Annotated in this window: 45 protein-coding genes and 3 tRNA genes (2 of these 48 cut by a window edge); 20 read left to right on the top strand and 28 right to left on the bottom strand. The window is 67.6% G+C overall.

Annotated features, from left to right (window positions below; translation table 11 throughout):
* On the bottom strand, positions 1-456 hold the 5' portion of the coding sequence (locus H5407_RS04075) for a GNAT family N-acetyltransferase (protein ID WP_183103139.1). 36 nt of this gene lie to the left of the window's left edge; only the first 456 of its 492 coding nucleotides appear in the window; its start codon is at positions 454-456; its stop codon lies beyond the left edge, outside the window.
* Between the two features lie 34 nt (positions 457-490).
* Entirely contained in the window at positions 491-955 is a 465-nt protein-coding gene (locus H5407_RS04070; protein ID WP_183103138.1) for a hypothetical protein, read from the bottom strand.
* A 223-nt stretch (positions 956-1178) separates the two neighbouring features.
* On the opposite strand from H5407_RS04070, the gene H5407_RS04065 reads away from it, so the two are divergent.
* Positions 1179-2090 (top strand): alpha/beta fold hydrolase, encoded by a 912-nt coding sequence (locus tag H5407_RS04065; protein ID WP_183103137.1) that lies wholly within the window; start codon positions 1179-1181, stop codon positions 2088-2090.
* A gap of 367 nt (positions 2091-2457) precedes the next feature.
* Here H5407_RS04065 and H5407_RS04060 read toward each other — a convergent pair whose 3' ends face one another.
* Both H5407_RS04060 and H5407_RS04055 read right to left on the bottom strand, forming a co-directional pair.
* Positions 2458-4326, bottom strand: a complete 1869-nt coding sequence (locus H5407_RS04060; protein ID WP_183103136.1) for a pre-peptidase C-terminal domain-containing protein — start codon at positions 4324-4326, stop codon at positions 2458-2460.
* Between the two features lie 237 nt (positions 4327-4563).
* Positions 4564-4848, bottom strand: coding sequence for a DUF4212 domain-containing protein (locus H5407_RS04055; RefSeq protein ID WP_183103135.1), 285 nt, complete (start codon positions 4846-4848; stop codon positions 4564-4566).
* 210 nt (positions 4849-5058) lie between these two features.
* Here H5407_RS04055 and prfB point away from each other — a divergent pair.
* The 6 genes from prfB to H5407_RS04025 all read left to right on the top strand — a co-directional run bounded on the left by prfB (position 5059) and on the right by H5407_RS04025 (position 11540).
* Positions 5059-6163, top strand: a protein-coding gene (gene prfB / locus H5407_RS04050; RefSeq protein ID WP_183103134.1) for a peptide chain release factor 2 whose coding sequence is annotated in 2 segments (ribosomal slippage) — positions 5059-5139 and positions 5141-6163 — 1104 coding nt in all. Because the reading frame shifts where the segments join, the coding sequence is not laid out codon by codon here.
* 195 nt (positions 6164-6358) lie between these two features.
* The gene (pepN, locus tag H5407_RS04045; RefSeq protein WP_183103215.1) at positions 6359-9046 is read left to right on the top strand and encodes an aminopeptidase N; all 2688 of its coding nucleotides are present in this window, start codon (positions 6359-6361) and stop codon (positions 9044-9046) included.
* A gap of 37 nt (positions 9047-9083) precedes the next feature.
* Positions 9084-10097 carry a class 1 fructose-bisphosphatase gene (locus tag H5407_RS04040; protein WP_183103133.1) on the top strand — a complete coding sequence of 338 codons (1014 nt, stop codon included), beginning with the start codon at positions 9084-9086 and terminating at the stop codon, positions 10095-10097.
* 24 nt (positions 10098-10121) lie between these two features.
* Positions 10122-10197, top strand: a tRNA-Thr gene (locus H5407_RS04035).
* 96 nt (positions 10198-10293) lie between these two features.
* Complete coding sequence (locus tag H5407_RS04030; protein ID WP_183103132.1) at positions 10294-10659, top strand: VanZ family protein; 366 nt, start codon at positions 10294-10296, stop codon at positions 10657-10659.
* Between the two features lie 119 nt (positions 10660-10778).
* Complete coding sequence (locus H5407_RS04025) at positions 10779-11540, top strand: hypothetical protein (protein ID WP_183103131.1); 762 nt, start codon at positions 10779-10781, stop codon at positions 11538-11540.
* 36 nt (positions 11541-11576) lie between these two features.
* Here H5407_RS04025 and H5407_RS04020 read toward each other — a convergent pair whose 3' ends face one another.
* Positions 11577-12398: a helix-turn-helix transcriptional regulator gene (locus H5407_RS04020; RefSeq protein WP_183103130.1), complete on the bottom strand. Its 822-nt coding sequence runs from the start codon at positions 12396-12398 to the stop codon at positions 11577-11579.
* Positions 12399-12581: 183 nt separating this feature from the next.
* On the opposite strand from H5407_RS04020, the gene gbpA reads away from it, so the two are divergent.
* Positions 12582-14009, top strand: a complete 1428-nt coding sequence (gene gbpA, locus H5407_RS04015) for an N-acetylglucosamine-binding protein GbpA (protein ID WP_310737609.1) — start codon at positions 12582-12584, stop codon at positions 14007-14009.
* 276 nt (positions 14010-14285) lie between these two features.
* The gene (locus tag H5407_RS04010) at positions 14286-14699 is read left to right on the top strand and encodes a hypothetical protein (RefSeq protein WP_183103128.1); all 414 of its coding nucleotides are present in this window, start codon (positions 14286-14288) and stop codon (positions 14697-14699) included.
* 266 nt (positions 14700-14965) lie between these two features.
* Here the strand turns inward: H5407_RS04010 and H5407_RS04005 are convergent, their stop codons facing one another.
* The 7 genes from H5407_RS04005 to H5407_RS03975 form a co-directional block, all read right to left on the bottom strand.
* A complete protein-coding gene (locus H5407_RS04005) occupies positions 14966-15355 on the bottom strand; it encodes a hypothetical protein (protein WP_220800456.1) in 390 nt (129 codons plus the stop codon).
* 199 nt (positions 15356-15554) lie between these two features.
* Positions 15555-16076, bottom strand: a complete 522-nt coding sequence (locus tag H5407_RS04000; RefSeq protein ID WP_183103127.1) for a hypothetical protein — start codon at positions 16074-16076, stop codon at positions 15555-15557.
* Between the two features lie 137 nt (positions 16077-16213).
* The gene (gene fahA / locus H5407_RS03995; protein WP_183103213.1) at positions 16214-17533 is read right to left on the bottom strand and encodes a fumarylacetoacetase; all 1320 of its coding nucleotides are present in this window, start codon (positions 17531-17533) and stop codon (positions 16214-16216) included.
* Positions 17534-17612: 79 nt separating this feature from the next.
* Positions 17613-17822: a DUF2783 domain-containing protein gene (locus H5407_RS03990; RefSeq protein ID WP_183103126.1), complete on the bottom strand. Its 210-nt coding sequence runs from the start codon at positions 17820-17822 to the stop codon at positions 17613-17615.
* The gene (locus tag H5407_RS03985) at positions 17819-19501 is read right to left on the bottom strand and encodes an FAD-dependent oxidoreductase (protein ID WP_183103125.1); all 1683 of its coding nucleotides are present in this window, start codon (positions 19499-19501) and stop codon (positions 17819-17821) included. The genes H5407_RS03990 and H5407_RS03985 overlap by 4 nt, the downstream gene beginning before the upstream one ends.
* A 65-nt stretch (positions 19502-19566) precedes the next feature.
* Positions 19567-20109 carry a VOC family protein gene (locus tag H5407_RS03980; RefSeq protein WP_183103124.1) on the bottom strand — a complete coding sequence of 181 codons (543 nt, stop codon included), beginning with the start codon at positions 20107-20109 and terminating at the stop codon, positions 19567-19569.
* 46 nt (positions 20110-20155) lie between these two features.
* Positions 20156-21115 (bottom strand): MBL fold metallo-hydrolase, encoded by a 960-nt coding sequence (locus tag H5407_RS03975; protein ID WP_183103212.1) that lies wholly within the window; start codon positions 21113-21115, stop codon positions 20156-20158.
* Positions 21116-21209: 94 nt separating this feature from the next.
* On the opposite strand from H5407_RS03975, the gene H5407_RS03970 reads away from it, so the two are divergent.
* Positions 21210-22034: an IclR family transcriptional regulator gene (locus tag H5407_RS03970; protein ID WP_183103123.1), complete on the top strand. Its 825-nt coding sequence runs from the start codon at positions 21210-21212 to the stop codon at positions 22032-22034.
* Between the two features lie 199 nt (positions 22035-22233).
* Here the strand turns inward: H5407_RS03970 and H5407_RS03965 are convergent, their stop codons facing one another.
* From H5407_RS03965 to H5407_RS03950, 4 genes are all read right to left on the bottom strand, one after another.
* The gene (locus tag H5407_RS03965; protein WP_183103122.1) at positions 22234-22992 is read right to left on the bottom strand and encodes an N-acyl amino acid synthase FeeM domain-containing protein; all 759 of its coding nucleotides are present in this window, start codon (positions 22990-22992) and stop codon (positions 22234-22236) included.
* Between the two features lie 282 nt (positions 22993-23274).
* A complete protein-coding gene (locus H5407_RS03960) occupies positions 23275-24897 on the bottom strand; it encodes an amidase (RefSeq protein ID WP_183103121.1) in 1623 nt (540 codons plus the stop codon).
* Positions 24898-25108: 211 nt separating this feature from the next.
* A complete protein-coding gene (locus tag H5407_RS03955) occupies positions 25109-25855 on the bottom strand; it encodes a SapC family protein (protein ID WP_183103120.1) in 747 nt (248 codons plus the stop codon).
* Positions 25852-27153 carry a hemolysin family protein gene (locus H5407_RS03950; RefSeq protein ID WP_183103119.1) on the bottom strand — a complete coding sequence of 434 codons (1302 nt, stop codon included), beginning with the start codon at positions 27151-27153 and terminating at the stop codon, positions 25852-25854. Before H5407_RS03950 ends, H5407_RS03955 begins: the two co-directional genes overlap by 4 nt.
* Before the next feature lie 117 nt (positions 27154-27270).
* On the opposite strand from H5407_RS03950, the gene H5407_RS03945 reads away from it, so the two are divergent.
* Together H5407_RS03945 and H5407_RS03940 are read left to right on the top strand one after the other, a co-directional pair.
* Positions 27271-28098, top strand: coding sequence for a symmetrical bis(5'-nucleosyl)-tetraphosphatase (locus H5407_RS03945; protein ID WP_183103118.1), 828 nt, complete (start codon positions 27271-27273; stop codon positions 28096-28098).
* A 55-nt stretch (positions 28099-28153) separates the two neighbouring features.
* Positions 28154-28243: transfer RNA gene (locus H5407_RS03940), tRNA-Ser, on the top strand.
* 159 nt (positions 28244-28402) lie between these two features.
* Here H5407_RS03940 and H5407_RS03935 read toward each other — a convergent pair.
* The 4 genes from H5407_RS03935 to czcI form a co-directional block, all read right to left on the bottom strand.
* Positions 28403-31612 (bottom strand): CusA/CzcA family heavy metal efflux RND transporter, encoded by a 3210-nt coding sequence (locus H5407_RS03935; RefSeq protein WP_183103117.1) that lies wholly within the window; start codon positions 31610-31612, stop codon positions 28403-28405.
* Positions 31613-31622: 10 nt separating this feature from the next.
* On the bottom strand, positions 31623-32864 hold the full coding sequence (locus H5407_RS03930; RefSeq protein ID WP_183103116.1) for an efflux RND transporter periplasmic adaptor subunit: 1242 nt from the start codon (positions 32862-32864) through the stop codon (positions 31623-31625).
* 27 nt (positions 32865-32891) lie between these two features.
* Positions 32892-34100, bottom strand: a complete 1209-nt coding sequence (locus tag H5407_RS03925; protein WP_183103115.1) for a TolC family protein — start codon at positions 34098-34100, stop codon at positions 32892-32894.
* A 69-nt stretch (positions 34101-34169) separates the two neighbouring features.
* A complete protein-coding gene (gene czcI, locus H5407_RS03920; RefSeq protein ID WP_183103114.1) occupies positions 34170-34523 on the bottom strand; it encodes a cation efflux protein, CzcI family in 354 nt (117 codons plus the stop codon).
* A gap of 320 nt (positions 34524-34843) precedes the next feature.
* Here czcI and H5407_RS03915 point away from each other — a divergent pair, with 320 nt between their 5' ends.
* The gene (locus H5407_RS03915) at positions 34844-35359 is read left to right on the top strand and encodes a hypothetical protein (protein WP_183103113.1); all 516 of its coding nucleotides are present in this window, start codon (positions 34844-34846) and stop codon (positions 35357-35359) included.
* Here H5407_RS03915 and H5407_RS03910 read toward each other — a convergent pair.
* The 4 genes from H5407_RS03910 to H5407_RS03895 all read right to left on the bottom strand — a co-directional run bounded on the left by H5407_RS03910 (position 35343) and on the right by H5407_RS03895 (position 40725).
* The gene (locus H5407_RS03910) at positions 35343-36476 is read right to left on the bottom strand and encodes a DUF484 family protein (protein ID WP_183103112.1); all 1134 of its coding nucleotides are present in this window, start codon (positions 36474-36476) and stop codon (positions 35343-35345) included. The genes H5407_RS03915 and H5407_RS03910 overlap by 17 nt on opposite strands.
* A 92-nt stretch (positions 36477-36568) precedes the next feature.
* Positions 36569-38467 carry a hypothetical protein gene (locus H5407_RS03905; RefSeq protein WP_183103111.1) on the bottom strand — a complete coding sequence of 633 codons (1899 nt, stop codon included), beginning with the start codon at positions 38465-38467 and terminating at the stop codon, positions 36569-36571.
* A gap of 233 nt (positions 38468-38700) precedes the next feature.
* A complete protein-coding gene (locus H5407_RS03900) occupies positions 38701-39954 on the bottom strand; it encodes an HD-GYP domain-containing protein (protein WP_183103110.1) in 1254 nt (417 codons plus the stop codon).
* 129 nt (positions 39955-40083) lie between these two features.
* Entirely contained in the window at positions 40084-40725 is a 642-nt protein-coding gene (locus H5407_RS03895; RefSeq protein WP_183103109.1) for a cytochrome c, read from the bottom strand.
* An 88-nt stretch (positions 40726-40813) separates the two neighbouring features.
* On the opposite strand from H5407_RS03895, the gene H5407_RS03890 reads away from it, so the two are divergent.
* Positions 40814-41656, top strand: coding sequence for a MoxR family ATPase (locus H5407_RS03890; protein WP_183103108.1), 843 nt, complete (start codon positions 40814-40816; stop codon positions 41654-41656).
* Positions 41657-41751: 95 nt separating this feature from the next.
* Entirely contained in the window at positions 41752-43776 is a 2025-nt protein-coding gene (locus H5407_RS03885; protein WP_183103107.1) for a S9 family peptidase, read from the top strand.
* A 368-nt stretch (positions 43777-44144) separates the two neighbouring features.
* On the opposite strand, the gene H5407_RS03880 is transcribed toward H5407_RS03885, so the two are convergent.
* Positions 44145-45419, bottom strand: a complete 1275-nt coding sequence (locus tag H5407_RS03880) for an EAL domain-containing protein (RefSeq protein ID WP_255501052.1) — start codon at positions 45417-45419, stop codon at positions 44145-44147.
* A gap of 120 nt (positions 45420-45539) precedes the next feature.
* Here H5407_RS03880 and H5407_RS03875 point away from each other — a divergent pair, with 120 nt between their 5' ends.
* From H5407_RS03875 to H5407_RS03860, 4 genes are all read left to right on the top strand, one after another.
* Positions 45540-46727, top strand: a complete 1188-nt coding sequence (locus tag H5407_RS03875; RefSeq protein WP_183103210.1) for a VWA domain-containing protein — start codon at positions 45540-45542, stop codon at positions 46725-46727.
* A complete protein-coding gene (locus tag H5407_RS24630) occupies positions 46724-48592 on the top strand; it encodes a BamA/TamA family outer membrane protein (protein WP_183103106.1) in 1869 nt (622 codons plus the stop codon). Before H5407_RS03875 ends, H5407_RS24630 begins: the two co-directional genes overlap by 4 nt.
* The gene (locus tag H5407_RS03865) at positions 48592-52785 is read left to right on the top strand and encodes a translocation/assembly module TamB domain-containing protein (protein WP_183103105.1); all 4194 of its coding nucleotides are present in this window, start codon (positions 48592-48594) and stop codon (positions 52783-52785) included. Before H5407_RS24630 ends, H5407_RS03865 begins: the two co-directional genes overlap by 1 nt.
* An 89-nt stretch (positions 52786-52874) precedes the next feature.
* Positions 52875-52949 (top strand) — tRNA-Arg (locus H5407_RS03860).
* A gap of 105 nt (positions 52950-53054) precedes the next feature.
* Here the strand turns inward: H5407_RS03860 and H5407_RS03855 are convergent.
* The 3 genes from H5407_RS03855 to H5407_RS03845 form a co-directional block, all read right to left on the bottom strand.
* Positions 53055-54065 (bottom strand): serine protease, encoded by a 1011-nt coding sequence (locus tag H5407_RS03855; protein WP_183103104.1) that lies wholly within the window; start codon positions 54063-54065, stop codon positions 53055-53057.
* A 93-nt stretch (positions 54066-54158) separates the two neighbouring features.
* Complete coding sequence (locus H5407_RS03850; protein ID WP_183103103.1) at positions 54159-54371, bottom strand: cold-shock protein; 213 nt, start codon at positions 54369-54371, stop codon at positions 54159-54161.
* 341 nt (positions 54372-54712) lie between these two features.
* Positions 54713-55063 (bottom strand): RNA-binding protein, encoded by a 351-nt coding sequence (locus tag H5407_RS03845; protein WP_183103102.1) that lies wholly within the window; start codon positions 55061-55063, stop codon positions 54713-54715.
* A gap of 1387 nt (positions 55064-56450) precedes the next feature.
* Here H5407_RS03845 and H5407_RS03840 point away from each other — a divergent pair.
* A protein-coding gene (locus H5407_RS03840; RefSeq protein WP_183103101.1) for a S41 family peptidase crosses the window boundary here: on the top strand, positions 56451-57122 show its start. 765 nt of this gene lie beyond the right edge of the window; only the first 672 of its 1437 coding nucleotides appear in the window; the start codon lies at positions 56451-56453; the stop codon falls past the right edge of the window.

The raw sequence follows: 57122 nt of genomic DNA, 5'->3' as shown, positions 1-57122 counted from the left end.
GAGGCGGCAGATGCGCCAGTCCGGCATCACCGTGGCGCCCATGCCCTCGTAGAAGCCGATGGCGCGCTGGTTCCAGTCCAGCACGCTCCATTCGAATCGACCGCAGCCGCGGGCCACGGCCAGGCGAGCGAGATGCGTGAGGAGCTGCCGGCCCAAGCCCGTGCCGCGATGGGCGGGCTGCACGTAGAGGTCTTCCAGGTACAGCCCGGGCTGGGCCAGGAAGGTCGAGAAGTTGTGGAAGAAGAGCGCGAAGGCCACGATCTGGCCGGCGGCGCCCTCCGCCACCACGGCTTCGGCCCTGGGGGTCGGCCCGAAGAGATGCGGCCGCAGCCGCTCTTCATCGACCTGCAGCAGGTGCGTGAGCTGCTCGAAGTCCGCCAGCTCGCGGATGAGGCCGACGATGGCGCCGAGGTCGCGGGGTTCGGCGGGGCGGATGGAGAAGTCTTGCTTGTTCATGACCGGATTCTGGCTCGACTGTCCAGATCTAGGTCTAGGCCGTTTCGTCGCGTTCCTGCGAGGTCAGCGACTGAATGCCCGTCTTGACGACGGGCGTCCCGATCAGCGCCTGCGTGAATGCCGGCGCCTCGAACCGCACGGAGCCCTCCGGCCAGCTCAGGGCGATATGCCAGCGGAATGACTTGAACCCCGTGGGAAATTCCAGCGCTTCCCGGTGGATGCCATCAATCATGAAGGGGCACATGCCTGCCTTGGGCGTCGCGTAGTCAACATCGAGCTTGAGCCCGAAGACCTCATGGAAGGTGAGCTCAGCGCGACAGAGGGTGAACAGGCACTGGTCCGCGGACGACTCCCATTTCAGGATGTAGTCCAGATCCAGGACGAGATCGGCGCTGCCCTCGTCCTCGTTGAACGACGCGAAGCGAAAGCCGTGGACATGCACGTCGTGCCAGGACAGCGCGTCAAAGTCTTCTGTGTGCCACGGCCCGAGGTTTGTCACTGCACGATCCCTGATTTCGATCCAAGAAGGCAAGCGGCCACGTTGAAGCCGAGCGCTACGGAGGGTTTGCCCTTGCGAGCCGCACGGGACTATGCCACCGCCGTCGCGACCTGCGCTGGGCGCGCGCCTGACCATAGCCGCTATGTCCGGTGATCCCGACGGCGGCCAGGGCCTGTCACTGCGCGGACAGCAGCCCCGCCCGCAAGCCGCTAGAGTCGCCGCCATGAACACCCCCACCGCCTACACCGAACGCCGCCCCTTCCGTAGCGACATGCTGCTGCTGCGCGGTCTGCACCACCATGTGCTGCATTGGGGCGACGCCTCGATGGAGACGCCCGAGCGCCCGCTGCTGGTGATGCTGCATGGCTGGATGGACGTGGGCGCGTCCTTCCAGTTCGTGGTCGATGCCCTGCCCTCGGACCGCCATGTGGTGGCCATGGACTGGCGCGGCTTCGGCCTCAGCGACTGGACGGCCAGCGATGCCTACTGGTTCCCCGACTACCTGGGCGACCTCGATGCCCTGCTGGACGTCATCAGCCCCGGCCGCCCCGTGGACCTGCTGGGTCACAGCATGGGCGGCAATGTGGTGATGAGCTATGCCGGCGTTCGGCCGGAGCGCATCCGCCGACTCGTCAACCTCGAAGGCTTCGGCCTGCCCGAGACCCAAGCCGAGGAAGCGCCCAAGCGCCTGCGCCAGTGGCTGGACGAGCTGAAACAGCCGCAGCAGCTCAAGCCCTACGCCAGCCTGGACGAGGTCGCCCAGCGCCTGATGAAGACCAACCCGCGCCTCTCGCCCGCGAAGGCAGCCTGGCTGGCGCCGCATTGGTCCGAGCAGCGTGACGGCGCCTTCCACATCCTCGGCGACCCCGCCCACAAGCGGACCAACCCCGTGCTGTACCGCAAGGCCGAGGCCCTGGCCTGCTGGCAGTCCATCCAGGCCCCGACCCTGTGGGTGGAGGGCGCCCTCACCCAGCTGAGCCAGTGGTGGGGCAAGCGCTACCCGCGCGAGGACTTCGAGGCCCGCCTCGCCCTGGTGCCCCAGCTGCAGCGCGCCCGCCTGGACAACGCCGCCCACATGCTGCACCACGACCAGCCGGAAGCGCTGGCCGCGGTGCTGGAGGGCTTCCTGCGCTGAGCAAGAACGACGCCGGCTGCGCCAGCCAGCCAGCCGCCCCGCACGGCGCATGAGGATCCGGCTTTGCTCGCCACATCCCCCACCCGCAGCACACCCAACCGGCTGCGCCAGCCAGCCGCCCCGCACGGCGCATGAGGATCCGGCTTTGCTCACCACATCCCCCGCCCGCAGCACACCCAACCGGCTGCGCCAGCCAGCCGCCCCGCACGGCGCATGAGGATCCGGCTTTGCTCGCCACATCCCCCACCCGCAGCACACCCAACCGGCTGCGCCAGCCAGCCGCCCCGCACGGCGCATGAGGATCCGGCTTTGCCGGTCCTACATGCGCGCCCCCCTTGGGGGGGCCGGCGAAGCCGGTAGGGGGGGGTCAAGGACTGACCGTCGCCTTGACAGTCAAGGCACTGTAGGTCGCATAGGCCTGCACGCCCACGTAGTACGTCCCCGCCACCGGCGAATTCACCGTGCAGGTCTCGGTGCTCGTGGAGCCGTCGGACTTGCAGGCATAGCTGGTGCCAGTCGGCTTCTGGCCAGCGCCGACGAAGAGGTCGGCGTCACCATTGCTGCCGGCAAGGTTGACGACGAGCTTGGTGCTGCCCGCCGGGACCTGGATGGAGTAGTAGGTCCAGGTGCCCGTGGACGCCGACTGATTGCCCAGGGCCACGCCGCTGGTCAGCGGGATGGTCGAGGGCGTGGTGCCGGCGCTGAGCGTGCCCTTCATGGCGTAGTAGCCCAGTGAGCTGTACTTGGAGAAGCCATTCGCCGGCGTGCCTTCAGCGCCGCCCTGGATGATGAGCTTGTAGTCGCCCGCCGCCAGGTTCAGGTTGAGGAACTCGGCCGAGCGGTTCACCGAGAGGTTGCTGCGCGCCACCTGGGCGCCGGCGGCGGTGGTGATGGTGGCATCGACGTCCAGCATGCGCAGGTACTCGATGGGATCGACCCGCAGGTTCAGCGTGCCGGCGCTGGAGAGGCTGAAGGTGAAGACGTCGGTGTCGGTGTTGCGCTCGATCTGACCCCAGTTGTCCGCCGGGTTGATCTCGCCGCCGGCGCGCAGAGCCAGGGGCTTGCCGTTGACATTGTCATCGGCCATGTAGGGCACGGCCTCGTCGACCGTCATGATCTTGAGGTCGTCTTCCTTGTTGCTGGCGGTGTTGTACTCGCCCTTGCTCCAGGTGAAGAGCTGGTTGGTCCAGGAGCCGCCCATCCAGTAGTTACCCATGATGGGGCCCCACTGGAAGGCGGCGATGCCCTCGAAGTACTCGCCGCCGGTGCCGCCGCCATCGTGCAGCATGCCCATCTGGTGGCCGACCTCGTGCGCGCCGGTCATGCCGATGCCGTAGCCATAGTCGAAGCCGCTGGCCGGATTGCGGTACAGCGTACCGGCCGACGTGGTGCCGAAGGAATGTACCGGCGCAAAACTGCGGCCATCCTGGTTGACGAAGTTGATGATGCCGGTGCGCAGCACACTGGACGCCTTGGCAGCGTCATAGACGGCCTTGTTGGTGGTGACGTTGAGCTGCAGCATGGAGTACTGGTCCGCCACCGACTGCCAGGCGCGGTACATGTTCTCCTTGGTCACGCCATTGAGCGGCGTGCTGCCGCTCATCACTGCGGCGGTGTTCAGGTAGAAGACATAGGGGCTGCCGGGCTTGCTCTCCAGCTTGGTGACGTCCTGGTTGTTGTAGGGCCCGATGTGCGGCGTCTGCCGCAGGGCCATGGGGCTGTAGATCGGATGCGCCGCCGCGATCTGGGCCAGGGTGGCGGTGCTGCGGTTGCTGCGCTGGAAGTCCTCGTCCAGGTCCGGGTAGACGCGGCTCAGGGGCACGGGCTTGACACTGACCACGCCCCGAGCATCGGTGCTGTACTCCCAGGCCTTCTTCTGGCCGTGCAGGACCAGGAAGCCGCGCAGGGTCTTGCCATCGCCCTTGAGGAAGAACATGGAGTCCTCCGCATCGCGGTGCCGGCCGGCGATGGACACCTTGCCGCCCTGCTCGAAGAAGTCGCGCACCAGCACTGGCAGCGCTGTGCCGTCCTGGGTCTGCAGACTCAGGGCCTGGCGGCCCTGGTGCTGCTGCTTGAGGCTCTGGATCAGGCCGCTGGCGCTGCCCAGTTCGGTGCCCAGCACGGTGCCCTCTGCGGCCAGGACCGTGCCGGTGTGGCAGACGGCCAGGCCGCCCAAGACCAGCGCCAGCAGGGGCAGGCGGGGGCGGGAATACGGGGTATTGAATTTACGCTTCATGGACGATCTCTCTGTGTGGAGACGCGGTCAGTGCCGCGGGTGAAGCATCGCAACGGGGTACTGCCGGCCATTGCGGCGCCGGGGACGGGCCAGTGCCGGTGGGAAAGCATGCCGCCGGCATGCTGGCGCCATGCGGACTATGGTCAGCGGGCGCTCATCGCCCAAGTGTCAGCATTGACAGCCGGGGCAACCCTGATGGGCCGCCGGCGCGAAGACTGGCAGGCGCCGGCCGGGGGCTCAGTCCCCGGCGTCCTCGCGATGCTCGTCGTCGTGGCGAGCCATCAGCCAGGCATAGAGGACCACGATCAGCAGATAGCCCATCAGCGCCCCCTGCGAGGCCACCCAGAAGCTGAAGGGCCACCCAAAGAAGCTGAAGCTGAGGTCGCGGGCGAACCAGGTCAGGCCGAAGCTCAGCAGGGTCCATCCGGCCAGCAGGGCCAGGGTGAGCCGCCGCGTGGCCTGCCAGTAGCGGCGATGGCGGCGCTCGCGGGCGGGCGTGGAGGGCTGGTGGAGGGGGTCCATGGCGGGTGTCCGGTGCGCAGTGTGCCTCAGCCGCCGCGCGGGTGACAGCGGGATCGCCCCATTTCAGCGGCCCGGGTGGGCAGGAACGGTCCCGGGCCGGCTTAAAATGCGCGGTTGCTCACAAGACACGGCCCGGCCAAGCCGCGGCCAGCCCCAGGGCGGTCCCGCTGAACGCGGGCGCAGCACCGCGGGCATCAATCAGGATCCGTCATGGACATCGAACGCATCAACCAAATCGGCACAACCCTCGCCGACCTGACAGCGCGTACCGACGCGCTAAGGGGGTATCTTTGACTACGACCGCAAGTCACTGCGGCTGAATGAAGTCAATGCGGCGCTGGAGAACCCCAACGTCTGGAACGAGCCCAAGCGCGCCCAGGAACTGGGCAAGGAGAAGCGCTCGCTCGAGCAGGTGGTCGAGACCATCAACTACCTCAGCAGCAACCTCGCCGACAACGCCGAGCTCTATGAGATGTCCAAGGCCGACGAGGATTTCGCCGGGCTCGAGGCCATCGAAGCCGACGCGGCCAAGCTGACCGCGAAGGTCGAGGAGCTGGAATTCCGCCGGATGTTCAACAACCCGGCCGACCCCAGCAACTGCTTCATCGACATCCAGGCCGGCGCCGGTGGCACCGAGGCCTGCGACTGGGCCGGCATGCTGCTGCGCCAGTACCTCAAGTACTGCGAGCGCAAGGGTTTCAGCACCACGATGGAAGACGAAACGCCGGGTGACGTGGCCGGCATCAAGAGCGCGACCATCAAGGTGGAGGGCGAGTACGCCTTCGGCCTGCTGCGCACCGAGACCGGCGTGCACCGCCTGGTGCGCAAGAGCCCCTTCGATTCCTCGGGCGGCCGCCACACCTCGTTTGCCTCGCTGTTCGTCTACCCGGAAATCGATGACTCGATCGAGATCGACATCAACCCGGCCGATGTGCGCACCGACACCTTCCGCGCCTCCGGCGCTGGCGGCCAGCACATCAACAAGACCGACTCGGCCGTGCGCCTGACCCACATCCCCACGGGCATCGTGGTGCAGTGCCAGGACGGACGCTCGCAGCACAGCAACCGTGACGTCGCCTGGCGCCGCCTGCGCTCGCGCCTGTACGACCATGAAATGAAGAAGCGTCAGGCCGAGCAGCAGAAGCTCGAGGACACCAAGACGGACGTCGGCTGGGGCCACCAGATCCGCTCCTACGTGCTGGACCAGAGCCGCATCAAGGACCTGCGCACCAATGTGGAAGTCTCCAACACCCAGAAGGTGCTGGATGGCGACCTGGATGTCTTCATCAACGCCTCGCTCAAGCAAGGCGTGTGATCCCCCACCCCCTACCGGCTGCGCCGGCCCCACAGGGGGGCGGCCCCGGCTGCCCGGCGGAGCCGGATCAGCGGGACCCGATGGGGAATGCGGAAAGAGGCGTGCCGAGAGGCGCGCCTCGCCCGACTGAATGACAACAGCCCCGGGGTCATGAGCCCCGGCGCATCGACAAACACAACGAGGAAGCCCGCCATGATGCGTGAAGGCACTGCCGCACTGATCCGCCGCGAAGACTACGTGGCTCCGGCCTACTGGATCCGCACCGTCGATCTGACTTTCGACCTGGACCCGGCCAAGACCCTGGTCACCAGCAAGATGCAGATCGAACGCAATGCCGCCGTACCGCACGGCCCGCTGCGCCTGCATGGCGAGGAGCTGAACCTGCTGCGCGTGCTGATCAACGGCGAGAGCGTGTCCTTCCGCCAGGAAGGCCACGAGCTGGTCATCGAGAGCGCGCCGGACACCGACTTCCTGCTTGAGATCCGCAACACCTGCGCGCCGGAGAAGAACAGCTCGCTGTCGGGCCTCTACACCTCGGGCGGTGGCTTCTTCACGCAGTGCGAGGCCGAGGGCTTCCGCCGCATCACCTACTTCCTGGACCGTCCGGACGTGATGGCCGTCTACACGGTCACTCTGCGCGCCGACAAGGCCAAGTACCCCGTGCTGCTCTCCAACGGCAATCTGCTGGAGACCGCCGAGCTGGACAACAGCCGTCACCTGGCCAAGTGGCACGACCCCTTCCCCAAGCCCAGCTACCTGTTCGCTCTGGTCGCCGCCGACCTCGTCTCGCGCGAGCAGCGCATCCGCACCCGTGCCGGCAAGGACCACCTGCTGCAGGTCTATGTGCGTCGCGGCGACCTGGAAAAGACCGAGCACGCGATGAACAGCCTCATCGCCTCCATCGTCTGGGACGAGGCCCGCTTCGGCCTCCCCCTGGACCTGGAGCGCTTCATGGTGGTCGGCGTGTCCGACTTCAACATGGGCGCCATGGAGAACAAGGGCCTCAACATCTTCAACACCAGCGCCCTGCTGGCCTCGCCGGCCACCGCGACCGACGCGGACTTCGCCCGCATCGAGTCCATCGTCGCCCACGAGTACTTCCACAACTGGACCGGCAACCGCGTCACCTGCCGCGACTGGTTCCAGCTCTCGCTGAAGGAGGGCCTGACCGTCTTCCGCGACCAGGAATTCAGCATGGATATGGCCGCCGCGCCCAGCGCCCGTGCCGTCTGCCGCATCCAGGACGTGCGCCAGCTGCGCAGCGTGCAGTTCCCCGAGGACTCCGGCGCCATGGCCCACCCCGTGCGCCCCGACTCCTACGTCGAGATCAACAACTTCTACACCCCGACCGTCTACGAGAAGGGCTCGGAAGTGGTGCGCATGTACCAGACTCTGGTCGGCCGCCAGGGCTTCGAGGCCGGCATGAAGCTCTACTTCGAGCGCCATGACGGCCAGGCTGTGACCTGCGACGACTTCGCCGCCGCCATCGCCGATGCCAACCCCGGCTCCGCCCTGAGCACCCGTCTTGAGGCCTTCAAGCGCTGGTACTCGCAGTCCGGCACGCCTCGCCTGCAGGCCCGCGGCAGCTATGACGCCGCCGCCCAGACCTACACCCTGGCACTCAAGCAGCACAACCCCGCCACGCCGGGCCAGGAGCACAAGCTGCCCCAGGTCATCCCTGTGACCATGGGCCTGCTGAGCCGCGAGGGTCAGGTCTTGCCCCTGCAACTGCAGGGCGAAGCCGCCCCGGTGGGCACCGAGCGCGTGCTGGTGCTGGACGAGGCGGAGCAACACTTCGTGTTCACCGGCGTGGGCAGCGAGCCCGTGCCGTCGCTGCTGCGCGGCCTCTCGGCCCCGGTGATCCTGGATGACGGCCTCAGCGACGCCGAGCTGCTGGTGCTGCTGCAGCACGACGCTGATGCCTTCAACCGCTGGGAAGCCAGCCAGCGCCTGGCGCTGAACCGCATCCTGCAGGCCGTGCGCACCGGCGAGGCCCTGGTGCTGGACTCCGCCTACCTCGACGCCATGCGCGCCGTGCTGCGCGACCCGCAGCTGGACGCCGCCTTCAAGGAGCTGGCCCTCACGCTGCCGGGTGAAGGCTATGTGGCCGAGCAGCTGGAAGTGGTCGATCCTCAGGAGATCCATGACGCCGTCGAGGCCGCCCATATGCAGCTGGCCGCCGAGCTGGCGGACGACTGGGCCGCTGCCTACGAAGCCAACCAGGTCAAGGCCGGCTACGAGCCCAGCCCGGTTCAGTCCGGCCAGCGCGCCCTGGCCAACCTGGCCCTGGCCATGCTGGTACTCAACGCCACCCGCAACGGTGACAGCGTCTGGCCCGGCCGCGCCTACCAGCGCTTCAAGGACGCCACCAACATGACCGAGCGCCTGGGCGCCCTCGCCGCCCTGGTCAACGCCCATGCCGAGCTGGCCGAGCCCGCACTGCAGCGCTTCCACGCGCTCTTCAAGCACGAGGCCCTGGTCGTGGACAAGTGGTTCGCCCTGCAGGCCCGCGCGGCCGAGCATGGGGGTAAGACCTTTGCCCGCGTCAAGCAGCTGCTGCAGCACCCGGACTTCACCCTGAAGAACCCCAACCGCGCCCGTAGCCTGCTGGCCTCGCTGTGCATGTTCAACCCGGCCGCCTTCCATCGCGCCGATGCCGCCGGCTACGTGCTGTGGGCCGAGCAGGTGCAGTTGCTGGACGGCATCAACCCGCAGCTGGCCGGCCGCGTGGCTCGCGCCATGGACCGCTGGACGGTGCTGGCCGAGCCCTACCGCAGCGCCGCGCGCGAGGCCATCGCCCGCGTGGCCGCCAAGCCCGAGCTGTCCAATGACGTTCGCGAGATCGTCGAGCGCGCTCTGGCCTCCGGCGGCGCAGCCGCCTGACCGCCCTGCCCCGCATTCGCAACTTCAAGGTATTCCCATGACCCGTCGCATCAGCCTCACGCAGTACCTGATCGAGCAGCAGCGCCAGCATGGCCACATCCCGCAGGAGCTGCGCCTGCTCATCGAAGTCGTGGCCCGCGCCTGCAAGCGCATCGCCATCAGCGTCAACAAGGGCGCCCTGGGTGATGTGCTGGGCACGGCCGGCAGCGAGAACGTGCAAGGCGAGGTCCAGAAGAAGCTGGACATCATCGCCAACGAGGTACTGATCGAGGCCAACGAGTGGGGCGGCCACCTGGCGGCCATGGCCTCCGAGGAAATGGAGGGCATCTACCTGGTGCCCAACCGCTTCCCGCAGGGCGAGTACCTGCTGATGTTCGACCCGCTGGACGGCTCCTCCAACATCGACGTCAACGTCTCCATCGGCACCATCTTCTCGGTGCTGAAGAAGCCCGAGGGCAGCAAGGGCGTCAGCGAGGAGGACTTCCTGCAACCCGGCAGCGCCCAGGCCGCGGCCGGCTACTGCGTCTACGGCCCACAGACCACCCTCGTGCTGACCGTGGGCGACGGCGTCACCATGTTCACCCTGGACCGCGAACAGGGCAGCTTCGTGCTCACCCAGGAGAACGTGCGCATCCCCGAAGACACCAAGGAGTTCGCCATCAACATGTCGAACATGCGCCACTGGGACGCCCCTGTGAAGCGCTACATCGACGAATGCCTGGCCGGCGAGGAAGGCCCGCGCGGCAAGAACTTCAACATGCGCTGGATCGCCTCCATGGTGGCCGACGTGCACCGCATCCTCACCCGCGGCGGCGTCTTCATGTACCCCTGGGACAGGCGCGAGCCCAACAAGGCGGGCAAGCTGCGCCTGATGTACGAAGCCAACCCCATGGCCTTCCTCGTGGAGCAGGCCGGCGGCGCGGCCACCAACGCCCGAGAACGCATCATGGACCTGAAGCCCACCAAGCTGCATGAGCGCGTGTCCGTGGTGCTGGGCTCCCGGAACGAGGTGGAGCGCGTGACCCGCTACCACCTTGAGCAGGCACAGTAAATTCTGCTATAGTCGCAGTCTTTCGCCGGTGTAGCTCAGTTGGTAGAGCAGCGCATTCGTAATGCGAAGGTCGGGAGTTCGACTCTCTTCACCGGCACCAAAAATTGAAGAAAGCCAGGTCCGCAAGGGTCTGGCTTTTTTCTTGCCCGGCATTGACCGGCATTGACCGCTTGCCAACTGCCTGCGCCTGTCCGCCATGACGCCCACGCTTCGCCGCCTCATTGGCCTGGCCCCTGCCCTCTTCGCACTGACCCTCTTCGCGGTCAGCTACCTCGCCCTGTGCCCCGCGCCGCCCAGGGCCGCAGACCTGGGTTGGGACAAGCTCAACCACTTCAGCGCCTTCGGCATGCTGACGCTGCTGGGCAGTCTTGCCTGGCCCGGACGGCAGGGCCGGCTGGCCGGGGGGCTGCTGGCCTACGGCGGCCTGATCGAGATTTTGCAGACCCAGGTGCCGGGCCGCGCCGCCGAATGGGCTGACCTGCTGGCGGATGGCATCGGCATCCTCCTGGGGCTGGGACTGTTGCTGGTGCTGCGCCGCCTGAGCGGGCGCAAGAGCGCCTGAAAGGCGCCCAGCCGCCCCCGGCAGCACCAGGCCGCTCTGTTCAGGCACCTCGCGCTGCGCGACACTGCAGCTGTCGTCCTGCACTCTTCATCGCTCCACACCCTGCATCGGGAGGTCCCATGAAGCGACGCCAACTGCTCCTGTCCGCCCTGCTGACAACGGCCGCCACGGCGCGAGCCCAGGCGCCCGCGCAGCCCCAGGCACGCCGCATCTACACCGTGGGCGTGGAAGACTACGAGAACTTCCTCCCCTACTCGGAATGGAAGAACGGCGTCTACCGGGGCCTGGGCCGCGACATGCTCGATGCCTTCGCGGCCAGCCGCGGCCTGGAGTTCCGCTATGTGGTCCTGCCCCTGAAGCGACGCGACGCCATGTTCGTGCGTGGAGACCTGGACTTCATCTTCCCCGACAACCCGAACTGGGTGACGACGCTCAAGGGCAGGCTCCGCATCGCCTATGCACCGATGATGGAATTCACCGACGGCGTGCTGGTCCGCCCGCAGGACCTGGGCAAGGGTGTCGCGCGCATCAAGGTGCTGGGCATTCCCAACGGCTTCACGCCCTACCCCTACCAGCAGCTGATCAACTCCGGCCAGATGCGCATCGAGGAGTCAGTGCAGTACGACCGGCTCTACGAGAAACTGCAAAGAGCTCGCGTGGACGGGGCCTATCTCAACACGCGCATCGCCGAGTACTACTTCGCCCACGTGGGCAGCGAGGCCGGCGAGGCGCCGGTCTTCGACCCGGACCTGCCCCATGCCAGCGGGCACTGGTATTTGTCCTCGTACAAGCACCCGGCGGAGGTGGTGGCCATGCGCGACTTCATGCGAGACCGGGCTGCGCAGATCGATGAAATGAAGCAACGCTGGAAGTGGCGCTGAGCCCTTGACGTGTTGCCCGGGCGGCTCCCGCCCTGCTCAGCGCAGGCCATTCTCCTTGAGCAGCTGCAGGGACATAGCCTGGGCAACCGCCTGCGCACGGTTGCTCGCACAGAGCTTGCGCAGGATCTTCTGCACATGGTTCTTGACCGTCAGCGCGCTGATGCCCAGCAGCAGGCCGATCTCCTGGTTGCTCTTGCCCTGGCGCATCCAGGCCAGCACCTGACGCTCGCGCTCGGTCACGCCCTGCATGCCCTGACCGCCCTGGACCGGGCTGTGCTGCAACTGGAGCTCCTGCGCCTGGACCCCGCGCCAGGTGCAATGCAGCAGCGGTGTCATCAGGTTCAGTAGAGGCGCCGGCAACGGCTCACGCGAGGCAAGCACGAAGAAGGTCTCCAGCTCCTCCGCACACTGGGGCCGCGAGACGCCCAGGACACAGAGATGCTGCAGCCCGGCCGCCTGCAGCAGGCTCAGGGCCTGCCCCCCCTGCCCCGGCACCAGGCTCGAGGCCGTGATGCCGTCAAGCAGCCCCGCCAAAGAGAGGGCCTGCGCCTGAGCACCCGCGCGCAGCCAGCCCTGCTGCAGCCAGGCCAGGCTGGCGGGGTCCTGCAGCCACTGCAGCACGGTCTCCGGCAGGGGCAGGCTGTTGAAGAGCTCCGCCTGCAGTTGCCGCCTCAGGGGCGACCAGGCACTGCACAGCATCAGCTGGTGGGGGATCAGGCGCTGCAGGCTGGCCTGGGTCCAAATGAAGAACTGGTGGCGGCGCCGCACCGCCTGGGCCGTCTCGGCGCAATGCCAGAAAGCCTCCGCCTGGCGCTGGCTGGCCCATTCGATGCATGCCTGTGCGCTGTCCTGACTCATGTGGTCTCCCCCCGTGCGTCGTCCCCTGTGGCGAGCAGGGAAGAGCCTAGGGGCTGCGCATGTCACTTGTTTGAAAACCGCTGCGACCCTTAGGCGATACGGACCGAAACAAATACCGGATAAATACCAACAAAGAACCACTTGCGCGTCATTCGCACCGTTTTCACAATCAGGCCCACAACGATGGAGGTGATGATGAGGACAAGTCTCTGGGGTACTTTGCTCACCCTGTTCGCTCTGGCGGCCCTGCCGATGAGCGCGTACCCACATGGTTACGTCAGCAGCCCGGAGTCACGATCCCTGCTGTGCAAACAGGGTGGCAACAGCAATTGCGGCGCCATCCAGTACGAGCCCCAGAGCCTGGAGGCGCCCTCCGGATTTCCGGCCACCGGACCGGCCGACGGCAGGATCGCCAGCGCCGGCCTGACCCAGTTCGCCGAACTGGACGAGCAGACCGCCACCCGCTGGACCAAGCGCCCCATGAAGGCCGGCCTGCAGAACTTCACCTGGACCTTCACCGCCAACCACGCCACGCGCAACTGGCGCTACTACATCACCCGGGCCGACTGGAACCCCAATGTGAAGCTCAGCCGGACGAGCTTCGAATCCACGCCTTTCTGCCAGGTGGACGGCGGCGGCAAGCAGCCTCCGACCACGGTCACGCACAGCTGCAATGTGCCCGTTCGGGCCGGCTACCAGCTGGTGCTGGCCGTCTGGGAGATCGCGGACACCACCAACAGCTTCTACAACCTGCTGGACCTGCAGTTCGACGGCACGCCACCGGCCTACAGCTGGGCCCCCAAGGGCACCATCTACCCGAGTGTTGACCTGGCCGTGGGCGACAAGGCCTCCACCCGCATCTTTGACGCCGCCGGGGAGCGCCCGGAGTTCTCGACCAAGGTCACCATCGGCAGTGCGGCCGACGGTGCCAAGACCACCTGGCCCTACCTGCTTGCCACGCGCGTCAATGCCGAGCAAACGCTGCTCAAGGCCGGCCAGAAGGCCGCAGACGGCAGCATCAACCCGGCCTATGGGCAGAATGAGGTCTTCGCCCGCAGCGACAGCGCCTTCACCCGCGTCGAGATCCAGATCGACAAGGCGCCCCCGCCCGCCAACGACGTGCTGATCAGCGGCCTGGCCAGCGAATACACCATCGGCAGCGATGGCAATCTGACGCTCGGCTTCAGCGTCACCGCCGTCGGCCAGCTGGACGTCAACGCCACTCTGTTCGACGCCGCCGGCGTGGCTCGCGCCAGCGCCAACGCCTCGCTCAACAACAGTGGCCAGAGCCTCAGCCTGCCCCTCAGCAAGCCCGCGGCCGGCAGCTACCAGTTGGTCGTCAAGGGCACGCCCAAGAGCGGCGGTGCCGTGGTGCAGAAAACCTACGCGCTGACCCTCAAGTCCGCGGGCAGCGGCCACTACGACTACGTCTTCCCAACGGGCCTGGGCAGCTACAAGGCCGGCACCCGCGTGCTGCAGAACAAGAACGGCAAGGTCTACGAGTGCCGCCCCTCGCCCTACAGCGGCTGGTGCAATGTCTGGACCAGCAGCAACAATGCCTACGAGCCCGGCGTGGGCTCCGCCTGGGCGGATGCGTGGATCGCGCGCTGAGCCCAAGCGCATCCTGATACACAAGGGGGCCGCGGCCCCCTTTTCCTTTTCACTGGGCGTCGGGCGCCTCGGCGGCCTGCGAGCCTCACCAACCTCGAGCCACGCTGGCTACCCCCTAGGTTGCGCAGCCAGGCACGCCCCCCAAGTGGTCAGATTTGGGGATGCGGGCACGCGCGGACGAATCGATAGTGTGCTGGCGGGCAGTGCAAGCCACTGGCCGCATCGAGGTGGCAGGTCCTGCACCTGCCTTTCAAAGCCAACTCAGTGAGGTACATCATGGCACAGGAACTGGTTGCGACCTTTGACGGGCCGCTCGACAGCTTCAGTATCAATCTCAACCTGCAGAACGCCAGCAGCTCGGACATCCGCGAGATCGGCGTCAGCGCGAGAACCGCCAAGTTCCCCATCCTCTTTGACACCTTCGGGGCTTTCTCCGGGCCCGCCACGCTGGTGGGAACAGACGGGGTGGACACCGAAGTGGTGACGGCGCGCTTTGCCAACTTCTCACCCGACAAGACGGTGAAGTTCTCCGGCATGGACCCGGATTTCCAGGGCGATGTGTCCTCCGGTGTTCGCGTCGGCGACTTCATCGGCACGCGCCTGCTCGTGCTCTTCTCGGACGGCACCACGGGGTTCGGCGAATTCCAGCCGACCAATGACGGGAAGCTGCGGGCGGTAGCCACGAAGTAAGGCCGTGCCCTTGCGACCAAGCGCCGGAGGCTTTCTCGCAAGGCCTCTGGATGGCAGGAAATGATTGCTGGAACACAGCCTGTCTAAGGCCCGAACGACGCGGTTTTGGCCGGTCGAGCCTGCTGCATCAGCGCCCTCGGCTGGGCTCCAGTTGCAGCCGCCAGCGGCGGCGTCCTACTTTCAATGTCGGCACGCGCCTCATGACCTCGGTACGGCCGGGCGTTGGCAGGCGCCTCCCGTGGGTCCGGCCCAGGCGGCCAGAGGCCCTAAGGGCGGTGGCCCAGCCAGACCAGCAGCGGAATGAAGCACAGCCCCAGCAGTCCGAAAAGCAGGTAGTTGCCGCTGCGTGGATCAAAGCCGGGCTGCATCTTCGCCCAGGACTTGTGCATCAGCCATCGACCGATGGCCACGTCATGCCCGGCCATGAAGGCGGCCAGGCCTAGGCCCAGCGCCAGGTGCGCGCCAGCAGAGCGCAGGCCGATGCCGGGCACCCACCACCAGCACATGAGGAAGGCAAGCAGCGTGCCGATCAACGCACTCAGCTTGATCGCGCGCCCCTTGCCAATGCGGGGGACGAGCAGGGTGGTCCGGGCGATGCCGTGAAGCGTCTCGGCACTGGCCAGCAGCAGGCACAAGGCTGCAATACGCAACAGCATTTCCTGAATCATGGCGAGGTCCGCATGAGGTCGATGGGGCCGGCCCAGTGTGCCACTCGCCCCGTTGCACTCGCGCCTTGATGGCGGGACTCACCCGCGCGTCTGCGACGGACTGGCCCACCAGCTGACCGCCGCAGCGAACACCAGCGCTCCCGCTGTCGGCCCCCAGCCCTTGGAGAAGCGCCGGAGGCCGCCGCCATCAGCCGGGCTCATGAGCCTCGTCTTCGCGCGCCATCGAGGCGGCGTGGTGGCCGGCATCCGGGCAACGATCGTGGCGCTGCCCCGCCTGCGCCACGATGCTCTTGGCCTGGAACGCCCCCCAGAGCGCCAGCGCCAGCAGAGGAGTGGCCGCCAGCACCTGGACCCAGCCTTGCGCCCTGGCCTTGAAGCCCCTCACCACCGCCGTGCGGCGGAACACCTTTTCGCCGCACGGCGGCGTGCGCCCTTGGCGCAGGATTCTGTATCCACGAACACCCATCAGGCCGCCGATCGTGCATGCCGACAACAGCGGCACCCCCACGAAGGCGCCATAGGTCAGGAGCGCCGTGCCTGAGATTCCCGCCACACGGCGGCACCCTGCAAACTGCGCAAAGTCGCGCAGCAGTGGAAAGAACCAGCCCTGCCCGACCAGGACCACAGCCCCTCCTGCGACCAGGCAGACGGCCAGCCAGCGGACCCGCTCTGCCGGTGTGTACTCAGGCGCGTATTCGACGGGCTGCAAAAGAGCCTCCTGCTTGAACTTGGCTCGGCACTCTGGCCCCGCACAGGCCGCATCGGACGAGGCTGTCGCAATCGCGGGTGCCGCAGGATCGGGACATCACACCCGCCGGGAGTCCGTGCGGGACGCCGAGGTGCCGCTCAAACCGTAGGCGCCGGAGTGATGGTCGCCGCGCAATCCCCGAAGCCGATGCGGCGTGCGCCCTCCTTCACGGCATAGCCGCGCAGGATGACGGTGTCGCCGTCCTGCAGGAAGGTGCGGCTCTCGCCGTTGGGCAGGGCAAGGGCCTGCTTGCCGCCCAGGCTCAACTCCAACAGCGAACCGCCCTCTTCCGGACTCGGGCCGGACTGCGTGCCCGTGCCCAGCAGATCGCCCGGCTGCAGATTGCAACCATTGCTGGCGTGGTGGGTCAGCATCTGGGCCAGAGTCCAGTAGGCATGCTTGAAATTGGAGCGCATCAGGCGGGCGGCAGGCTCACCGGCGGCGCGCATGGCCTCGGTCTGCAGCCAGACTTCCAGTTCGATGTCATAGCCGCCCTCGCGGCGGTTCTGCTCGCTGTCGATATAGGGCAGCGGCTGCGGGTCCTCGACCGGGTGCTCGAAGGCGCAGCGGAAAGGTTCCAGGGCCTCCATGGTGACGATCCAGGGCGAGATCGTGGTGGCGAAGTTCTTGGCCAGGAAGGGCCCCAGGGGCTGGTACTCCCAGGCCTGCACGTCGCGGGCGGACCAGTCGTTGAGCAGGGTCACGCCGAAGAGGTGCGACTCGGCATCGGCCATGGGAATGGGCGTGCCCAGCTCGTTACCCGGGCCCACGAACAGGCCCAGCTCCAGCTCATAGTCCAGGCGCTTGCAAGCGGCCAGCACCGGCACGGCGGCGTCCGGGCCCTTGAGCTGCCCCAGCGGGCGGCGCACGACGGAGCCGCTGACGCCGATGGAGGACACCCGGCCGTGATAGCCGATGGGCACCCACTTGTAGTTGGGCAGCAGGGGGTTGTCCGGGCGGAAGAGCTTGCCCACCGTGGTGGCGTGGTGGATACCGGTATAGAAGTCGGTGTAGTCGCCGATGCGGCAGGGCACGGCCATCTGGGCCTCGGACTGCGGCACCAGGCAGGCGCTCAGCGCGGCTTCTTGCTTGGAGCCGGCCAGGAGTGCGGCAAAGAGCGCATGGCGCAGCGCGCGGCGCTGGGCGGAGGGCTTGGCCATCACGGCGTTCAGCTCGCCTTGGGCGAGGTGGTGCAGCAGCACGGCGTCTGCAGCACTCCACTTGCCGGCTGCGGCAGCCAGGCGCAGATCCAGGATCTGGTCGCCAATGGCCACGCCAACTCGGGCCTTGTCATTGCTGCCGGCACGGCGGAACAGGCCGTAGGGCAGGTTCTGCAGGGGGAAGTCGGTGTCGGCCGTGTTGGCGCTGGCCACCCAGCTCTGGGCGGCCGGGTCGTGGGTGTGGTCGATGAAGCTCATGGCGGTCTTGGTCTTGTCTTTGCTTTGATTCACAGGGGAAGCCGGCCCTCGGTCCGGCGGGGAATTCGCTTGCCGGGGCTCAGGCGCCCAGCGTGTTGTCGCGCGCCAGCTGAAGGGCCTCGGCCAACACCTGGCGGTCGCCGATGTGATTGGACAGGATCAGCACCAGCTTGGCGAGCAGCAGGTCGGCCTGTTCGTCCGAGAGATCGCGCTGCGCATCGATCAGCTGCTCGTAGAAGCCGTCCGGGTCCGAGAGGTTTGGGGTGCGGATCAGCGGGGTCGTGTTCATGCCGGCAACTCCTGTGCGAGGGCCTTGCGGACGGCGGCCTCCACCAAGGCCGCATCGAAATGCCGCCAGCGGGCCGCCACGTACTGGTCGGGCCGGAAGAGGTAGACGGTGCCGGGGCGGCCGTCGTAGCGCTGCGCGAGCAGGCCTTCGCTGTCGATGAGGTCGCGGCCGACCTCCAGCGCTTCCACCGCCAGTTGGCCTACCTGCAGAGGCCGGGCCGGGCCGAAGCTCAGCAGCTGGAAGCCGCGTCCCAGTTGCTCGCTGAGCCAGCCGGCCCGCTCGCCCACGCACAAAGGTGCGTCCAGCAGCGGGTGGCCGGGGCGCGGGCTGGCGTGCGAGAAGCCCGCATCGGCGGCATCGCCCGTGTTCAGGCTGCTGTCGCGATAGGGCGTGGGCGTGGACAGCCGCCCGCTGTTGACCAAGGGGCGAGCAAAAGGTTCCGTCCGTGCCAGCTGCAGCACCGCATTGCGCAGGCGCAGCGAGGCGCGGCTCTTGGGTGTGATGAAGTCCGTGGAACGGGTGGAGTTCAGCAGGTTGTCGTCAGCGGCGACGGTGCGCTCGTGGTCATAGCTGTCCAGCAGGGCTTCATTCGCGTCACCGTGGACGACGGCGGCCAGCTTCCACGCCAGGTTCTCTGCATCCTGCACGCCCGTGTTGGCCCCGCGGGCGCCGAAGGGTGAGACCTGGTGCGCGGCATCGCCCGCGAAGAGCACGCGGCCATGTCGGAAGCGCTCCATGCGGCGGCAGGCGAACTGGTAGAGGGAGACCCACTCCAGCGTGAAGGGCACGTCCGGCCCCAGCATGGCCTCGATGCGCGGGATCACGCGCTCGGGCTTCTTCTCTTCCTGCGGGTCGGCGCCCCAGCCCAGCTGGAAGTCGATGCGCCAGACGTTCGCACACTGCTTGTGCAGCAGCACCGACTGCCCCGGGTGGAAAGGCGGATCGAACCAGAACCAGCGCTCTGGCTCAGCGCCCAGGCGACGCAGGGTGGCGCCGTGGCCACGGATCGCGCCCTCTGCCGCATCCGCGGCCTGGGGCTCGACCACCACGTCGGCGATCAAAAAACGATCGTGGAAAGCCTGACCGCGGAATTCAGCGCCCAGCATGCGGCGGGTGTCGCTGCCGGCGCCGTCACAGGCCAGCAGCCACTGCGTGCGCATGGCGAAGACACCATCGGGCGTCTCCACCTGCAGGCTCACGCCTTCATCGTCCTGCGCCAGGGACAGCAGACGATGCTTCCAGCGCAGCTCGATCAGGGGCGAGGTCTCGCAGGCCGCGACCAGGCGCTCCTCCAGGTAGTACTGCTGCAGGTTGATCATGGCCGGCAGCTTGTGGCGGTCCTGGGGCAGCAGGTCGAACTGGTAGGCCAGGCCTTCACCGTGGAAAACCTTGCCGACCTTCCACTTCACGCCCTGCTGTACCAGCGGCTCGGCCACGCCCAGCCGGTCCCAGACCTCCAGCGTGCGCTTGGCATAGCAGACGGCGCGAGATCCGATGCTGACGCTGTTGTTGTCGTCCAGCACCACCACGCGCAGGCCGCGCGAGGCGCAGTCCAGCGCCAGGCTCAGGCCGATGGGCCCGGCGCCGACAACCACCACGGTGTGCGGCTGCGGCTGCCCGAGGCGCTGCTCCTCGCTCTGGCGGTAGTCGAAGACGGGGTACTGGTAGGTGCTGAGCATGATCGGTCCTGCAGGATGCCGATGCGGCCGTGCGGCTGGGCTTGTGACGAAGGGGCGCGGGGAACTTACTGCGGTGCCGCCAGCGCCTTGTCGTGCATCCAGGCCGCGTGCTTGGGCGCGCGCTTGGTCTTGTTCCACTCCTCCAGCATCTCCCACTTGCAGGCGTCCAGGGCCTTGTACATCTCGGGCGTGCCGACGTCAGCAGCCAGTTCGACGCGGTGACCATTGGGGTCGAAGAAGTAGATGCTCTTGAAGATGGTGTGATCGGTCACGCCGATCACCTCGATGCCGGCGGCCTGCAGGCGGGCCTTGGTCTCTTCCAGAGTCTGCACGCTATCGACCTTGAAGGCGATGTGCTGCACCCACTCCGGCGTGTTGGTGTCGCGGCCCATGTCAGGCGAGTTGGGCAGCTCGAAGAAGGCCAGGATGTTGCCGTTGCCGGCATCCAGGAACAGGTGCATGTAGGGATCAGGCGCCTGGGTGGACGGCACCTTGTCCTCGGCGATGGCCAGCACGAAGTCCATGTTCAGGTGCTTGACATACCACTCGACGGTGGTCTTGGCGTCCTTGCAGCGGTAGGCGACGTGGTGGATGCGTTCGATCTTCATGGCTTCTCCTCGGGTCCTCGTTGGGGTCAGGTCTTGCAGGCGACGCTCACTGGCCTTCCAGGGCGCGCCACATCTCGACATCGCGCTCGGCGGTCCAGATGCGCGGGTGGGTATGGCCGCTGGCCTCGTCATAGGCGCGGGTCACGTCGAAAGGCATGCAGTGGGCGAAGATGACCCACTGGCCGTACTTGGGCTCCAGCGCGGCATAGGACTCGCGATAGACCGTGTTGAGATCACGCCCCGCAGCCACGCCGGCCTTCACGGCGGCGTAGAGCTCGGAGACGAAGGCGCGCGTGCCATCAAGGCCAGCCTGCACTTGCTCAGGGGTCTGCAGCGCCGCGCCGCGGCCGGGCACCAGCTTGGCGGGCTTGAGGGCGGCGAGGTTCTCCAGCGTCTGCGGCCAGTCCTGGAAGTAGGCGTCGCCGGCATAGGGCGTGGCGTCGAACTCGACCAGATCCCCCGAGAACAGCACGCGGTCCTGCGGCAGCCAGACCACGGTGTCGCCCTTGGTGTGGCCGCGGCCCAACTGCAGGATCTGCACCTCCAGCTTGCCCAGCCACAGGGTCATCTTGCCGGTGAAGGTCAACGTGGGCCAGGTCAGGCCCGCAGGCACGGACTCGACATTGCGGAACAGGCGCGGGAAGCGGCCGATCTCGCTGGCCTTGTCCTGCTCGCCGCGCTCGACGATCAGCTCAAAAGTGTCCTGACTGGCGATGATGTGCTCCGGCTCGTAGGCCGAAGCGCCGAGCACGCGCACCGCGTGATAGTGCGAAAGCAGGACGTATTTGATGGGCTTGTCCGTCACCTCGCGGATGCGGCGGATCACGTCCTGGGCCATGACGGGCGTGGCCTGGGTGTCAATGACCATCACCGCGTCGTCGCCGATCACGATGCCGGTGTTGGGATCCCCTTCGGCAGTGTAGGCATAGGCATGGTCCGAGAGCTTCTCGAAGCTGACGCGCTTCTCGTCCAGATCGGCTTGGGAGGCAAAGGTCTTGCTCATGATCAATTCAATCCTTGCGAATGCGTTTGACTATATCTAATTTAAGATCGCAACACCAGCGCACCCGATAATGCGCCGCCACCCCGATCTGCGCACCATGTCCGACGACACCGATTTCCCTGGCAAAGACAGCGAATCCCGCGGCCCACGCGGCATCCAGAGCGTGGAGGTAGGCGGCCAGTTGCTGATCGCCCTCGCCCACCAGGGGCGCCCACTGGCCCTGAAGGACCTGGCGCGTGAAGCCGGCATGACACCGGCCAAGGCCCACCCCTACCTGGTGAGCTACATCAAGCTGGGCCTGGTGGAGCAGGAAGCGGGTGGCGGGCGCTACGGCCTGGGGCCCCTGGCACTGCAGCTGGGCCTGATCAGCCTGCAGCAGTACGAGCCGGTGCGCCTGGCCACGCCGCGCATTGAGGAACTCGCCCTGAGCCTGGGGCACACGGTGGCGATCGCCGTCTGGGGCAATCGCGGCCCGACCATCGTGCGGGTGGCACAAGCCCCCTCGCCGGTGCATGTGAGCATGCGCCATGGCACGGTGATGAGTCTGCGCGGCACGGCCTCGGGCCGGCTTTTCGCGGCCTTTCTTCCCCGGGCCCAGGTCATGGAAGCCCTGCATTTGAACGAAGCCGCCGATGGCGAGCCGGCCTCCCTCAGCCCAGCCTTCGAGCGCATCCTGGCCGAGACGCGAAGCACCGGCCTGGCTCAGTCCCGGGACGGCGTGGTGGCGGGCGTCTCCGCCCTCGCAGCGCCAGTCTTCGACGACGCCGGTCGCATGGTGCTGAGCCTCACGGCCATCGGCCCGAGCGGCAACTTCGAGCTGCAGGCGTCCGGCCTGCCGGCCCGGGAACTCAGGCGCGTCGCCCGAGAGCTGTCCCGACAGCTGGGCTGGCGAGACGGCGGCACGGCGCCCACCCTGGCCTGAAGCAGGACAGCCCAGGGCTGCGCCCTGAACCAGACTGCGGGCAGGCCACCAGCCGGCGGACCATCGAAGGCCAGCGCAGCCGGGCGCCTGGGTCGGGCGGCCTCTGCAGCGGCCGGACCTGTGGGCAGGACAAGAAAAAACCGGCCTCAGCCGGTTGATCGGAGCCCGTCAGGCCGCGAGGTGCTCGCCTCGCACGGCCTTACTGCAGCGAAGCCGTCAGCTCCTCCAGCAGCACCTCTTCTTCAGCGGAAGAGTAGCCGAAAGGGTACAGCGAGCGAGCCACGGGACCCAGATGCGGCTGGCCACCGTAGCGCAGCACCTGCTGCTGGGCATAGTGGAAGTCCAGGCACATCAGCACGGCCGGAGCCTTCACGCGAGGATTCATGCGCTCTTCGCTGCAGATGCGGAAGCCGAGCATGCGCTGGTAGTAGCCTACATGGCGCGGATTGACCTCCACCACCAGCAGCTCGGCGCCGCGCAGGCGGAAAGCCTGCAGATAGGCCATGTGAAAGAGGCAGGCCAGGACACGCTTGGAGGCTTCGTCGATGTCCATGGCCAGTTGGGTGAATTCGCAGAGACGGCGGCCGCCGGCGCGAAGCTGGCGCATCTCGGTCTTGAAGACCTGATCGGCGGCCAGGCCCTCGCTGCTGTCAAAGCGCACGCTGAGGGTGCCCAGCACCGCGCCTTCGCGGGCAGCCGTCAGGGTCAGGAGATCGGCTTCCTGGCCTTCGAGGCCGGCTGCGGCAGCCTGCCCGGCCTTGGCGGCAATCGCATAGCCGCGCGCAGCGTACTTTCGCCCGACCAGCTCGCGCGCCTGCAGGCGCTGGCTGGCAGACATGGCCGCACTGATGCGGAACGCTCGCACGGGAGCAATGGTGTTGGCGCCCCCAGACCGCAGGGTCGCACGCAGGGCGTCAGCGGCCCCGGCGGCAAGAAAACCTGCACTGTCAGCAAACATCCAAAGACTCCCTCAAGGTGTTCAAGGTCGACGCAGTCTAGCGACGATTCGGAATCAAAACCGTGAAAAACATCGCTTCCTACAACATACACAAAGTCTTACACCGCCCCCCATGACCTGAACCAATTCAATACAGGGTTAACACCGGATTCACAGGGATTTCGCTGATCATTGCTGTGGGCCTGCCGCCACGCCCCCGGTTCCTATGGCAAGGCCTGACCCTCGCAAGGCCTGACCCCGGCAAGGCCTGGCCCTGTGTCCATGCGCTCGTGCTACGAGCCTTCATTCCTTCAGAAAGGCCGGCAGCACCCGCCGCCGGCTGGCCTGCTCATAGGCATGGGCCAGGGCCAGCAACTTGGCGTCCTGCCAGGCCAGGCCACCGAAGGACAGGGCCGCCGGCAAGCGCGCGACCATGCCCATGGGCACGGTGATGTGGGGATAGCCCGCCACCGCGAACGGCGTGGTGAAGCCGCCCGCGGTGAAGTGGTCGCCCAGCACCGGATCGGTAAGCCAGGCCACATTGCCAGTGGGCGCCACCACAGCGTCGAGCTGGTGCTCGGCAAAGAGCGCATCCAGGCCCTCGGCGCGCGCGTAGCGGCGGTTGGTGGCCAGGGCCTCGCGGTAGACGGTGGCCTCCAGGCCCTCGGTGGCCTCGGCCTGCTCGAAGAGCTCCTGGTCGAAGAACGGCATGACCGTGCCGGCGTGCTGACGGTTCCAGGCGATCAGCTCGCCGAGATTCCCGACCGGGGCATCCGGCTGGAATTCAGCCAGGTAGTCGCGCAGGCCGGCCTTGAGCTCGTGCATCAGCACAGTCAGCTCGGTCTCGGCGTACTTGGCCTGGTTGGGGATCTCCAGCTTATCGACCAGCACCGCGCCCTGCTGGCGCAGCACCTCCAGGGCCTGCTCGAACAGGGCCATGACCTGGGGCTGGGGTGGCATGGCGGCACGGATGACGCCAATGCGCGCGCCCTTCAGCGCGTCCTTGCGCAGAGCACCTTCAAAATCCAGGGCCGCGCCCGGGGGCAGGTCTTGCGTGGCGGCATCGCGGCTGTCGCGGCCGGCCATGCACTGCAGCAGCAGGGCCGCGTCGCGCACCGAGCGCGTCATGGGGCCGGCGGTGTCCTGGGATGCGGCAATGGGGATGATGCCGTCCCGGCTCAGCAGGCCCAGGGTGGGCTTGAGGCCCACGACGCCGCAGATGCTGGCGGGCGAGGTGATGGAGCCGTCGGTCTCGGTGCCCACGGCCAGGGCGCAGAGGCCGGCGGCCATGGCCACTGCGGAGCCGGAACTGGAGCCGCTGGGATTGCGGTTGAGCAAGTAGGGATGCCGCGTCTGGCCGCCGCGGCTGCTCCAGCCGCTGGTGGAACGGCTGGAGCGGATGTTGGCCCACTCGCTGAGATTGGTCTTGCCCAGGATCACGGCGCCCGCCTCGCGCAGGCGCTTGACGATGAAGGCGTCCCGCTTGGCATGCAGGCCGGCCAGGGCCATCGACCCCGCCGTGGTCGCCATGCGGTCGGCGGTGGCGATGTTGTCCTTGATCAGCACGGGGATGCCGTACAGCGGGCCGCGCTCGGCCTTGTGCCGGTCGGCATCGAGCTGGCGGGCCTGTGACAGGGCGTCGGGATTGAGCTCGATCACCGAGCGCAGCTGCGGGCCGCGGCGATCCAGCATCTCGATGCGGTGCAGGTAGTGGCGGGTCAGGCGCTCGCAGCTGAGCCTGCCTTCGCGCAGGGCGGCCTGCAGCTCGCGCACGTCCATCTGGTCCCAGGGGGCATTGAGTCCTGGCGATTGGGCGGCGGCCTTGGGTGCCGGCGATGCCTCGGCTGGGCCCAGGGCAGCCGTCAGCGCGGCGCTCAAGGGCAGGGAACCCGCGACAAATCCGCGGCGGCTCAGGATGTTGTTCATGTGCCAGTCAACCCCCAACGAAAAGGGACGCTGGATTCTGACAGCGGCTTGTGACAGCAGCCTCGGTACAAGCCCGACGAATGCAACAAGCCTGCGCAGGCCCGCACGTGGGCAGCGGAAAGCGGCGTACCTGCCCTTCACCCATGAAAAAGGGGCAGGTCACCCTGCCCCTTGCGGCACCCCGACCGCCTCGCGGCGGTCAGACGCTGTTTCAGTCCTTGCGGGCCAGTTGCAGCTGCGCCAGGCGGGCCATATTGCCCAGGGACAGCCGGTGCATCTCCAGCAAGGCCAGCAGACCATTGCGGTGCAGGCGCACGACGGTGGCGTCGTCCAGCTCAGCCAGCTTCTTCTCGTCCACAGTCATGAACCCATCGACGTCAACCTTATTGCCGGCCTCGTTGGTTGACTCGAAGCGCATGTCCTGCAGGATGCCCAGCTCAACCAGCTCATGGCAGGCGGCGCGGGTGCGCTCGGTCTCGCGCTCGTAGCTTTCGACGAAATTCTTGGCATTGACCAGGAACTCGGTCGCCTCGCCGTTGGCGGCGAACAGGGCCTGACCCTCGGTCTCGGAGAAGCCCGCCCACTGGTCGTCGATGCACAGGGCCATGTTCCCCTGGTCATCGATGTGGGCCATCATGAAGGGATAGCGGCGCACATAGGCCGGGGCGTAATTGGCCGTCCACCGGCCGTCCTCGACGAAGAGGTTATGGCCGGGCTTCAGGCCCAGCACGGCCAGAGGTGCCACGGCCTGCTTGCCGCCGTCCTTGGGGGCTTCGCCAGCGCGCACGAAGACGATGGGGAACTCCTTGCAGGCTTCGGAGAACTCGACCGTCGTCAGGAACATCGAGTTCAGTTCCTTGACCTTGTCCACCGTGGACAGGTCCGTGCGCAGGTGCAGCTTCTTGTGGGCCTCGCGGTCCAGGGGAACCACGCTGCCAAACATCGGGGGGGTGCTCATTCTTTCTCTCCGTCTTCCGCCAGTCGGCTGACCAGCACTTTGTCCACACGCTTGCCATCGAGGTCCACGACCTCGAATCTCCAGGCGTTCCACTCCACCACATCGGCCGTGCGCGGCAAGCGCCCCAGCAGCAGCATCACCATGCCGGCCAGGGTGTTGTAGCGCCCACGATCCTCTTCGGGCAGTTCCTTCAGGCCCAGGCGGTCCTTGAACTCGGGCACGGGGATCAGGCCATCCATCAGCCAGCTCCCGTCCTCGCGCTGCACCGCCCAGGCGTCACCATCACCGGGCGCATTGAACTCGCCGGCGATCGCTTCCAAGACATCACGCACAGAGATCACGCCCTGCACTTCACCGTATTCATCGACCACGAAGACCAGGGGCGCATTGGATGCCCGGAAGTGCTCCAGCAGCTCCATGCCCGACAGGGTCTCCGGCACGAAGACCGACGGCTCCAGATCCTCGCCGAGGGCCAGGTCTTGCCCCGCAAGCACGCGGGCCAGCAGGCCCTGCGCGGTGGCGATGCCCAGCACGTCGTCCAGGCCGCCGCGGCAGACCGGATAGCGGCTGTAGCCATGGGCCTGCAGCATCTTGAGCACGGCCTCGGGCGTGTCCTCGACATCCAGCCAGGCGATCTCGGCGCGGGGGATCATCATGGAGCCGATCTGGCGCTCGTCGAGGCGGAAGACATTGCGCACCATCTGGTGCTCTTGCTCCTCGATGACCCCGGCATCCCGGCCTTCCTCCAGGCTGGCGGCGATCTCCTCCTCGGTCACGCTGCGCTGCGCCTTGCCGCGCAAGCCCATCAGGCCCAGCGTGGCCTCGGTGCAGAAGCTCAGGAAACGCACCAGCGGGCGCGCCACCAGCGAGAGGAACTCCATAGGCGGCGCCACCATGCGGGCCACGGTCTCCGGATAGATCTGCCCCAGGCGCTTGGGCACCAGCTCCCCAAAGATGATGGTCACCACGGTGATGATCAGCACCACCAGCGCGGTGGCGGTGATCTCCACCGCGCGGTCATGCAGGGGCGTGACCGTCTTCAGCCAGGCGGCCAGGGGCGCGGAGAAGGCCGCATCGCCGACGATGCCGTTGAGCACGCCGATGGACGTGATGCCGATCTGGACCGTCGAGAGGAACTTGGTGGGGTCGTCATGCAGGTCCATGGCAGCCTGCGCCCCAGACTCGCCCGACTCCACCAACACCTGCAACCGCGCCTTGCGACTGGCCGACAGGGCCATTTCAGACATCGCGAAGAATCCGTTGAGCAGCAGCAGAAAGAGAAGTAAGGCGGTATCCATGGAGAGCGCCAGGTGGCAGGGGCATTCAGGGAAAACCCTGGCCGGGCGCGATAAAACCAGTCGAAGCGCGCAAGCGTAGCAGAAGCCCGTGGCGATTCCGACCGCACAATCCCGGTGATGAACTACCTGATCGGTGACCTGCAGGGCTGCTGCGACGCGCTGGAGCGCCTTTTGCAGACCCTGGACTTCTCGCCTTCGCGCGACCGCATCCACTGCCTGGGCGACCTCGTCAACCGCGGTCCCGCCTCACTGCGCACCCTGCGGCGCCTGCAATCCATGGGCGAGGCCGCGCAATGCCTGCTGGGCAATCATGACCTGCACCTGCTGGCCACCGCGCACGGCGCTCGCAAGCCCGGCAAGAGCGACACCCTGCGCGACATCCTCGACGCCCCCGACCGCGAGGCCCTGCTGGACTGGCTGCGCCAGCAACGCATGGCCGCCGAGGTGCAGGGCTGGCTGCTGGTGCATGCCGGCGTGGTGCCGCAGTGGGACCGCGCGCAGACCCTCTCGCTGGCCGCCGAGGTCGAGTCCCTGCTGCGCGGCCCGGAGTTCGCCGATTTCCTCCACGAGATGTATGGCAACGAGCCGGACCGCTGGGATGAGGGCCTCCAAGGCACGGCCCGGCTGCGCTTCATCGTCAACGTGCTCACACGCATCCGCTTCTGCTCGGCCGAGGGTCAGCTGGAGTTCAAGAGCAAGGACGGCGCCGGCGAGGCGCCGCCCGGCTTCATGCCCTGGTTCGAGGTGCCCGGCCGCCGCAGTGCGGGCCAGCCCATCGCCTTCGGCCACTGGTCCACCCTGGGCCTTCAGCAGCGGCACGACCTGCTGGCGCTGGACACCGGCTGCGTCTGGGGCGGCTCGCTGAGCGCGGCCCTGCTCGACGCCCAGGGCCAGCTCAGCGACATCATCCAGGTGCGCTGCCCCCAGGCACAGAAACCGGGCTGAGGCCAGGCTGCGGCGAGGCCGCTGTGGCCAGGGTTAGAATGCGCCCTCTCCCGCGGGAGACGTGGCCGAGTGGTTTAAGGCAGCGGTCTTGAAAACCGCCGAGGGCTTATCCCCTCCGTGAGTTCGAATCTCACCGTCTCCGCCAGACATTGGCGCGGCGCACGGCCTTGTCCGGCCCTGGCCCCAGCCCACGCACCCGCCCGAGCCCCTCTCCCAGCAAGAGCCCTGCCACCACTGAGCAGCGCCAGTCGCGCCGCCCGCCAAGCAGCAAACGGCACGGCGCCCCGAAGGAGCAAGGGCCGGCCTAGCGGAGCGTGGACCCGCTCAGCAAAGCGGAGGGCGACAGGCGCTCGCCCCCCTTCGGGACCGCCTCAGCGGTTTCAAGGCCGTCGTCCTTGCCATGGGCCCAGCGATACAGGATGGGCAGCACCAGCAGGGTCAAGGCGGTGGACGAAAGGATCCCGCCGATGACCACCGTCGCCAGCGGGCGCTGCACCTCCGCCCCCGTCCCCGTTGCCAAGGCCATGGGAACAAAGCCCAGTGAGGCCACCAGCGCCGTCATCAGCACCGGGCGCAGCCGCGTCAGCGCGCCCTCGCGGACGGCCTCATCGAGGCTGCGCCCCTCCTCCCGCAGCGAGCGGATAAAGCTCAGCATCACCAGCCCGTTGAGAACCGCCACCCCAGAGAGCGCGATGAAGCCGACTGCCGCGGAGATGGACAGCGGGATGCCGCGCATCCACAGCGCCAGCACGCCACCAGTCAACGCAAAGGGGATGCCAGTGAACACGAGCAGGCCGTCCCTGACCTTGCCGAACATGGCGAAGAGCAGCACGAAGACCATCAGCAGGGACAGCGGCACCACCAGCTGCAGGCGCCGGGTGGCCGACTGGAGCTGCTCGAAGGTGCCGCCCCAGCGCGTCCAGTAGCCTGCCGGGATCTTGATCTTCTGCTCGATAAGCGCCTGAGCCTCCTCCACGAAGGAACCAAGATCGCGCCCCCTCACGTTGGCACTGACCACGACGCGGCGCTTGCCGTTCTCGCGCGAAACCTGGTTGGGGCCAGGCGCAAGGTCCAGTGTGGCCAGCTCTGCAAGCGGCACATAGCTCGTCCGCTCCTCGCCCCTTCCCCTAGGCAGCGGCACCGGCAGGCGACGCAGGGCCTCCAGGTTCTCGCGCTGGGCGTCGGGCAGGCGAACGAGCAGGCCGAAGCGGCGGTCGCCCTGGAAGACGGTGCCGGCCTCGCGGCCGCCGATGGCCGTGGCCACCGCGTCCTGGACTTCGCCCAGGCTCAGGCCGTAGCGAGAGGTCCTGGTCCGGTCGACATTCACCGTCAGCATGGGCAGGCCGGTGGTCTGCTCGACCTTCACCTCGGTCGCGCCCGGCACCGCCTGCAGGAGCTGGGCGATACGGCCGGCGGTGTCGCCGAGCACCTGCTGATCGTCCCCGAAGACCTTGACGGCCACATCCGAGCGCACGCCGGAGATGAGCTCGTTGAAGCGCAGCTGGATGGGTTGGGAGAACTCGTAGCTGCTGCCCGGCACCTTGCCGGCCTCCTCGCGGATGGCCGCCAGCAGTTCCTCGCGCGTCCTGCGCGGCTCGGGCCATTCGTCCTGGGGCTTGAGCATGATGTAGCCGTCGGAGATGTTGGGCGGCATGGGGTCGGCGGCGATTTCCGCCGTGCCGGTACGGGCGAAGATGCGCTCGATCTCGGGGAAGCGGGCCTTGAGCTGCGTCTCGAGCTGGCGCTGCATCTCGACCGATTGCGTCAGGCTGGTGCCGGGAATGCGCAAGGCCTGGAGGGCGAGGTCCCCCTCGTTCAGATTGGGCACGAACTCGGAGCCCAGGCGCGTCGCCACCGCGCCGCAGAAGGCCACGAGGACGGCGGCCATCGTCAGCACCACCGGCGCATGGGCCAGCGAGCGGGCCAGCAGCGGCTGGTAGCGACGCCCGGCCCACTGCATCAGCGCGTTCTCCTGTTCTGCCACCCGATCTCCCATGAAGAGGGCCACGGCTGCGGGCACGAAGGTCACCGAGAGCAGCAGCGCCCCCAGCAGTGCCAGCAGCACCGTGAAGGCCATCGGATGGAACATCTTGCCCTCGACGCCGGTGAGCGCCAGGATCGGAACGTAGACCACCATGATGATGAGCTGGCCGTAGAGCAAGGGCCGGCGTGACTCGCGGGCCGCCGCAAACACCTCATGCAGGCGCTCGCCGCGGGTCAGGGTGCGGCCCTTGTGCGCCTGGGCATGTGCCAGCCGGCGCATGCAGTTCTCGACGATCACCACGGCGCCATCAACGATGATGCCGAAGTCCAGCGCCCCCAGGCTCATCAGGTTGGCACTGATCCCTGCCTTGACCATGCCTGAGAAGGTGAAGAGCATGGCCAGCGGAATGACCATGGCGGTGATGAGCGCCGCACGAATGTTTCCCAGGAAGAGAAAGAGCACCGCCACCACCAGGGCCGCGCCCTCGATCAGGTTCTTCTGCACGGTGCGCACGGCCTTGTCGACCAGTGTCGTGCGGTCGTAGACCGTCACAGCCTTCACCCCGGCGGGCAGGGTCTTGTTGATGGCCTCCATCTGCCGGTCCACCGCGCGCGAGACCTGGCGGCTGTTCTCACCCATCAGCATGAAGACGGTACCGAGCACGACCTCCTGACCGTTCTCAGTCGCAGCGCCGGTCCGCAGCTCGCGGCCGAGCGCGACCTCGCCGATGTCACGCACGCGGATCGCCTGCCCCTGCGCCGTGCCGATGATGACGTCGCGGATGTCATCGACGGACCGCACCTGCCCCGGCGCGCGCACCAGATACTGCTCACCCTTGCGCTCGATGTAGCCGGCACCCTGGCTGGCGTTGTTCATCTCCAGCGCCTTGACCACGTCAGCCAGGCTCAGGCCATGCGCGGCGAGGCGCTCGAGGTCGGGCGCGACGACGTACTGCTTCTCGAATCCGCCGATGCTGTTGATCTCGGCGACCCCGGCGACGTTGCGCAGCTGCGGCTTGACGACCCAGTCTTGGATCTCGCGCAGGTCGGTCGGCGTGTAGGGCGAGCCATCCGCCTTGCGCGCATCGGGCGCAGCCTCCACGGTCCAGAGATAGATCTCGCCCAGGCCGGTGGAGATCGGACCCATCGATGGCGTCACGCCCGCCGGCAGGCGGTCGCGCGCCTCCTGCATGCGTTGGTTCACGAGCTGGCGTGCGAAGTGCAGGTCCGTGCCGTCCTTGAAGATGACCGTCACCTGAGACAGGCCGTAGCGTGACAGCGAACGGGTCTGCTCCAGGCCGGGCAGGCCGGACATCAGCGTCTCGATGGGATAGCTCACACGCTGCTCGGTCTCCAGCGGCGAATAGCCGGGAGCCTGCGTGTTGACCACCACCTGGATGTTGGAGATGTCGGCGACGGCATCGACGGGCAGGCGCGTGTAGCTGAAGACGCCCAGCCCGGCCATGCCCAGCACGGCGAGCATGACGAGCCAGCGCTGCTCGATGCAGAAGCGGATGATGCGTTCAAACATGCCGCCTCCTTCAGTGCGCGTGCTCGGCACTGGCCTTGCCCAGCTCCGATTTCAGGATGAAGGCGTTGCGCGTCGCGACCTGGTCACCGGCCAGCAGCCCCTGCAGGATCTCCACGGAGCGGCCATCGGCACGGCCGGTCCTGACCTCCACAGCCTGGAAGCCCTCGCTCACCACCTTGAAGACCACGTTCCGCTCCTCGACGCGATGGACGGCATCGATGGGAACGGCCACGGCCACCTGCTGCGGCGCCCCCAGCACGCTGACCGTCACGAAGAGCCCGGGGCGCCAGGCGCCCTGCGGATTGGCCAGGGTGACACGGGCGCGCGCGGTGCGCGTCTGCTCGCCCAGCAGCGAGCCAACGTAGGAGATGGTGCCCTGCACCTTCTCCTCGAAGGCGGAGGAGGACACGATGACCTGCTGGCCCACCCGCACCACGGCCAGATCCTGCGGTGCCACGGCAAACTCCGCCCAGACGGAGCGGAGGTCGGAGACCGTGAAGATGCTCGTGTCCTCGCGCACCGCCTCGCCGCGAGACAGGTGCTTCTCGACGATGGTGCCTTCGAACGGCGCCCGGACCTCGAAGCGACTCAGCCCGCTGCCCGAACTTGAGGCCCCCGAGGCGCCGATGGCCGAGAGCTTCTGCCGGGCGTTGTCGACGGCAATGTCGGCTTCGCGCAGCGCCGTCTGCGCCTGCTGGTAGTCCTGCTCGGCAGAGACCTTCTCCTGCCAGAGCCGCTTCTCTCGCTCATACGTGGCCTGCGCGGCCTCCTGGCGCCGCCGGGCCGTCAGCAGCTCGCTGCGCTGCTCGGACAGCGAGCTGCTGGCGATCACAGCCAGCAACTCGCCGGCACGCACCTGCTGCCCCAGCCCGGCCGTCACCGACTCCGACACGCCCGCCACCCTCGGCACGACGTGAGCGGTGCGGTCCTCGTTGAAGCGGACCTCGCCGTTGAAGTCGCTGGCGGCCTGGATGACCGCCGCCGCGGCGTCCACGACGCCGATGCCTGCACGCTGTCGCTGCTCCGCGCTCAAGCGGATCAGGCGCACGTCCTCGCGGCCGCCTTCCTCCCCCTCGTGCGCGTCGCCCTTGTCATTGCCTTTCTTGGCGCCCTCGTCGGCGTGGCCATGGCTGTCGCCTTGCGCTGCCAATGGCGCATTCGTCCGGCCGCCCCACAGGACGGCGGTGCCAGCGAGCAAACCGGCGCAGACGATCGCCATCATGGCGAGGCCCTGCTTCTTCGTGATGTCCATGTCTTGATGCCTTGTCTGTACGGTCGATCAACGACCGGTGATGCGGTCAATGGCCGCCACGGCCTGATGGGCGGCGGCCAGCGTGTTCAGGTAGCGGGCACGTGCCAGCAGCAGGGTGCGCTGGGCGTCCACGACGTCCAGGAAGCCGAACTTGCCGGCATCGAAGCCTTTGCTGGCCGCCTCATGGGCCTGCCGGGCCGAGGGGAGCACGGCCTCCTGCAGGATGGCGAGCGAGTGCCTGGCCTGGGCCAGCCGTTGCGAAGCGTCCTGCAGCTCGGTCAGCAGACGCAGACGCAGGGCCTGCAGCTCGTCGTCCGCCTTCTCGGCGCGGCGGGAGGCCTCCACGACGGCACCCTGATTGCGATCGAAGACCGGCAGGGGCAGGGTGAAGCCAACGATGGCCTGGGTGCGCCCCGCCGCCGCATCGCGCCGGGACCCCAGGTTCAGCACCAGGTCCGGCACGGCCCGGCTGCGCTCGACATCGACCAGCGCCCGGCGGCGCTCAGCCTCCAGGCGGCCCGCGAGCAGGGCCGGCGAGGCATCGAGCCGAGCCAGCAGCTCGTCCAGGGCGGGACGATGGGGCAGGACGGCGAGATCGCCCTGCACGCCCTCGAAAGCGGGCGCGGCGTCCCCAAGGACGGCGGCCAGCGCGGCGCGGGCCGTCTGCAGCCCGGCCCTGGACTCCGCCAGCTCCAGCTGCGCATTGGCACGGTCCACGTGCGCTCGGCTCGCCTCGAGCGGAGACACCTTGCCCGCGGCGACGCGCAGGGCCACGGCGTCCGCGGCGCGCCCTGCGATGTCGGCCGAGCCCTGGGCCAGTTGGACGCGCTCCTGGGCGAGCAGAGCGCCGAAGAAGGCCTGGATGACATCGGCACGGACGTCGGCCCGCACCTTGCTGAGCTCGGCCAGAGCCAGGCCCAGGGTGCGCTCGGCCGCGCCAACCCGTGCGGAGCGCTTGCCGCCCAGCTCCAGGGGGATGTCCAGCGTGATCGTCGTGGTCCGGCTGTCGCGGCGCAGGTCTTCCACGGTGGCGCTGAGTTCCGGGTTGCGCCAGAGGCCGGCCTGGAGGGATGCTCCGCGAGCGGCATCGACTTCCCTGACCGCCGCCGCGATCAACGGGCTTCGCGTGGCGGCCTGCTCAAGCGCCTGATCAAGGGTGAGGGAGTTTTGTGCCAGCGATGGCACAGGGCTGAGGAATGCGGCCGCCAGCCCGAGCGGCCCTACAAATGCTCTCATCGAATCTCATCGGTTGAAACCTGTGGATTCGGCGAGACGGAACAAGGAGGCGTTCGAACGTCTCGCCGGCTAGGCGAGACGGGGCCACTGAGGCCGGTCCGGGGTTCCGCCCGGCGGTGACTTCAGCCGACTGCCCCCCATCGACAGGGGCGCGCCCGAGGGCAGCGAAGCCGCGGGCATGGCCGCCAGCTCCGGCAGGGCCGCAGCGGCCGCCGCATGACAGAAGCTGCAGTCCAGGTCAGCCACCAGCCTGGCGCCCGCAGGCTGGTGCTCGGGCTGTCCAGCCTGATGGACATGGGCGTGGTGGCCGAAATGCCGGGCCTCCTGCACGGTGGTCTCGTGCTGGCAATAGCTCGCTGCCACGGCCCAGGACAGCTGCAGTGGCAGCAGCAGCGCAACGAGAACGGCGATCAGGTGCTTCATCAGGCGGTCATTATGGGCAGTGATGGCCAGGGTCTCCACGGACAGACGCTCGGTCGAGCCTCCAGCCGCACATCGGCTCTGGCAGGAACTGAGGTCGATGCCTGGCATTGGAAGGCCTGGAGTCGCTACAGGGTCAAGGATTGATGAAATGCCGCCGGCCGTCCGGCTCGCCCGCCGTCTGGCCGATCGTCTGGGCGGTGCTCGCCAAAGTGCAAACTAATGCCGCGACACGGCCGAAGGGCAACCCTTCACGGCGCAGGCGCGGCGCTAGCATGGTGCTGGTCGCGTTCCGCGGCTGACGCATCGCAGCAGTTCAACGAATGCAGAGCCACCGCCGGCCCCTGGCCTTTCTCTCCGGATTCGCCCTCTACGTAGGTGGACTCGCTGCGGCCGTGGCCGCGACCTCAACCCCGCTGAACTGGCTGCTGATCGGGCGGGCGGACGGCCTGGCCGTCACGGTACGACTGCTGTGCCTGGCCCTGCCCTCCCTGCTGCTGGCGGTGGCCTGGACCTACATCAGCCTGCGTTCCCGACAGCGCAGCCGGCGCAGCAGCTGGCGCTGGTACTGCATCGGCATGGGGCTGGCCATGGTGTTCACCTTCACTGCGGGCTTCTTCACCCTGGCCCAGCTGGATGCCACCAAGGTGTGGTCGCCCTTCACCCTGCTGACCTCGGCCCGCATGCCGCCCTTCTGGGGGCTGCAGAACAGCCTGGCCATCGTCATGGGCGCCTGGCTGGGGCATCGCCTGCTGCCGGCGCGAACCACGCCCTCGCGGTCGCAGGGCCAGGGCGGGACGGCCCCGCCGCAGGACCCGGCGGTCAGCCGCCTGGACTGAAGGTCCGCGGCGTGCCCTGCCCCGCCATCACGATGCGATTGCGACCCTGCGCCTTGGCGGCGTACAGCGCCGCATCGGCCGCCGCCACCAGGCCGCTGGCCAGCACGGGCAGCTGGGAGCTGGACAGCAGCTGGGACAGCAGGGCCAGGCCTGCGGACAGCGTCACCGGCAGGCGTGCGCCGTCCGGCAGTTCCACGCAGGTCTCGCACAGGGCGCGGCGGATGCGCTCGGCGGTCTCCAGGGCATGTTCGTCAGGACAGCGGGGCAGCAGCACGACGAACTCCTCGCCGCCATAGCGAGCCATGGTGTCGCCCGCACGCAGCTGCTGGCGTATGCGCTGGCCCACCTGGCGCAGCACTTCGTCGCCCACCGGATGGCCGTGGCTGTCGTTGATGCGCTTGAAGTGGTCCACGTCCAAGAAGAGACAGGCCAGCCCGTGGCCATGGCGCTGCGCCTCGCCGACCTCGATGGGGCAGCGCTGCTCGAAGTAGCGCCGGTTGTGCAGCCCGGTCAGGGCGTCAGTGATGCCGGCCTGGCGCAGGCGCTCCTGGTTGAGCACGTTGTCCAGGCAGATCGCGACGACGGCCGCCAGTCGCTCCAGGAATTCGGTGCCGGCGTCGGCCTCGTAGCGTGCCGCATCGCGGCTTGCGAACTGGAGGCTGCCGATCAGCTGGCCCTGGCGCACCAGGGGCAGCAGGGCGCAGGACGCCAGGCCCGCCGTGCGCCCGGCATCGAACAGAGCCGCATGGCGCCAGGACTGGAACGGTCCCAGCAGGGGACGAGGCCCCAGCCGCAGCATCAAGGGCTGCTCTGACGCCGTGCCCAGCAGCTGCAGCCCCGGCAGCGCGGCCGACAGGTCCACGCCGGCTTCGTCCAGGCAGCGCCGGAGGTCGCCACCGGCGTCCAGCAGGCACAGGCCCACGGCATCTAGCTCGAAGCTCTCGCGGTAGTCCTGCAGGATCACGCGCAGCAGGTCCGGCAGCGAGCCCGCGCCGATGAGGGCATGCTCCAGGCGCTCGAAGCGCCGCAGCTTTTCCTCATTGCTGCGCGCTTGCTGGAGCAGGGATTCCAGGCGACGGCGGAGCTGTTCATTCTGGGCTTGGAGCGCCTCGGTCATGCGGTGATGGGCCTGGAAGGATGGGCCGTCAGGGGCCGATGCGGCAACTGTAGCGGCAGACGCCCGCCCCGTCCTCGACAAGCCGGCCGGACTCAGTAGTTCAGCACGAAGCGGCTCTGGAAGCGCCGCCCCTGCGAGTCGGCGGCAGTCAGCCAGAGCTCGCTGGTCGTCGGCGTGGCGCCCCCTGGCAGCACGCTGGGGCCCAGGGTCTGCTCGGTGCTCACCGGCAGGGGCAGCTTGATCTCGCGGATGGTGGGCGAGGCGGGATCGGTGCCCTGCACGAGCCGCATGCCCAGCAGGCGCATGTCAGGGTTGGCGGCGGCCCATTTGGCCCAGCTGTACTTGCGGCCAAACGTGAGCTGGCGTCCCAGCAGCGCGCTGCTGCCGAGCTCGTCGATCATCGGGAACCGGCTGGTCGCAGGATTGGCGGGGACCTCGGCGCGCAGGAAGGCCGGTTGGGTCCGGGCGGTGCTGCCGGGCTGCGTGAAGCTGGCGCTGTATCTGGCCGACCGCAGCGCATCGGCCCCGCCGATCCAGCCGATGCTGTCCTGCAGCAGGGCATAGTCCGTGGCCTGCCCGGTCGCCGTGGTGCTGGTGGCACCGGGGACCTTGGTGATGCACATGCGCGCACGGGCGCAGTAGGCCATGGCGATGGCGAAGCCGTTGGGCGTCTGCACCACGCCGCTGTCCAGGGCACTGGTGATGGGCGCATCCAGCGTCTGGCCCTGCAGGTCCAGCTGCACGCCGGCACGCGGATTGGCCGTGCTGCCCGTCTGCAAGCTGCCATCGCCCGCGAAGCTGGCCACGGCCATGGGGATGACGTTGAATTCCAGCGTGCGACCGTTGCCATAGAGCCGCCAGGAGGGCACGCCTGCGGTGGTGGACTTGAGGTAGTTGACCGTGGTCTGGAAGATGTCCAGCACCTTGCCAGCGCTGTCCGTCACGTAGGCGCTGACCTGCAGGCGGGTGCAGTTGCCGGAGGCGAAGACATCGTCCAGGCAGGCCACGATCTGGAAGCGGCCCAGCTCGTGGTTCTTGCTGGCCAGGTCGGCGAAGTACAGGGCCATGGAGATCTTGTCCCGGCTGTCATTGACCGTGAAGGCCGAGAGCAGGCTGTGGCTGCTGATGGCGCTGGCCGAAAGGCCCTGGGCCAGCATCTTGTTGATCGCCGCCGGCAGTTCGTCCAGGCTGGCGGCATTGGGCAACAGGGTGGTGGCCCCCGTGGTGGCCTTGAGGGTGCTGGTGACGGCGTTGAGCGGCGTGGCGCTGCTGCCCTTGGCCAACTCGGTCTGCAGGGTAGGCAGGTCCACCACCACCTCGACAGGCGCCCCCGGCTTGAGCTTGTTGGCCAGCAGCAGCTGAGGCGTGCCGGTACTGCTGCTGGCCAAGTCCACGCGCAGGGCCTCGATCAGCAGGTCCTGGGCGCCCTTGTTGGCCGCGAAGCTGGCGTCGCCGAGCAGGTCCAGGGTGGTGGCGTCGGTGATCTTGGCGTCGCTGATATTGGTTTTGATGAGGGTCTTGAGGAAGTCCGCGGCGGCGGCGAGCTGTGTGCCCAGCCGAGCGGTGGCGCCGCTGTGGCCCGCCACGTCGCTGAACACGGTGCGCGGTGCGTCGCCCAGGGTCAGGGCCAGAAGGGCCTCGCTGAGGGGCGAGACGTTGGCCACCATGGTGCTGGCCGACTTGGGCACCGCGGAGTGCAGCACCACCATGTCGCCCAGGGCGCTGAGGCCCCGCGCCTGAACCAGCAGGGGCGCCTGCGGACTCTGCTTGCTCAGCGTGATCTTGTAGCTGCCATCGGTGGGATGGGTGCTGCCCGTCCCCACCGTGGCACCGCTGGCGTCCAGGACCGTGACGCTGGCCGAGCCCAGCGGGGCGCCTGTGGCGGCCACGCCGCTGAGCACCGGTGGCGTGGTGCTGCCGGTGCCGGTGCCCGTGTCCGTGCCGCCGCCTGCGCCTCCTCCGCCGCCACAAGCCGCCAGCGACAGGGCCATGGCCCAGCACAGCAGGCGAGCGGCCCGAGGGGCTGGGCCGGTGGGTGCGAAAGAACGCGAGGAACGCGGGGGGAAGACAAGCATGGTCGGCAAGGGCTGGGCCGTCGCCAGGGGACGGATGGGGGCAGTATCCCGGCAGCCTCCGCCTTTCGAAGGGCTCAAAAGCACCGCTAAATGGCCGGTATCGCGCGCCTCGGCCCCTGAGGCACAGGCCTGCGGGCCCTGGCTCAGGACTAGCCGGGCGCCTTCATCCAGAGTTCGTCCAGGTGCTTGAAGCCCCAGTCCGTGGGGTTCTCCCGCGAGACGATGCGGTCCGTGGCCGCCGGCAGGTCCAGGTTGACCAGCTCCGTGGGGATGGGCAACTGCGACTTGGTCGAGAAGAAGACGCGCACCAAGGGCGCGGTCAGGCGCACCGGGCTTTGCTCCACCACAACGGCCAGGCGCCCGGAGTGCAGCTTCACCAGGGTCCCCACCGGATAGATACCCACGCTCTTGACGAAAGCCTGGAAGACCACTGGATCGAAGTGGCCCGTCCATTGCGCCATGCGCTGGATGGAGCCGGCAGGGTCCCAGGCGTTCTTGTAGGGACGGGTGGAGGTGATGGCGTCGTAGACATCGCAGACCGCGCCCATGCGGGCCAGCAGCGAGATCTCATCCCCCTTGAGCTTCTTGGGATAGCCAGAGCCGTCGATCTTCTCGTGGTGGTGCAGGCAGACGTCCAGGGCCGCGGCCGGCACGGCGCCGCCCTCCAGCAGCATCTCATAGCCGCGCACGGGGTGCGAGCGCATCACAGCGAACTCGTCGTCCGTCAGCTGCCCGGGCTTGTTGAGCACGTCGATGGGCATGGCCATCTTGCCGACGTCATGCAGCAGGCCCGCCAGGCCGGCCTCGCGCGTCTGGGCCTCGTTCAAGCCCATGTGCCGGGACAGGGACACCATCAGGGCACACACCGCCACCGAGTGCATGTAGGTGTAGTCGTCCTTGGTCTTGAGCCGGGCAAGGCTGATCAGCGCCGAGGGGTTGCGCGACACCGAATTGGCGACCTCCTCCACCAGCGGCAGGCACTGCTCGGCATCGATGGCCTTGCCCAGGCGGGCTTCGCCGAAGAGGTTGATCACCGCGGCCCGGGAGCGGCTGACGATCTGCGCGGCGCGGCCCATCTCGTCGTGCAGGCTGGCGCGCATGCCGGGCGGCGGCGATGCGGGCGCTGGCGCGGGGGCAGGCGCCGCGGCGGGCTGGGGCTCCTGCGGCCTGGGCGGCTCCGGCGGCAGCGCGGGCATCTGCAGGGGCTTGGCCTCCTGGATGTCCAGGCCCTTTTCCACGTCGATCCAGACGGCGACGACCCCGCTCTTGAGCAAGGCATCGAGCTCGCTCTGCTCGCGCAGCACAAACTTGGTCTTCCAGAAGGGATGGGACAGCCATGAACCTTCCATGGACTGCAAGAACATGCCGAGCCGGACTTGCTGGGTCGGTATTCTTTTGAGCATGTGAGGAAGGTGGGGAGCGGAATCTGGGAACTGCCACCCAGTATCGACGGTGCCCCTCCCGATGGAAAGCCAAATCGGACACGAAAAAGCCGCCTAGCGAGGCGGCTTGATCCGGAGCGGCAAGGACGCTCAGCGCATCTTGCTCTGGGGCACCGTGCGCAGCTCGCCGTTGAGCGAGGACAGGTACTTGGCAATGGCCTTCAGCTCGGCGTGGCTGAACTGCTTCACCTGGCCAGCCATGATGGCGTTGCCGCGGCCCACATAGGGGTTGCCCTCGGTCTGGTAGGACTTCAAGGCGGCGTAGAGATAGTCGGCATGCTGGCCGGCCAGCTTGGGGTAGGCGCCGTCGATGGGCTTGCTGAAGTTGGCGCCATGGCAGGACGCGCAGGCCCCCTTGTTCAGCAGCTCGGCCACGTTGGCGGGAGCGGCAGCGGCCTCACCCGCGGCGGGGGCCTGGGCCTGCTGCTCGTAGAAGGCGGAGATGTCGGCGATGTCCTGCTCGCTCAGCGACTGCGCGATGCCGCGCATGGTCGGGTGCTTGCGCTCCCCCTTGGCGTAAGCGTTCAGGGCGGAGGCGATGTACTTGGCGTTCTGGCCAGCGATCATCGGCACCTTGTGAATTTCGGGGAAGGTCGCCTGGTAGCCGACGATGCCGTGGCAGCCGATGCACATGGCGATCTTCTTCTCACCCGCCTTGACGTCCTGCGCCTGCGCGCCGACAGCGGTGAGGCCAGCGAGAACGGCGAAGGTGAGCTTCAACAGTTTGTTCATGGTCCCGAAGTTCTTGATCTGACACCGGGGCGCATTATAGGGACGGACCTTATACTGGTTTGCAGACTTACCCGCATTGATCCACAGCATGAAGTTCCAAGGCTCCGAGCAGTACGTCGCCACCGCCGACCTGATGTTGGCCGTCAACGCCGCCATCACCCTCAAACGCCCCTTGCTGGTCAAGGGCGAGCCCGGCACCGGCAAGACCATGCTGGCCGAGGAGGTCGCCCAGAGCGTCGGCTTGCCGCTGTTGCAGTGGCACATCAAGAGCACGACCAAGGCACAGCAGGGCCTCTACGAGTACGACGCCGTCAGCCGCCTTCGTGACAGCCAACTGGGCGACGAGCGCGTCAAGGACATTCACAACTACATCGTCAAGGGCGTGCTGTGGCAGGCCTTCGAGTCCGAGCAGCCGGTAGCGCTGTTGATCGACGAGATCGACAAGGCCGACATCGAGTTCCCCAACGACCTGCTGCGCGAACTCGACCGCATGGAGTTCTACTGCTACGAGACGCGGCAGATGATCAGGGCCAAGCACCGGCCCCTGGTCTTCATCACCTCCAACAACGAGAAGGAGCTGCCGGACGCCTTCCTGCGCCGCTGCTTCTTCCACTACATCAAGTTCCCCGAGGCCGAGACCATGCAGCGCATCGCCGACCTGCATTTCCCCGGCCTCAAGAAGGAGCTGCTGGCCGCGGCGCTCAAGACCTTCTACGACGTGCGCAACCTGCCCGGCCTCAAGAAGAAGCCCAGCACCTCCGAGCTGATCGACTGGCTCAAGCTGCTGCTGGCCGAGGACATCCCCGTCGATGCGCTCCAGGCGCAGGACGAGAAGGTCGCCATCCCGCCCCTGGTGGGCGCTCTGCTGAAGAACGAGCAAGACCTGACCCTCTTCGAAAAGCTGGTCTTCATGCAGAGCCGCAACCGCTGAGCGCGGACGCGGCCTCCCCACCGCCACCTTCGCCTCGCCCCTACACTGCGGCCCGGCGTGCACACCGGCGTGCCGCATGACGAGGAGCAAGGCGCATGGCCACGAGCAAGACCTTCAGCATTGAGGCCCTCTGGGCCATCGAGCGCCTCGGCGCGCCCAGCCTCTCGCCCGACGGCGCACAGGCCGTGGCCAGCCTCACAAGTTACTCGCTGGAGAAGGACAGCAGTCAGAGCAGTCTGTGGCTGCTCTCCACCCTGGGCGGCGAACCCCGCCGTCTGACGCAGGCGGGTGACAAGGACGGCAGCCCGCGCTGGAGCCCGCAAGGCGACCAGATCGCCTTCATCGCCCGTCGCGAGCAGGACGGGGTGAAGGACGAAAGCCCGCAGCTCTACCTCATCGCACCCGACGGTGGCGAGGCGCGGCGCGCCAGCTCGGTGCCCATGGGCATCGAAGCCTTCAAATGGTTCCCCGATGGCCGCCACATCGCCTTCGTGGCCTGGGTCTGGCCTCAGCACAAGGGTGCCGCGGCGCAGGCCAAGGCCTGGGCCGCACACAAGGCCCGCAAGGCCAGCGGCTATGTGACTTCGGAGTCGCTCTACCGCTTCTGGGACCACCACATCCCCATGGACCGTGTGCCGCACCTGCACGTGCTGGACACCCGCAGCGGCAAGGTCCGCGACCTCTTCGAAGGTACTGGCTGGGAACTCAGCCGTTCCGAGCCCGATGCCGACTGCTTTGACATCTCCCCCGACGGCCGCCGCATCGTCTTCGCCTTCGACCCGGCGCACGAGAAGCGCCTGGACCATTGCTTCGCGCTGGCCGAGGTCGAGGTGCGCAGCCGCCAGGTGCGCACCTTGCTGCAGGAGGAGGGCTGGCACCTGCATGCGCCCGTCTACAGCCATGCGGGCCACCACCTTGCCTTCCTGGCCTGCCATCGCGGCCTCAAGCACACCATGCCCGAGCAGCTGGGCGTGCTGGACACCCATGGCAACTGGGCCGTGCTGTCCGAGGACTGGGACCGCGAGGTGCAGGCCCCGCTGCGCTGGGACGAGGACGACCTGGGCCTGCTCTTCTGCGCCGAGGACGAGGGCCGACGCCACCTCTGGCGCTTCGACGCCAAGACCTGTGCCGCCTTCACCCAGTTCGAGGGCGGCCACACCGCAGCCTTCGACCTGCAGGCAGGCACCCTGGTCGTGCTGCACGACAGCGCCCAGCACCCGCCCCGCCTCAGCGTGATGGAGGGCGACACACCGCTGCGCATGGAGTCCTTCAACGATGACCTGCTGAGGCCGCTGCGCATGGGCCGTGTCGAGCCCGTCGGCATCAAGGGCGCGCAGGGTGACGAGGTCCAGATGTGGCTGACCTACCCACCCGGCTTCGACGCCAAGCGCAAGTACCCTCTGCTGCACCTGATTCACGGCGGCCCGCATTCGGCATTCGGCGACATGTGGCATTTCCGCTGGAATGCCCAGCTGCTTGCCGCTCAGGGCTATGTGGTGGCCAGCGTGAACTACCACGGTTCCTCCGGCTACGGGCAGGCCTTCAAGGACGCCATCACCCAGCGCTGGGGCGAGCTGGAGCTGCAGGACATCGAGGCCGCCACCGACTGGCTGCTGAAAAAGCCCTGGATCGCCCGCGACCGCGTCTTCGCCAGCGGCGGCAGCTACGGTGGCTACATGGTGGCCTGGATGAACGGCCACGTGGATGCCGGCCGCTACCAGGCCTACGTGTGCCACGCCGGTTGCTACGACTGGCAGGCCATGTTCGCCGACGATGCCTACACCTGGCACGCGCAAGAGCTGGGCGCCTGGTACTGGGACGAGCCCGCGCGCGTGGCCGCGCAGAGCCCACATGCCTTTGCCCACCGCATGCAGACGCCGACCCTGGTCATCCACGGCGCGCAGGACTACCGCGTGCCGGATGCCCAGGGCCTGGCCTACTACAACACCCTCAAGGCCCGCGGCGTCGATGCCCGCCTGCTCTGGTTTCCCGACGAGAACCACTGGGTGCAGAAGCCGAAGAACAGCCAGCTTTGGTACCAGGAGTTCCTGGGCTGGCTCGCGGCGCATGACCCGGCGCGGCGCGGCGCGGTGCGGAGCAGGTCCAACAGGCGGGGGTGAGCGAAGTCAGCGCGGTCGGCAGGCGGCGCAGCCCCTGTGCAGGCAGGCCGGGTTCCCGCGGGACGTGCAGTTGCGCAAGCCGCGCGTTCAGGAGCGCCCGGGATGGACAGTGCGCCTGTTGGAGCAACGTCCTGCGTGGCTCCTGGCTATCCGATCGCCTTTCCAAGTCCTGCCATCAGGCTGGACAATCAGGCCACCTAACCCATTACCCACGCACCACCACACCTCGACCTTGCGTCACGCGGAAGCGCCCTGAGACCGGCGGACTGTTCGAGTCGCTTGCATGCTAACCGCATCCAGGCAGGCCCTCTCCCCGAGCTTCACCGAGCCGCGGCCCGGCGAGTACCGCGCAGGGCGGGGTTCAGCCCCTAGCGAGGCTCGCCGCTGCCCCAGTCCACATCGGCACAGAGCACACGCAGCCTCGCGTCCTGCCAGAAGGCCAGGGAGAGGGTCACGCACATGCGTGCGCCGTGCAGGCTGAGGTAGGGCCTCGTCACCTGCAGCTTGCCGACGGCCCCCACGGCGCGGCGGAAATAGGGGCGGCGGGACCAGCGGGCATCGCCCGAGGCGTCCAGGGGCGCGAAGCGCAGGTCGGGTCTGCTGCTCAGCACATCGGGGTGGATGCGCATGCCCAGGTCATGGCCATGCTCGTCGAGCAGGAAGCACATCTGCGCGCCCTTGATCGAGAGAAAGCCCTGGCAGGCCCGCTCCAGGGGCTCCCCGCCCTGCAGGCGGGTGACCGCCGACTGCACGGCGTCACGAAAGGGCTGCAGCAGCTCATCCTCGCGCTCGCGGCTCAGCATCTGGCGGTCCTCGATGTGATCCCAGAACCCGTCGATGGTGGGATTGGCCTGCGGCGCCAGCAGGTCGGGCTCGGGACGCCCCAGACCGAAGCCCTGCAGCAGGTCCACGTCGGCGTCCAGGGCCAGCTGCAGGTCGTCCCGGTCCTCGATGCCCTCCTGCAGCACCAGGGCGCCGCACTCATGCAGCAGGGCCACCATCTGCGCCATGATGCGGGCGATGCGCGGCGAGGCCAGGGCGCGCCTGGGCAGGCTCTTGTCCAGCTTGACGATCTCGGGCTTCATGCGCCAGACCCGGTCGAAGTTGGAATGCCCCGCGCCGAAGTCGTCCAGGGCCAGCAGGCAGCCAGTGCCGCGGGCCCGCTCGACGGCCTCCTCGAACCGCGCCCCCTGCGACATGATCTCCTCGGTGACCTCGAAGACCAGGCGGTGCATGGGCAGGCCCAGTTGCTCGACGACGTTCACGGCGCGGGCCAGCATCGGCGCCTCGTGGGCGGCCCTGACGAAGATCTCGGGGTGGATGTTGAGGAAGAGCCAGCAGTCGGGCACCTTCTGCGCAACAAAGTTGTGGACATGCAGCAGGCGGCACAGGCGGTCCAGCTGCATCTGCGAGTCGGCACCCTTGATCGCTGCAAAGACCTGACCCGGATCGATGCCCTCGCCCGACGGTGCCGTGAAGCGCGCCAGTCCCTCGTAGCCCACGGGACTGCGGTGCGGCAGGCTGTAAATGGGCTGAAACTGACTGCAGATGCGCAGCCCCTGGTGCGTCGCCGACCAGCGCCCGCCATCTTCCTGGATGGCGGCATAGAGGGCCTGCATGGTCCGCTCCACGTCCTGGTTCATGGCACTTCCGGCAACAATCGATCCCTGGATGCTAAGCCCCTGCCTTGCGTCAGGCTTGCAGCGTGGCCTGCAGCAAACGCCGCTCTGTGGATAATCACCGCGAGACTCACCTTGCCTGCCATGCTGATCCAGTTCTTTTACACCCTGCGTGCCGCCAAGCTGCCTGTCTCGGTGAAGGAGTACCTGACCCTGCTGGAGGCACTGAAGCTGGGCGTGCTGGACGCCGAGGACGGCGGCCCCACCGTCGATCGTTTCTACTACCTGGCCCGTACCACCCTGGTCAAGGACGAGGCCCACTTCGACAAGTTCGACCGCGCCTTCGCCGCCTACTTCAAAGGCGTGGAGTTGCTCACCGACTTCGCCCGCGAGCTGCCCGAGGAATGGCTGCGCAAGCACCTGGAACTGGAGCTGACGCCCGAACAGAAGGCCGAGATCGAGAAGCTGGGCTGGGACCAGCTGATGGAGACCCTGCGGCAGCGCCTGGAAGAGCAGAAGGAGCGCCACGAGGGCGGCAACCGCTGGATTGGCACCGGCGGCACCAGCCCCTTTGGTGCCTACGGCTACAACCCGCAGGGCGTGCGCGTCGGGCAGGACCGCGGCCGCAACCGCAGCGCGGTGAAGGTCTGGGACCAGCGAGCCTACCGCGACTACGACGACAACCTCGAGCTCGGCACCCGCAACATCAAGGTGGCCCTGCGCCGCCTGCGCCGCTTCGCCCGCGAGGGGTCGGAGCTGGAACTGGACCTGGACGACACCATCCACAAGACCGCTGCCAACGCTGGCATGCTGGACATCCGCATGATCCCGGAGCGGCACAACAAGGTGAAGGTGCTGCTGCTGATGGACGTCGGCGGCACCATGGACGAGCACATCCATCGCGTAGAGGAGCTGTTCTCGGCCGCCAAGAGCGAGTTCAAGCACCTCGAGTTCTATTACTTCCACAACTGCGTCTACGACTTCATGTGGAAGAACAACCGCCGCCGCTTCGCCGAAAAGATGCCCACCTGGGACGTCATCCGCAAGTACAACAAGGACTACAAGCTGATCTTCGTGGGCGATGCCACCATGAGCCCCTACGAGATCCTGCAGGCCGGCGGCAGCGTCGAGTACAACAACGAGGAGCCGGGCGCCGAATGGCTGCAGCGGCTCACGCACGCCTTCCCTAAATACGCGTGGATCAACCCCGAGCCCCAGGGCGTCTGGCAGTACCGCCAGAGCATCTCCATCGTCCAGCAGCTGATGCACCAGCGCATGTTCCCGCTCTCCATCACGGGGCTGGAATCGGCGATGCGGCTGCTGAGCAAATGAGGGCGGTCCTGCGCGCATTCACGGCCCTGGGCCTGAGCCTGCTGCTGAGCGCCTGCGGCACGCTGGGTGGCCTGAAGGAGGCCTTGGGCGGGAAGTCCGCGGCGACTGTTGCGGCCAATGCCCGGCTCAAGGCGGCCTACCGCCTGGACATCCAGGCCAGCGGCGAGGTGCAGGACCTGCTCGCCCGCCACCTGGACCTGGCCCGCTTCCAGCAGATCGCCGAGAACGACAGCCTCAGCCCTGTCGAGCTGGACCGCCTGGCCGCCGTCGCGCCCGAGCAGGCTCGCAGCCTGCTGGAGACACTGGGCTACTTCGACGCCCGCGTCGAGGTCCGGCGCCAGGCCAATGCGGACCACACCCAGCAAGACCTGACCCTCATCGTCGATCCCGGCCCCCGCAGCGTGGTGGGCGAGCTGGACCTGCAGTTCGAGGGCGAGCTCGATGCCGAGGCCGGCCAGCCCGAGGCACCCCGCGCCCTGGCCCTGCAGGCAGAGCTGCGCCAGCTGTGGCCAATGGGCAAGGGGCGCCCCTTCACCCAGTCCGCCTGGTCCTCCGCCAAGTCCGCCGTACTGGCACGCGCCCGCGCCCAGGGCTACCCGCTGGCCCGATGGGCGTCCAGCGAGGCCGAGGTCGATACCGAGACTCGTCTGGTGAGCCTCAAGCTGAGCCTAGACAGCGGCCCCCTCTTCCACCTGGGCAGCCTGCAGATCGAGGGCCTGCAGCACCAGTCGGAGGACACCGTGCGCCGCCTGGCCGGCTACGAGCAAGGCGAGCCCTACACCGAGCAGTCCCTGCTGGACTTCCAGGAGCGCCTGCTGCGCACTCAGCTCTTCGACGGTGTCACCGTGGACATCCAGCCCGAGGCCGCGCAGGCTGCGGCGGTGCCGGTAAGGGTGCGGGTCAAGGAGGCGCCGCGCCAGCAGGCCACCACGGGCATTGGCTACAGCGCCATGAACGGCTACAACGCCAGCGTCGAGCACCTGCACCGGCTGCCGGCCGGCCTGCCCCTGCGGGCCCGCAGCAAGTTCCAGCTGGGCCAGCTGCTGCGCAAGGCGGAGCTGGAGCTGAGCTCCCACCCGCAGCCCGACATGCAGCGCAACCTCGGTTCGTTGCAATGGGAGCAGGACCTCAACAACGACAAGAACATCCGCACCCTCAGCGCTCGCCTGGGCCGCCTGCGCGAAGCGGGCCATGACGAGCGCCTGGTCTTCGCCGAGATGCTGCGCTCCATCGAGTCCGGCGAGGCGGGCGAGTCCCTGCACTCAAGCGCCTGGTCGGGCAATGTGCAGTGGACACGCCGCCGCCTGGACAGCTTGCTGCTCCCGACCCAGGGCTACTCCGCCCAGCTGCTGCTGGGCGCCGGCCGCGCCGACAACAATGCCCCCAACCAGGACAGTGGCGTCTTCGGCCGCGCGCGCCTGCGGATCGAGTACTTCAAGCCCCTGCCCTCGGGTTGGCACCTCGGCGCCCGCACCGACATCGCCCAGATCATGGCCCGCGATCGCGTGGGCCTGCCCGCCAAGATGCTCTACCTTGCCGGCGGCGACGATTCCGTGCGCGGCTACGCCTACCAGAGCCTGGGCGTGGACAAAGAGGACGGCAGCCCCCTCGCCGCCGGTCGCAAGCTCTGGACGGGCAGCGTCGAACTCGCCCGCCCCGTGATGGACAGCCTGCCGATGCTGTGGGGCGCCGCCTTCGTTGATGCCGGTAACGTGGCCGACAGCTGGCAGTCTCTGCGGCCGGTGGTGGGCTATGGCGTCGGCGCTCGCCTGCGCAGCCCCGTGGGCGCGCTGCGCCTGGACCTGGCGCGTGCGCACAAGACCGGCAAGTGGCGCCTGCACTTCAGCGTGGGGATCGCCCTCTGATGGACATCGACAAGAACCCCGCCCCTGCCGCCCCCCCGAAACCGGCGAAACGCCGCCTGGGTCGCTGGCTGGCCTGGGGCCTGGTCCTGCCGGGCCTGCTGGGGGCCACGGCGCTGGGCGGCGTCTGGCTCATGGGCACCGAGGCGGGCACCGCCTGGCTGCTGCGCCAGGCCCCGGACCTGATCAGCGCTGATGCGCCCCAGGGCCGATTGCTGGGCGACTTCTCCGCACGACAGCTGCGCCTGCACCTGCCCGACGGCACCGATCTCCAGTTCGACGGCCTGCGCTGGCAGGGCCTGCGCCTGGGCTGGCATGAGTCGCCCCAGCTCTGGGCCCGGCTGGACGCCGACAGCCTGCGCGCCGACCGCCTCCAGGTTCGCTGGAAACCCTCTGATACGCCCAGCACACCGCTCACCGACCTGCGCCTGCCGCTGTCGGTGAAGCTCGGTCAGCTGACCCTCGGGCAACTGGACCTGCCGACGGTGAATGTGCAGCTGAGCCGGCTGGAGGCCAGCCTCAGCCTGGGCCAGTTGGACGCGCGCCATCAGCAGGTGCACGAGCTCCAGCTGCGCTCCCTGCAGTGGCAGGCCGTGCAGTTGCAGGGCCGGCTGCGGGCCGAGGCCGACGGGCCCATGACGCTGGCGGCAAGCCTGGACGCGCGAGGCCAGTTGCCCCAGGGCCCCGACTGGCAGGCCCGCCTCCAGGCGCAGGGCCCTTTGCTTGACCATGCCTTGAGGCTCGACTTCCAGGCTGCCGGCCAGTCCGTGGCCCTGCAGGCCCGGGCCAAGCCCATGGCGGACTGGCCCTTGGCAGGCCTGCAGGCCACGCTCAAGCAGTTCGACCTGGCCGCGCTGAATCCCGAATGGCCGCGCACGGCCCTCAGCGGCCAGTTGGCCCTGGAGGCCCAGCAATGGGAACAACCGGCCGACCTCAAGGGCCAGCTCAGCAATGCCCTGGCCGGCCCCTGGGACGAGCAGCGCCTGCCCCTGGCCCGACTGCAGGCGGACCTTCAGTTCGCGCCGGCGCACTGGCAGTCCCTGAAGATCCGCAGCCTGGAACTGGGTCTGGTGGATGCCAAGGGTCAGGCGGCAGGAAGCCTGCAGGCCCAGGGCCAACTGAGCCCTGTGCAGGCCTCGGACCTGCAGCTGCGCCTCAACGGCCTTCGCCTGGACGCCCTGCACAGCCAGCTGCTGGCCCTGGCCCTGGATGGGCAACTGCGGCTGCGCCGGGACGCGCCGGCGGCCTCGTCGGTCGAGCAGAAGACGGATCCCAAGCCCGACAAGAAGCCCGCCCCCACGGCCCCCCAGCCCCTCCCCTGGCTGGACCTGGAGGGCCAACTGAGCACCCGCCTCGCCACCTCCGGCGGCCAGCCCCTGGCCACGCCCCAGCTGCAACTCAAGGCACAACTGGGCGAACAGGGCTTGCGCCTGCATCGCGCCCAGCTGAGCGCCGGCAAGGCCACGGCCAGCCTGCAGGGCGAGTGGATACGCCAGGAGCAAGGCGACTGGCAAGCCAGCCTGCAGGCCCAGAGCCAGCAGCTGGACCCCGGCTTGCTGTGGAAGCCCGCCGCCGGCGCCAGCGCGCCGCACAGCCTCAACCTGCAACTGGGAGCCCAGCTTCACCGCAGTGCCGGCAGTCCCTGGCCCCAGGGCGAAGCCAGCCTGCGCCTGCTGCCCAGCCAGTGGGCGGGCCAGCCGCTGCAGGGCCAGCTGCAGTACCTGCGCGACGCCCAGCCCGCCCGCCTGCTCCTGAGCCTGGAGCAGGAGCGCAACCAACTGCGCGGAGAGGTCCTGGGCCTGGAAGACCGCCGCCCCGAGGCCCGCTTGCAGGTGCAGTGGCCGCGTCTGGCCGCCCTCGACCCCTTGCTGGCGGCCTTGGCCCCTGGCGTGACCCTGGACGGCGGGCTGCAGGGCGACATGACGCTGCGGGGCCAGATGCAGCCCTCCACCAGCCCCCGGGCGAAGTCCGCCTCCCACTGGAGCTGGACCAGCCAGGGCCAGCTGGCCCTGCAGAAAGTGCTGGTACGGGAGCCCGGGCGCCTGCTGGGCCTGGAGCAGGGCAAGCTGAACTGGCAGTTGGGTACGAGTCTGGGCGAGGCGCTGACCCTGAGCCTGGAGGCCGGCCCACTGCGCCTGGCCCAAGGCCAGCGCGCCCTGCAGCTGGAAGGCCTGCAGGCCCGCCTGAGCGGCAGCTGGACCCGCCACCAGCTGCAGCTGCAAGGCCAGGGCCGCCCGCTGAGCAGCACGGCTGGCGAGCCGCCCCTGCCCGGCGCCTCCCTGCTCCTGGCGATGGAAGGCCAGCTCAACGCCCTGCCCTGGGGCCTGTCTGGCGCGCCCGAGCCGCTGGACTGGCGCCTGAGCCTGCAGCAGGCCCGGCTGCGGCCGCTGCCCAGCACCAGCCAGGATCCCTGGCTGCAGATCGAGCCCCTGCAGGCCCGACTGGCCCTGAGCCCAGAGGCCCGGCTGCTCAGCGCCGAACTGCAGGAAGGCCGGGCCAGCCTGGCCGGCGGGCAGGCGCGGGTGCGCTGGAAGGAAGTCCGTTACCAGGCCCCGCAGCACAGCGCCGCGCCGCTGTCCCTTCAGGTGGATGCCCAGCTCGAGCCCCTGGCGCTGGCGCCCCTGCTGGCCAAGGCGCAACCTGATTTCGGCTGGGGTGGCGACCTGCTGGTCGATGGACATCTGCGCCTGGACACCCGACAGGGCACAAACCTGAGCTTCGAGCTACAGCGCCTGAGTGGCGACCTCAGCGTGACCGAAGACCGCGGCGTGCAACGCCTGGGCCTCACGGACTTCGGCCTGCGCCTGCAGGCCCGGCAGGGCTTGTGGTCACTGACCCAGGCCCTGGCCGGCGGCAACCTCGGCGGCCTGGGCGGCGCCCTCATCACCCGCACCGATCCGCAGGCCCTGCTGCCGCCGCTGGACGCGCCGCTGGAGGGCACGGTGCAGGCCAACGTCGCCAACCTGGCCACATGGGGCGGCTGGATCCCGGCCGGCTGGCGCGTCAGCGGCGCCATGACCGCCGGCTTCATGCTGGGCGGCACCCTGCGCGACCCGCAGCTGCGCGGTCTGGCCCAGGGCGAGGGACTGGCCGTTCGCAACCCCCTGCTGGGCGTGGACGTACGGGACACACGCTTCCAGCTGTCTCTGGAGGGCAGCCAGGCGCGCCTGCAGCAGTTCAGTGCCCATGCCGCCGACGGCGAACTGCGGCTCAGCGGCGAGGCCCGCCTGGGCGCGCAGCCCGACCTGCGCCTGGACCTGCAGGCCGAGAAGTTCGGCCTGCTGACCCGCCTGGACCGCCGCATCATTGCCAGCGGCCAGGGCAAGGTGCACCTGACGCCCGCCAGCGTGGACGTGCAGGGCGCCTTCCGCGTCGATGAGGGCCTGTTCGACTTCAGCAAGGGCGACGCGCCCACGCTGGACGAGGACGTGCGCGTGCGCCGCCCGGTCGCGGCGCCCGTGGCGGCGCGGCGCGAGAGCCCGCCGATGAAGGTCGCCGTGCTGCTGGACCTGGACCTGGGCGAGCAGATGAAGCTGCGCGGCCGCGGCCTGGACACCCGCCTGCAGGGCCAGCTCAAGCTGCAGCACAAGGATGGCAAGCCCAGCCTCGTCGGCACCGTGCGCACCGAGGGTGGCACCTACGACGCCTATGGCCAGAAGCTGACCGTGGAGAAGGGCGAGATCCTCTTCACCGGTGTGCTGGACAACCCCCGTCTGGACGTCCTGGCCGTGCGGCCCAACACCGACATCCGGGTCGGTGTGACGGTGGGTGGCACTGCGATCAACCCGCGCATCAAGCTCTTCTCCGAGCCCGAACTGCCGGATACCGACAAGCTCTCCTGGCTGCTGCTGGGCCGCGGCCCCGACGAGTTGGGCCGCGCTGACACCGCCCTGCTGCAGCGTGCTGCCCTGGCCCTGCTTAGCGGGGAAGGCGAATCGGCCTCGGGCAAGCTGATGAAAAACCTGGGGCTGGACGAGTTGTCCGTCTCCCAGGGGGCCCAGGACGACACCCGGGGCGCCATCGTGCGCGTGGGCAAGCAGCTCTCCAAGCGCGTCTACCTGGGCTATGAACGCGGCCTGAACGCCACCACCGGCAGTTGGCAGCTGATCTACCGCGTCGCCCAGCGTTTCACCCTGCGGGCCCAGAGTGGCGAGGACAGCGCCCTGGACCTGATCTGGCAGTGGCGTTGGCAGTGAGGCCGCCCCGGCCTCGCCGGACCGGCCTCTCAATCATGCGACAATCCGCGCCGCCCAGATCGCCGCCGCCAGTGGCGCGCGGGCCTGTCCTCCCCGTAGTTCAATGGATAGAACGGCCGCCTCCTAAGCGGCAGATACAGGTTCGATTCCTGTCGGGGGGACCATTTTGTGAAAGTGGGCGGCACCCCTCACAGGGGGCTCAGTTTTCGGTCGGCCGCAACTCGGTAGCAGCCCGCCAGCCACCTTGAGCGTCTTTCACCCGTCTAGCGTCATGGCCGCTGGAGGTCGCGCAGGGACTGTGCGGACCAAGCTCGAAAAAGCCTGGCATCAGAACCAGATGCACCCGCCTCAGCGCCCTCCAATGGTTCACAAGAATGAATTGCGAGCAGCTGCCAAGCAAGGGGGGCCGAAGCCGAACGACTGATCGCTCGCCGCCGCAGGATGGCTGCACCGCCGCAGCCGGCACTCGAAACCATGTCCGTCAAAAAACAGGCGCGGCCCTGAAAGGCCCATGCGTGGGGTGATGCAATGGCACCCGATCTTGCAATCGGCACAGCGTGGGGCGCGTGCGAAAGGCTCTCTGGAAACCCGACCATCGAGATCACATCGCCGATGGCAATGTCCTCACCAAAATCTGCAATGTGCGTCTCGTCGAATGCGAGGATGAGCGCCGATTCTGGCAAATCCGTGCTCGCAAGCGGCAGTGCTGCCACAGGGGTCGGCCCGGCCTGATCTTGAACCGCATGCCAAAGTGGCCGCCCCTCCGACAAGAGTGGTAGTGAACAGCGCGCCCGCAAATTGGCATCGTGCGCATTCATGGCCACCTCAATTTCGAGGCGATCAGCCACGGGCTGTCCGCAACTCCCCGCAAACGCTGATTGCGTGCTGACGAGGAACAGCGCGTCGCCCTTCCGATAAAAGAAGGCACTGCTTCTGCAGAGGCGCTGTGTGCCACGAAATGCCACCAGCGGCGTCACGGCGAGCCACATGGGATCGATGGAAGCAACATCCAGGGGCGCGGGCGTCATCCGCAGACCTCGCTGCAGAACCGCACGATGTCGGGCGACCTCTCGCTCAAATGCGGCAAGGACGATGTCTGACATCTCTGAATGCAGCATGAGCGTCCGCGCGGTTTCTGCGTGTGCGTCGAACGAAGCTGACAGCCTCAGCAGCCCGGCTGCCGAGAGGGAATCAATGACCGCAGGCAACAAGGCATCCAATGCCACCAGGCCGCCCTTCAGTTCGCAGATTCGCTCCGTGGCTTCTTGAAGGTTTTTCAAAGCACGCTCCAGATAGGCAAAAAAAAACGCGGCCTAGCCGCGCTTTCATCGACACAGCCAGTTGGCCTGGCCGCATCCTTGGGTGAGCGATGGTCAGCTCATGCAGCGAATGCGTGATGCCTGCGGACCCTTTTGGCCCTGAGTCACCTCGAACTCCACGCGCTGGTTCTCGTTGAGCGTCTTGAAGCCGCCACCTTGAATTTCCTTGAAGTGAGCAAAGAGGTCCTTGCCACCATCATCCGGCGTGATGAAGCCAAAACCCTTGCCTTCATTGAACCACTTCACGGTTCCAGTTTGAGTCGTCATATTGATTTCCTTTTTTAATTGCAAAGTGCGAAATTGCACTCAGCGAAGAGACGCCAAGAAAATCTTCTGGGGATTCAACTGGGGTCCTGGCAGAACGCCGGACTAAGTGGAAAGTCCTAAGAGCGGACGGTCTTGTGCATATCAGCGAAGCCATAGTAGTCCTAAAAACGCCAGCGGTGCAAGTTTATTTGCAGCACCTTCGACCGCTCCCAAAAGGGGCATGCCTTTGCATTTAAAAACAAATATGGAAAATCGTCACGATAGCTCGCGATTTCGTGAGAGCAGGCTAGCCGCCGCATTCAATGGCAGAGGCAAAAGAAAACGGCTGCTCGATTCCTGAATCAGTAGCGACCGCCGCCGAACCCGCCATTCCCATAGCCAACATCTTGACGCTTGCTTGCGCGGAATTCAGACGGGCCAGCCAACTTCGCCGCGCCGCGATCGTCACGAGGGCGAGCCAGGTTCACAACAATGGCGCGCCCCCCAACGGAAAGGCCGTTCAGACCTTTGATGGCCGCTTGCGCACACTCGGCGCTTGCCATCTGCACAAAGCCAAAGCCTTTGGAGTGACCGGTCTCTTGGTCCATCAACACCTTGGCCGAGGCGACTTCACCGAATTCGCAGAAGTTGCTTTTGAGCGTCTCGTCCGTGACGGAGTAAGGGAGATTTCCCACGTAAATCTTGCTGGTCATTTGAATACCTTTCGGATGGTTGATTCACATCGTCTCGATGTGTGCGAGCAGACTTTGCATCTGCATCAGCGGCCTGACGAATCGCATTGATTTGCGATCACGCATCAGAATGCCGCTGCGCTGGGCATTGGCGTTTGAAACCACCCTTGGGTGACCGCAATGACTTTGGCGGCTTCTCGGGAAGCGAAAGTCTTGTCGAGGGCGTGCGTTCTGGGTGAGCCGTCGCCACCTTGAATCCGCCGCACCGCAACAGCGGCTCTGAAGCGGCCGCAGTCAGTCGAGTGTGTCGAGGGCAAGACGACGTATTGGCCCATGGGAATGGCTGTTGAAATGGGGATCAATCAGTTTGAGAAACGCAGGCATTGTTGATTGCCTGAGTGAGCTGCTTGGCTCAGTTGACCGAAGCTCTGCGGCCAAAGGGGCGACTGGCGTCGCACGCACCGGACTGGAGGAATAGCTCGCCGCTGAGGGGATGCGGCGCTGTCCGGCATCCCTTAAATGTACACCGGATCAGTAAAAACCGGAAATTTCCGGATCCCTGAGGATTCCGCACTGCGGAAGCGACGGCGAGCCTGCAACCGACTGCAACTTGCTGCGGCAATAGACCAACGCCTTAGAGACGTGCACGCCTGCTGAGCCGGAACAGAACTCGGGCCAGCCCGTCCGGGAACATGGGCCCCCCCGATCCGGATGCCATCCAGCCTCAGCGTCAACGCACGGGCCGCGGTGTTGGAGTCCTTCAGGCAGGTCTCGACGCTGGGCCAGCCAAAGGTGGCGTAGGCATGATCGACGGCGGCCCCGGCAAGCGTCGAGGTCCAGGCCCTGCCCTCGATGGGCCGGCAGCAGCCACAAGGGTGAGCGCCCTGGGTCAACCGGACTTCTGCGTGAAGCCGCAGGCCCCCACCGGCTGGTCGCCATGACGGATCACCCCCATGCCCAAGCCCAAGCCCTGCGTCTCCCAGACTCGCAGCCCGGCATCCAGCCGCGCCCTTGCCGCCGCTGCCGTCAGCGGTGCTCCGCCATTGCACCCGCGCGCCCCGTGTGATTTGCAACACCTGGCCTCCCCTGACTTTCCGCACTGTGCTTGCGCCAGGCGCACCATGGTGTCCAAGCCGCCGCCTCATGGCCGCTGATGGAGCATGCGATGGTCCTGAACTGCTTGAAATCCAGCCGTAGAACCGGCCTGCCACCCCCCGGCGCAGCCAGGCGTCGCGTGCAACCCACGGCGGGGGGCGGCATAAACCCCTGATCTGGGCGCTTCAGGCCCCGCTCATCGTGCCGTGACACAGGGGGCGGGACCTATACTTGAAGCGTCCCCTCACTTGGGATGCTGCCCTCGACGGGGCGGCGACATGACTGGATCTCACCGATAGGAAACACTCGCATCATGAGTGCCAAACTGAAAGTCGCCGGATGGGTGGCCCTGGGGGCCGTGGCAGGTGCATTGACCACCATGCAGTTGCAGGCGAACGCACGGAGCAGCCTCTCGCCGCTGCCCCTGGAGGAGATGCAGCAGCTGGCCGCCGTGTTCGGCATGGTCAAGTCTGATTACGTCGAGCCCGTCGATGAGAAAAAGCTGATCAACGACGCCATCGCCGGCATGGTCTCCGGCCTGGACCCACATTCGCAGTTCTTCGACAAGAAGAGCTTCAAGGAATTCCGTGAAGGCACCACTGGCCGCTTCGTTGGCGTGGGCATCGAAATCGGCATGGAAGACGGCCTGGTCAAGATCGTCTCCCCCATCGAGGGCTCGCCCGCCTTCCGCGCCGGCCTCAAGAGCGGCGACCTGATCACCCGCATTGACGACACCGCCGTCAAGGGCCTCACCCTGGACCAGGCCGTCAAGCGCATGCGCGGCGAGCCGGCCACCAAGGTTCAGCTGACCATCTTCCGCAAGCTGGAGAACCGCTCCTTCCCCGTGACCATCGTGCGCGAGGAGATCAAGGTCGTCAGCGTGCGCGGCAAGGTCATCGAGCCCGGCTACGCATGGCTGCGCCTGAGCCAGTTCCAGGACCGCACGGTGGACGACTTCGTCAAGAAGCTCGAGGAAATCTACAAG

The organism is Mitsuaria sp. WAJ17 (assembly GCF_014174515.1).
Classification (GTDB): domain Bacteria; phylum Pseudomonadota; class Gammaproteobacteria; order Burkholderiales; family Burkholderiaceae_C; genus Roseateles_B.
The sequence above is the reverse complement of the archived record's forward strand: the minus strand, read 5'-3'. Positions and strand labels throughout refer to the sequence as shown.

Bases quoted from the DNA above. Each gene is read 5' to 3' on its own strand.
- H5407_RS04040 (WP_183103133.1), top strand. From the start codon at position 9,084: ATGACCCGTCGCATCAGCCTCACGCAGTACCTGATCGAGCAGCAGCGC.
- H5407_RS03945 (WP_183103118.1), top strand. From the start codon at position 27,271: ATGAACTACCTGATCGGTGACCTGCAGGGCTGCTGCGACGCGCTGGAG.
- H5407_RS03930 (WP_183103116.1), bottom strand. From the start codon at position 32,864: ATGGACATCACGAAGAAGCAGGGCCTCGCCATGATGGCGATCGTCTGC.
- H5407_RS03955 (WP_183103120.1), bottom strand. From the start codon at position 25,855: ATGAGCACCCCCCCGATGTTTGGCAGCGTGGTTCCCCTGGACCGCGAG.
- H5407_RS03905 (WP_183103111.1), bottom strand. From the start codon at position 38,467: ATGGCCCTGTCGCTGGCGGCTTGTGGCGGCGGAGGAGGCGCAGGCGGC.
- H5407_RS03970 (WP_183103123.1), top strand. From the start codon at position 21,210: ATGTCCGACGACACCGATTTCCCTGGCAAAGACAGCGAATCCCGCGGC.
- H5407_RS03935 (WP_183103117.1), bottom strand. From the start codon at position 31,612: ATGTTTGAACGCATCATCCGCTTCTGCATCGAGCAGCGCTGGCTCGTC.
- H5407_RS04055 (WP_183103135.1), bottom strand. From the start codon at position 4,848: ATGGACCCCCTCCACCAGCCCTCCACGCCCGCCCGCGAGCGCCGCCAT.
- H5407_RS03880 (WP_255501052.1), bottom strand. From the start codon at position 45,419: ATGAACCAGGACGTGGAGCGGACCATGCAGGCCCTCTATGCCGCCATC.
- H5407_RS03960 (WP_183103121.1), bottom strand. From the start codon at position 24,897: ATGAACAACATCCTGAGCCGCCGCGGATTTGTCGCGGGTTCCCTGCCC.
- H5407_RS03980 (WP_183103124.1), bottom strand. From the start codon at position 20,109: ATGAAGATCGAACGCATCCACCACGTCGCCTACCGCTGCAAGGACGCC.
- H5407_RS03990 (WP_183103126.1), bottom strand. From the start codon at position 17,822: ATGAACACGACCCCGCTGATCCGCACCCCAAACCTCTCGGACCCGGAC.
- H5407_RS04020 (WP_183103130.1), bottom strand. From the start codon at position 12,398: ATGAGTCAGGACAGCGCACAGGCATGCATCGAATGGGCCAGCCAGCGC.
- H5407_RS03900 (WP_183103110.1), bottom strand. From the start codon at position 39,954: ATGCTCAAAAGAATACCGACCCAGCAAGTCCGGCTCGGCATGTTCTTG.
- H5407_RS04060 (WP_183103136.1), bottom strand. From the start codon at position 4,326: ATGAAGCGTAAATTCAATACCCCGTATTCCCGCCCCCGCCTGCCCCTG.
- H5407_RS03895 (WP_183103109.1), bottom strand. From the start codon at position 40,725: ATGAACAAACTGTTGAAGCTCACCTTCGCCGTTCTCGCTGGCCTCACC.
- H5407_RS04005 (WP_220800456.1), bottom strand. From the start codon at position 15,355: ATGCTGTTGCGTATTGCAGCCTTGTGCCTGCTGCTGGCCAGTGCCGAG.
- H5407_RS03985 (WP_183103125.1), bottom strand. From the start codon at position 19,501: ATGCTCAGCACCTACCAGTACCCCGTCTTCGACTACCGCCAGAGCGAG.
- H5407_RS04025 (WP_183103131.1), top strand. From the start codon at position 10,779: ATGAAGCGACGCCAACTGCTCCTGTCCGCCCTGCTGACAACGGCCGCC.
- H5407_RS03865 (WP_183103105.1), top strand. From the start codon at position 48,592: ATGGACATCGACAAGAACCCCGCCCCTGCCGCCCCCCCGAAACCGGCG.
- H5407_RS03910 (WP_183103112.1), bottom strand. From the start codon at position 36,476: ATGACCGAGGCGCTCCAAGCCCAGAATGAACAGCTCCGCCGTCGCCTG.
- H5407_RS03890 (WP_183103108.1), top strand. From the start codon at position 40,814: ATGAAGTTCCAAGGCTCCGAGCAGTACGTCGCCACCGCCGACCTGATG.
- gbpA (WP_310737609.1), top strand. From the start codon at position 12,582: ATGGAGGTGATGATGAGGACAAGTCTCTGGGGTACTTTGCTCACCCTG.
- H5407_RS03965 (WP_183103122.1), bottom strand. From the start codon at position 22,992: ATGTTTGCTGACAGTGCAGGTTTTCTTGCCGCCGGGGCCGCTGACGCC.
- pepN (WP_183103215.1), top strand. From the start codon at position 6,359: ATGCGTGAAGGCACTGCCGCACTGATCCGCCGCGAAGACTACGTGGCT.
- H5407_RS04010 (WP_183103128.1), top strand. From the start codon at position 14,286: ATGGCACAGGAACTGGTTGCGACCTTTGACGGGCCGCTCGACAGCTTC.
- H5407_RS03850 (WP_183103103.1), bottom strand. From the start codon at position 54,371: ATGACGACTCAAACTGGAACCGTGAAGTGGTTCAATGAAGGCAAGGGT.
- H5407_RS03845 (WP_183103102.1), bottom strand. From the start codon at position 55,063: ATGACCAGCAAGATTTACGTGGGAAATCTCCCTTACTCCGTCACGGAC.
- H5407_RS03925 (WP_183103115.1), bottom strand. From the start codon at position 34,100: ATGAGAGCATTTGTAGGGCCGCTCGGGCTGGCGGCCGCATTCCTCAGC.
- H5407_RS04030 (WP_183103132.1), top strand. From the start codon at position 10,294: ATGACGCCCACGCTTCGCCGCCTCATTGGCCTGGCCCCTGCCCTCTTC.
- H5407_RS03950 (WP_183103119.1), bottom strand. From the start codon at position 27,153: ATGGATACCGCCTTACTTCTCTTTCTGCTGCTGCTCAACGGATTCTTC.
- H5407_RS03875 (WP_183103210.1), top strand. From the start codon at position 45,540: ATGCTGATCCAGTTCTTTTACACCCTGCGTGCCGCCAAGCTGCCTGTC.
- H5407_RS03915 (WP_183103113.1), top strand. From the start codon at position 34,844: ATGCAGAGCCACCGCCGGCCCCTGGCCTTTCTCTCCGGATTCGCCCTC.
- czcI (WP_183103114.1), bottom strand. From the start codon at position 34,523: ATGAAGCACCTGATCGCCGTTCTCGTTGCGCTGCTGCTGCCACTGCAG.
- H5407_RS04065 (WP_183103137.1), top strand. From the start codon at position 1,179: ATGAACACCCCCACCGCCTACACCGAACGCCGCCCCTTCCGTAGCGAC.
- H5407_RS24630 (WP_183103106.1), top strand. From the start codon at position 46,724: ATGAGGGCGGTCCTGCGCGCATTCACGGCCCTGGGCCTGAGCCTGCTG.
- fahA (WP_183103213.1), bottom strand. From the start codon at position 17,533: ATGAGCTTCATCGACCACACCCACGACCCGGCCGCCCAGAGCTGGGTG.
- H5407_RS03885 (WP_183103107.1), top strand. From the start codon at position 41,752: ATGGCCACGAGCAAGACCTTCAGCATTGAGGCCCTCTGGGCCATCGAG.